Genomic DNA, 55954 nt, shown 5'->3' on the forward strand with positions numbered 1-55954 from the left:
AACTTCATCTCCAAGAACCACACCGCGGACGCCGCGCAAGACCTCAACGCCCTGCGCGGTACACCGGTACTGCTGATCCTCGCGGGCCACGACATCAACGTGGACACCGCCGACACGGAGCGCGGCTACCGCAAGGCACTGGACGCAGGCGGCGCGTTGACGGTCAAGCACTACCCGGACGCGACCCATTCACTGCTCGAACAGTCCATCGAGCAGTCGGACCTCAAGACCATCCTCACCGCGCTCTTCGCCCCCCGCTCGCTCTTCGCGGACGGATTCCTGGACGACCAACGACGGTTCGTCGAGAACCACGGCCAAGGCGGCGACACCACACCCTGACGTCCCGCAAGGAGTGGATCCCGGGTGCTCGGCATGGGCTGAGGGTGTGTTCCAGAGCACTCTCGCCAGTTCACTAGCCTGTTCGAATGAGTGTCTACTCCGCTGTCCAAGCGGTCGTCGAGGAAGCCGAGCAGGAACTGGTCTGCGGAGCCTGGAAGCCCACCGAGATCGACAGGGGCCTGGTCCAGCGGTTGCGCGGATCCCTGCAGCCCTTCATCGCGGACGAGGACGGGGGGTCGTCGACGGAGCGGCTGGAGAGGCTCCGGGAGGGAATGGCCGCGGTGGCGATCACGCTGGCGTCCTGCCATGGCCCGCTGGCCTGGTTCCTGGGCCAGTGCGCCACCGCCCTGAGCCCCGTTCTGCAGTGGCGATCCCTGCCCGCCGACACCGGCCACGCCTTCAAGACCACCATGCCCACTCCGGAGCAGTTCACCGACGCGGAACGCGCTTTCGTCCTCCTGCACACCCTGCTGACCGGCCCCCGCTGGAACTGACCCTCGAATCGGTACATGAGGAGGCCGTTCGCGGCGGCGACGAAGGCCACTCCCACCGCGTGGCAAAACGGCCTCCACGCAAAGGCGTCAGAGCCGTTCGGCACTTCAGGACTCCCCGGTCAAGGTGGACGCCCACCGGTTCTTCACCTTCTATCCCGACGCCACCACCCTGCGCCAGGCCCGCCGGTCCACCGCCAAACCGCCGTGCTGACGCATCCTGCACCGCGTCACCTTCATCAGCCGGGTGCTGCCGCCCGTCCCGCCCCCGGAGCGTGATCGGTGTCGTCGGCCAGTTCGAAGGAACGGTGACGGTGCCACGCGCCATCCTCGAAGACGACCAGGTCGACGGACGTGATGGCGGCTGAGAACGGCAGGCGGCTTGAAAGGTCCTTGTCGACCTGTTCGAAGATGTGCTCGGGTTGGCGGATCGCCACGGTCAGGTGCGGGGGCGTGTCCGGGTACTTACCGCCATAGGGCGGGCGGTCGGGCCAGCGCGTGACGACGTCCTGAGTCATACGGCTGAACGGATCGGCGGGCTCCGGCAGCAGGCACAACAGCGAGGGCCGGCGTGCGGTGCGGCGGAACTCGGCGGTGAAACCCCGGTGACCGGCGAACACGCGCGCCAGTTCACTCACCACCGCGGTGTCGATCCGCTCGGCGTCGAGGAAGGGGAAGAGCACGGTGACGTGGGCGTGGGCGCCGGTGGAAGCCGAGCGGTCGTATCGGCTCCGCCAGCGTTCCACGACGGGTTCGGCCTCGGGGACGGCCACGACCAATGCGGTCGTCCCTGCCTGATAAGGGGTTGGCTCATCTGCCATGCCGGTGGACTCTACGCCGGATCCGAGGTCGTGTACGAGAACGAACACGGTGTCGGCAGCCGCTTCGCCCCGATCCCGGCGATGGCGACGTGTTCTTCTCCTCTTCTTCTCCTCGCGTTCGGTGAGGACCTGGAAGAGGAGCTCGGCGCTGTGCCGCAGCTCTTCATCGCCGGTCCGTCCTCGTTCGCTTCCCATCTGCTGGTCTTCGACGGCATCCCTCACCGGGAGACGTCGCGGGCGTTGTAGCCGATCAGGTGGGAGGCCTGGCGGAGTGCGGCGGGAGTGAGGTCTTCGGCTCTCCACGGCTCGATGTTCCACGCGATGATCCGATGCGGGCGTATGCGCAGGGTCTCCTTGGAGAAGGCGTCCAGGAGCGGCGGATCGAGGACGAGGATCTCGACCGTGCCGCGCAGTTCGATGCCGCGTCCGGTCTGCCCGATCGGGTTGGGGGTCGGGGCCTGGTCGTCGACGACGAGGGAGACGCGCGGATCGGCCTTGATGTTGCGGAACTTCTGGCCGGTGGTGAGATCCGGCCCGCCGATGTCGATGGTCGCGGTCTGGGCGTTCAGCCAGAAGGCCACCGGTTGGACGTGAGGAGCGCCATCGGGTCCGATCGTGGCGAGGCGTCCCAGCGGATGCTCGGTCAAGTAGGCGATCTCGGCTTCGGTGAAGATCATGTCAGGAGAATGCTTCTTCAACCGCACTTGAAGTCAAGACGGGAGGACGCGTGGTGGCTTCGCGTCGGGCACTGCCTTGGATGCGGGCCGAAGATGAGCCAGGCGATCCACAGGATGAGCCTTACCGGCTCGGCCGCGAACCTCATCGTCGAGCGATTTGCGGGGGCGGCGTTCCTGGCGTCGGCACCTTGTCCGCTCCGGGCAGGTTGCCGGACCGCCATAGGGCCAGGTCCCTCGGATCCTCTGGATGATCAACGAAGGTCGGCACGGGGTTCAGCGGCAGTGGGCGGCGGCGCTGTCGCCGTGCTGGTCCCGGGAGGAGCGGAGGCGGGCGGCGATGCCGTCGGTCAGCAGGTCGAGGGAGAACTCGAACAGCGTGTCGGGTGAGTCGGCCTCCATCTCGCCGAGTCTGGCGAGGTGGGGCAGGTTCTCCTGGTCGTGGAGCCAGGGGGGCGGTGTGTCGTTGAGGTCTGCGGGGTTCAGGTACGCCGGTGGCCGGTCGTGGAAGGAGTCCTGGAGTTCGACGAATCCGGCGACCAGGCGGAAGGTCTCCATGCAGGCTCGGTAGGCGTCCTGCAGGTCGAGCCCGATCTGGAGGAAGAGACCGAGGAGGGCGTCGACGTTGCGCAGCATGACGGGATGGCGGGCGCCGGTGATGTTCTCGCGGAGCGCCAGGGTGGTCATGCCGGGGTGGCGCCGGTAGTGGGCGCGCAGGTCCCGGCAGAACGCCCGCAGGTCTTCGTGCCACTGTGCGGAGTCCAGCGCGGCCGGCGTCCATCGGGACTCGAAGATCTCGGCGGCCACGGTGATGAGGTCGCGGCGGTCGGCCACGTAGTTGTACAGCGCCCGCGGCGACACCCCGAGCTCGGCGGCCAGTGACCGCATCGTGAGGTTCTCCGGCCCGTGGCGTCCCAGGAAGTCCAGTGCTGCCTCGCCCACCGAGGCGCGCGTCAGGGTGGGACGTCCCTTGCGGTGCGTCGGCCGGCGCCGGGGTTCGCTGCTCATCTCCCGCGGATACTACCCCGCACTCCTTGAACTTCACACATGTTGACTTTTAGCGCGCACACGGCCAGGGTGACTAAGGCAAGCCTTACCTCACCCCCCTTGGAGGGCGCTGTGGGCCGTCTGGCCATGGACCTGTCCCCGCTACGGGACAGCCGAGACTTCCGGCTGCTGTATCTCGGATTCGTCGGCGCGCTGGTCGGCACGCTGGTCACCACCGTCGCGGTGGCCGTGCAGACCTATGACCTGACCGGATCACCTCTGCACACGGGGCTGGTGAGCCTGGCCAGAGCGATCCCGCTCGTGGCCGGCACGCTGATCGGCGGGGTGCTGGCCGACCGGATGGACCGGCGCAGGCTGCTCATCGCCACCCGCCTGCCGCTGGTGGTCGCGGTCGCGGTGCTGGCGGTCAACGCGCTGCTGCCCGACCCGCACCTGTGGCCGATCTACCTCGCGACCGCGCTGACCGGGCTGCTGGCCGGGCTCGGCGGCCCGGCCATGCTCGCGGCGATCCCCGCCCTGGTCGGCACCGAGCGCCTGGCCGCCGTCGGAGCGCTCACCGCCGCCTCCGTCCAACTCGCCGCGCTGCTGGGTCCCGCCCTCGGCGGCCTCCTGGTCGCCGGGCCCGGCCTGGCCGTCTGCTACGCCCTGGACGCCGCCGGGATCCTGGCGTTCTCCCTCACCCTGTTCTTCCTCCCCGCCCTGCCACCCCGGATCCGCGCCGACGACGGCCCGCGATCCGCGGCCGCGCTGCGGCGGGCGTTCGCCTCCCTCGCCGACGGCGTGCGTTTCGTACGCGGCCGGCGCCTCGTCCTCGGCCTGCTGCTCATCGACGCCGCCGCCATGGTCTTCACCATGCCCCAGGCCCTCTACCCGGCCCTGGCCGAGCAGGACTTCGGCGGCGGCCCCGTCATCGTCGGCCTCCTGTACGCCGCCCCCGCCCTCGGCGCGCTCATCGGCGCCGCCACCAGCGGCTGGACCGCACGCGCCGGAGGCCACGCCCTCATCGCCGCCGTCCTGCTGTGGGGCCTGTCCCTCACCGGCTTCGGCCTCACCACCCACCTGCCCCTGGCCCTCGCCCTGCTCGCCCTCGCCGGCCTCGGCGACCTCGTCTCCGAAACCCTGCGCTCCGCCCTCCTCCAGCACGGCACCCCCGACCACCTGCGCGGCCGCGTCAGCAGCCTGTGGCTCACCCAGGCCACCGTCTCGCCCGCCCTCGGCAACGCCGCCCTCGGCCTGTTCGCCGAACTCACCACCGTGCGCACGGCCATCACCATCGGCGGACTCGTCTGCGTCCTGGCCACCCTCGCCATCGCCGCCGCCCTCCCCGCACTCCGCCACGCCACCCTCGCCACGCCCACCCCCGGAGAACAGTCCTCAATCCCATGATCTGCCGCGCACCCCAACGGCCTGCCGGACTCCTCGGCCCGCTTGGATTCGCAACCGTTCCTGACAGAAACCCCGCTTCTGCCTAGATAACGCAGCCCACGCTGAGCAGGCGGTCCGCAGGCCGCGGGCACGCTCGTCTGAAGTCCGGCATTCTGGTTTTCATGACGGAGCTGGGGAAGGTCGGACCGGCCGGAGAGTACGCGGCCAGGCTTGCGGTGCTCATCGACGCTGACAACGCACGGCCCTCCATCGCCGAAGGGCTGCTGGCGGAGATCGCCAAGTACGGCACCGCTCATGTGAAGCGCGCCTACGGTGACTGGACCGGGTCACGGCTCACGGGTTGGAAAGACCAGCTCCTCGCCCGGTCGATCCAGCCGGTCCAGCAGTTCGCCTACACCACCGGCAAGAACGCCACCGACGCGGCGATGGTGATCGACGCGATGGACCTTCTCTACACGGGCAGGTTCGACGGGTTCTGCCTCGTCTCCAGCGACAGCGACTTCACCCGCCTGGCCTCGCGACTGCGCGAATCGGGTCTCACCGTGTACGGGTTCGGCGAGCGCAAGACGCCCTCGCCGTTCGTCGCCGCCTGCGACAAGTTCATCTACATCGAGAACCTCGTCTACACCCCCGACGCGGCAACCCCTGTAGAAGCGACAAGACCCGCTCAGCGCGCCCCGGCCACCAAGCTCAAAGCCGATACCCTCCTGGTCAACCGGCTCCGCAACGCCGTCGAGGCCGCCTCTTCCGGCTAATCTGCCCGGATGATTCGTCATTGTTCGGCGGCTTTCCTTTTGCTCGCCGGTCTGCTCGGCGGTTGCGCCCACACCGGCCAAGTCACCCCCTCGTCGACCGCTGCGGCGCTTGATCCCGCCGTGGTGCAGGGCGCCTGGTGGAGTTGGGCCGCCGCTGCCCCCGCCGGGCGTAATCCCGTGGAGGACGAGACCGGTGAGCACTGTGCCGTCAACCAGCCGAGTGGGATGTGGTTTCTGGCGGGCACCTTCGGCGGTCGGGCCGTGCGGAAGTGCACGGTGCCGTCGGCTCGCAATCTGGTGGCGCCTCTGGTCAACCGGATCGCGAGTGAGCAGGAGTGCGCCGATCTTCTGGATTCGGCCACCGGGCAGCTGAAGGTCGATGGAGTGGCGCGTCCCGTCCTGCGGTGGAAGGGCTCCCGCATCACGGTCAACGGAGTCGCGGACAACCCGGTCACCCGGAGGGCGGGTGTCTTCGAAACATATGGTTGTGGGCTTTGGGCCGAGACCGGAGCGCTGGAACCCGGTCGCCACAAGGTCACCATCCGCGGTACTGATGGCGATTTCCGGATTGCGGTCGACTACCACCTTCTCGTTACCGACCAGGCGGGTGAAGCCCCGCGTGCGTCCCGTGAGGAAACCCTGGTCGAAGGCTCCTGAACGAAGCACAGGCAAAAGCGTCGCTTCCAGCGGCGGCTCGATCCTGTTCCAGGATTCACGTTGACGGTGCATTCGTCCTCGCCCGCCGCTCTGGCCTGTGAACACTGCACAGGCCAGAGCGGCGGACGGCTGGGCGCGCCGGTGGGGCGGCTCAGCGGGTGGTGAGCCGGTCGGGAGTGGAGAGCGCGCCCGCGGCGTGGCGGCCGGTGATGTAGCCGTAGACGAGGCCCTGTCCGATGGTCGCGCCTGCTCCGGGGTAGGTGCGCCCGAAGGCGTTGGCGGCGGCGTTGCCGATCGCGTACAGGCCGGGGATCGGGTCGCCGTCGGCGGTCAGGGCGCGGCCGAGGCCGTCGGCCTGGATCCCGCCGCAGGTTCCCAGGTCGGACAGGACGACCTGGACGGCGTAGAGGGTGCCGGACAGCGGGCGGAGGTTCGGGTTGGGCGTCACGGTCGGGTCGCCGTAGTAGCGGTCGTACGCGCTGTCGCCGCGGTGGAAGTCCTCGTCGACGCCGGCGGCGGCGAGCTGGTTGAACCGGGAGAGGGTGTCGCGCAGCGCGCCGGCGTCCACGCCCATGGACTTCGCGAGGTCGCCGGGGTTGTCGGCGCGGTGCGCGACGCCTGACCGGAACCAGGACTTCGGCAGCGGGGACCGGGGGAAGTACGACCCGGCGAAGACGTAGCTGTTGCGGTACTTCTGGTCGAAGACGAGCCACATCGTGGGCAGCGAGCCGTCGCGCGCCTGGTCGAGCACCTTCTGCCCGAAGGTCATGTAGTCGCAGGACTCGTTGATGAACCGCCGGCCGGTGCCGTCCACCATGAGGGATCCGGGCAGGGAGCGCTCGGCGAGCAGCACCCGGGGCGAGCCCTTGCCGGAGGGGGCGACGGCGGGGAACCACCAGGCCTGGTCCATGAGGGCGGTCGCGGCGCCCGCCTTCTCGGCGGCCGGCAGGCCGTCGCCGGTGTTGGTGTCTGCGCCGAGGCTCCAGTCCTTCAGGCCCTGGTGCTGGTGGGCGTGCCGCAGCGGCAGGTTGTGGTCGAAGCCGCCGGTGGCGAGCACGACGCCGCGTTCGGCGCGCACGGTGAACGTCGTGTCGCCGTGGCGCAGTTCGGCGCCGGTGACGCGGTCCTGCTCGGTCACGAGTCCTTCGAGCGACGTCTCGGTCCAGACCGGGATGCCGGCGTTGCGGACTCCGGCGAACAGTCCTGCGGCGATGGCCTGCCCGCCCGCGGCGTACTCGCGGCCGAGGAGCAGGCCGCCGACGCCCTGGACGAGCCGGGTGATGATGCGGGGGATCGCGCGGAGCGGCGTCTTGACCATGAGGTTGAGCCACTTGTAGTCGGCTCCGGTGACCGGCATGGGGACGGGCGCGGCCATGAGGCCGGGACGGAGGCGCTCGCGGTCCGGGCCGAGGAGCTTGAGGTCGAACGGGCGGCACTCGCAGCTGCGTCCGACGGCGGCGCCGCCCGGCAGTTCGGGGTGGTAGTCGGAGTAGCCGCGCGCCCACAGGAACCGCATAGGCGTGGTCCGCCGGAGCATCTCGATGGCGGCGGAGCCGTGGTCGAGGAAGGCGCGCCAGCGCTCCTCCGGCGCGGAGCCGTTCACGACGGCCTCCAGGTACCGCGCGCCGCGGTCGCGGGTGTCCTTGGAGCCCTCGTCGGCGAGCACAGGGTTCGCGGGAATCCAGAAGGCGCCGCCGGAGCGGGCCGTCGAGCCGCCGACCCAGCGCGACTTCTCCACGACCACGACGGACAGGCCTGCCTCGTGGGCGCTGAGCGCCGCGGCCAGCCCCGTTCCGGAGCCGATCACGAGCAGGTCGACCGTGGTCGAACAGGGTTGCTTGGGGACGGACATGGAGTGGTTCCTCTCTCGATGGTCTGCAGGGGCCGGGCGCCGGCGTCAGGGAGCGGGCGCGGTGATGCGGATGTCCAGCCACCGCAGCACGGTGTCGACGGCATGCGCGGGGGAGCCCTGGGCCCCGTTCTCGGCCCATTCGAGCAGCGCGCCGTTGGTCGCCTCGCGGCAGGCCGCGGCGATCGCCTGGCAGACCGTCGCCGGTGCGTCCGGCCGCCGCCGGGCGATCTCCTCGGCGAGCGCCTCCACCCAGGGCGCGTACGCGCGGACGGAGGCCATGGACAGTTCGGGTTCGGCCGCGATGATGCGCCTCCACTGGGCGCTGGCACGCCGCGTGAGCACGTCGTTGGAGACCGACGCGACCACGGCGGCGCGCAGGACGTCCGCCAACGGCATGTCGAGGGGCAGCGCGCCGAACGCGTCGATCAGGCGGCGTGTGGCCGCGGGGACCCCCACCCAGGCGAGGGCGCTCTTGGCCGGGAAGTGCCGCATCAGCGTGCGGACGCTGACCCCGGTGGCCGCGGAGATGTCCTCCCAGCCGACGTTGCCGTAGCCGTGCTCCGCCCAGAGCCGCAGCGCCTCGGCGCCGACCGCTTCGGGGTCGAGCACGGTGGGGCGGCCGCGGCCGCGGCCGCGAGGCGCACGGGGTACTGCGGAGGCCATGCCGCCATGTCATCATTTTTGGCGGTTTCTGTCAAAAATGACTGCTCTGGATAGACCGTGATCCGGCGTCACCCTGGTTCAGTCGGTCGGGATTCAGGCCGCCGAGCAGTGCCGGCATCTCGGGGGAGCCCGCGAGAGCCGACCCGTCGACGGGCACCGCGTCACGGCGCCGCAGTACCTCCGCGCGGAAGACGGCCTTACCGCGGTTTCTTCAGGAAGTCGTAGAACCCGGGAGTCAGGTCCACTCGCAGGCGGGAGAGGCTGCGGTAGCCGATGAGCCACCGGTCGCCCACCTTGCGGTATTCCTCGTGGTAGTGGCCGTACCCGTGGAGGGTCTCCTCGTGGTCGCCGTTCGTCCACCACAGGCGGTCCTCCATGGCCCAGACGCCGCGGGCGGTGGTGTCGGAGGTCAGCTCGATGACGGGCGTGTGGCCGTGGTGGACCGTGGTGAGGGGGACCGGGCCGTCGAGCAGGCCGCGGATCGTGGCGGTGAGCTCCTCCTTCCCGACCACGCGCCGGCGCTCCCCGGGTGTCGGGGGCCGGTCCTCCGAGGGGAGGCGGCTGAAGGTCTCGCTGACGACGTCGTCGGTGTGGAGGGTGGGGTAGACGTGCCATTCCTTGGCGTCCATGCACCGGAGCCGCTCGGCGAAGACCCCCTTGATCTCCTCGATCGCGAGGAGCCTCTCGACGGCGCTCAACGCGGGTGCCGCAGGGGATTCGTTCCCGGACAAGGGCGTCTCCTTCACAGAGGTGCGCGTGGATGAGTCGCTCGAGTCTCCGAGACCGGCGGAGGCCGGGCCAGAGAAGGTTCCGGTGAGCGGGAGAGGGCGGTGGCGTTTTTCGCCTGCGGAGGCGCTGGGACCTTGCGCCCTCTTGAAAACCGAGTATGACTTGGTTTTAGATGGGGGCCACCCCGTGAAAGGAACCCCCATGACATTTGCCCTCCCCCCGGAGGCGGATCTCGAGCGTCGGCTGGCGACCATGACGCTGAAGGAGAAGGTCGCGCTGCTGACCGGCGCCGATGCCTGGAGCCTCACGGAGGTTCCGGCGGCGGGCCTGCGGTCCCTGCGACTGTCGGACGGGCCGGCAGGGCCGCGCGGGGCGTCCTTCGGCCCCGACTCCGAGCCCTCCCTGCTCTTTCCCAACACCACCTCCCTGGCGGCGACCTGGGACGTGGACGCCACACGCGAGGCGGGCGAGCTGATGGGCGCCCGAGCGAGGGAGATGGGCCTGCACGTCCTGCTCGCGCCGACCGTCAACCTGCACCGCTCCCCGCTGGGCGGCAGGCACTTCGAGTGCTTCTCCGAGGACCCCCTGCTCACCGCGAGGATGGCGGCCCCCTTCGTCGAGGGCGTTCAGTCGGCGGGCGTCGCCGTCTGCGTGAAGCACTTCGTGGGCAACGACTCCGAGACAGAGCGGATGACCTACGACGCGCGGATCGACGAGCGCACCCTGCGCGAGGTGTACCTCCAGCCGTTCGAGGCGGCGGTGCGCGAGGCGGGCGCCTGGACGGTGATGGCCGCCTACAACGGGGTCAACGGCCGGACGATCACGGAGAACGCCGCCCTGCTCACCGGCCTCCTCAAGGAGGAGTGGGGCTTCGACGGCGTCGTGATCTCGGACTGGACGGCGGCCCGTTCCACCGAGGCGCCCGCGCTCGCCGGTCTCGACCTGGCCATGCCCGGTCCGATCGGCCCGTGGGGCGACGCGCTCGTCGCCGCCGTCGAGGAGGGGCGGGTGCCGCAGGCCCTGATCGACGACAAGGTGGTGCGGATCCTGCGCCTGGCCGCCCGGACGGGCGCACTCGAGGGCGTGGACGCCGTGCCCGCCCCGCCCGTGCCGGACGACGTGCGCTCCCGGCTCCGCGATCTGGCGGTCCGGGGCACGGTCCTGCTGCGCAACGACGGCATCCTCCCGCTCGCGCCCGTGCGCAGGCTGGCGCTCGTCGGCCCCAACGCGGTGCGCCTGGCCGCGCAGGGCGGAGGCAGCGCCAACGTGAAGCCCGAACACGTCGTCAGCCCTCTGGAGGGCCTGCGCCGAGTGCTCGGCGACGACGTCGAGATCACGGTGCGTCCGGGGGTGTTCCCGCGCACCAAGCTGGACCCGCTCACCGCGGTGACCGACCCGCAGAGCGGCGAGCCCGGAGTCCGGCTCCGGTACCTGAAGGAGGACGGCTCGGTTCACTCCGAGGAGCACCAGGACCCCGCCCTCTGGTGGTTCCCGCTCATCCTCGACGACGCCGTCACCGAGTTGTCGGTCCAGGCCGTGCTGGAGCTCGGTGCGTCGGGCGACCACCGCCTCTCGGTGCTCGGCACGGGCGAGTTCACGCTGCTCGTGCCCGGCCAGGAGCCGAGGAACTGCAGCCTGCTCGTCGACGATCCCGACGTCGGCGAGCTCGCGCTGAACCCTCCCTCGCACACCTTCGTCTTCCCCGCCTCCGCAGGCTCGCTGCCCGTCGAGATCAGATGTCGGCCGCAGCGGGACTTCCCCTACCCGATCGCGCTGCTAGGCCTGGGTTACGCCGAGCCGCGCGGCGACGACGCCGCCGAGTTCGCCGCCGCCGTGGAAGCCGCCCGCGCCGCTGACGTCGCGGTGGTGATCGTCGGCAGCGACGAGTACGCCGAGACCGAGAGCGTCGACCGGGAGTCGCTCGTCCTGCCCGGCGGTCAGGACGAGTTGGTGCGGGCGGTGTGCGAGGCCAACCCGCGCACCGTGGTCGTCGTGAACGCGGGCGCGCCGTGGCTGATGCCGTGGGCGGAGGAGCCCGCCGCGCTGCTGTGGTCCTGGTTCCCGGGCCAGGAGGGCGGCGACGCGATCGCCGACGTCCTCACCGGCACGGAGCCGGGCGGGCGCCTGCCCACCACCTTCCCGGCCGCCGAGACCGACGTGCCGATCCTCTCGACCAAGCCCGAGCGGGGGGTCCTCGACTACGCCGAGGGCGGCGTCATCGGCTACCGCGCCTACGGGCAGGCCGGGACAGAGCCGCTGTTCCCCTTCGGATACGGCCTGTCCTACACCACCTGGGAGCACCTGGAGGCCCGCGCTTCCGGCCGTGTCGTCGAGGTGGACGTCCGCAACTCCGGCGACCGCGCCGGCCGGGAGGTCGTCCAGGTCTACCTGGTCACCGAGGACGAGCCTTCGCGCCTCGTCGGTTTCGCCGCGGTGCAGGCCGGGCCGGGCGAGACGGCGACCGCCCGCATCGAGCTGACCGAACGCGCCCTGTCCCGCTGGACCGACGATGGGTGGGCGCCCCTGCCCGGCCCGCACCGCCTGCGCATCGGCCGCTCCGCCGCAGACCTGAGACTGGGGGCGGAGCTGTGACCCTGGAGGCCGGAGCCGGGACGGAGCCGCCGAAGGAACGGCGGGAGCCCGCGCCGGTGAGCCGCGGCTTCATCACGCTCTACGTCCTGGCGCTCCTCGGGACCTATCTGGCGGTGATGACACCGCTCCTGGTGTCACTGGCCGTGCACCTCGAGCAGATCGACGAGGCGCGCAAGGAGACCAACCTGGGCCTGGTCATCGGTGTCGGCACGTTCGTGAACATCGTGGCCGGCCCCGTCATAGGCAGGCTCAGCGACCTGACCACCGGCCGCTGGGGGCGGCGGCGCCCCTGGATCGTCGCAGGGATGCCGATCATGGTCGGCGGCATGCTCGTCATCGCCGGCGCCGGAAACGCGGGCATGGTGCTGGCCGGATACGCGATCGGCCAGGTCGGCATCTCCTGCATCATGACGGGCCTGCTGGCCATGCTGCCCGACCAGGTCCCCGAGGCGCAGCGCGGCAAGGTCTCGGGCTTCGCGGGCTTCACCGCGCAGATCGCCGGGGTGATCGGCTTCCAGGCGGCCAACGCCCTCGACGGCTCGCCGTACCTGATGTTCGGGGTTCCGGCGCTGCTGTGCTGCGTGCTCGTTCTCGTCGCGGTGCTCGTGCTGCCCGATCCCGTCCCTGAGGCCGCTTCCGCGAAGGCGAGACGTTCCGGGTTCGACCTCCGGGAAATCCTGCTCGGCTTTGTCTTCGACCCGCGCCGCCACCCCGACATGGGCTGGACGTGGATGGGGCGCTTCCTCATGCAGTTCAGCCTCATGTTCCTGTCGACGTATCAGCTCTACTTCCTCACCGACCACCTGGACTACGAGCTCGACGAGGTCACCGGCCTGCTGGCCCTCACCGGAGGCGTCGGGCTGGTGATGACCTCGGGCGGAGCCGTGCTCTCCGGCCTGCTGTCGGACCGGCTGGGCCGCAGGAAGGCGTTCGTGTACGCCGCGGGCACCCTGTTCGCGGCGGGCTTCCTGCTCGTCGCGACGGCCCCGTCGTTCCTCCAGGTCTTCCTCGGCTCCCAGCTCATCCTGCTCGGCGCGGGAGTGTTCGGCGCCGTCGACCTGGCGATCGTCACCGACGTCATACCCGACCGCGACACCCAGGCCGCCCGGTACATGAGCATCTTCGGGATCGCCTCGGCCCTGCCGCAGTCGGCGGCCCCCGTCGTCGCCCCGCTGATCCTCGCCCTGGGCGGCGGGGAGAACTATCCGTTGCTGTTCACCGTCGCCGCCGCGATCGCCATCACGGCAGGCCTGACCGTGCGGCCCATCAAGGGCGTCCGCTGACACCGGAAGGAAGATGACGACCATGAAAGTGGCGGGACTGAGGTTCGAGCAGGTGCGCGAGCCGCTGGGCGTGGGCACGGCCCGGCCTCGGCTGTCCTGGCGCACCGAGACCGAAACGCCGGGCTGGGTGCAGACCGCCTACGAGGTGGAGGCGCGCGGCGAACGCGTCCGGGTGGAGTCGGCCGACTCGGTTCTGGTGCCGTGGCCGTTCGCGCCGCTGGAATCGCGCGAACGGGTCATGGTGGCGGTCCGGGTGACCGGATCGTCCGGCGGGCCGTCGCCCTGGACGTCGGCGGAGGTCGAGGCGGGCCTGCTGCGGACGGGAGACTGGGAGGCGGAGTTCGTCGGCCCCGGAGAGGGGTCGCTGCTGCGGACGGAGTTCGAGTCCGGTCCCGGTCTGGTCTCGGCCCGTCTGTACGCGACGGCGCTCGGGGTGTACGAGGCCGAGCTGAACGGCGAGCGGATCGGCGACCACGTGCTGGCTCCCGGGTGGACCAGCTACCGGCACCGCCTGCGCTACCAGACCTACGACGTCACTGGTCTCGTCCGGGAGGGCGCCAACTGCCTCGGCGCGACGCTCGGCGACGGCTGGTACCGCGGCAGGCTCGGATACGAGGGCAAACGCGCTCTGTACGGCGACCGGACCGCGCTGCTCGCCCAGCTCGAACTCGCCTACGAAGACGGTACGGTCCGCCGGATCGCCACCGCCCCGTCCACGTGGCGGGCCTCCTCGGGGGCGCTGCTGTCCAGCGACCTCTACGACGGCGAGGCCTATGACGCCAGGAAGGAGCAGGAGGGCTGGTCCGAGCCCGGCTTCGACGACTCCGCCTGGTGGCCCGCCGAACCCGTCGAGGGAGATCTCGGCACTCTGGTCGCGCCGACCGGGCCGCCGGTGCGCGTCACCGAGACGCTCGAACCCGTTGCCGCCCTCACCTCACCGTCCGGGAAGACGATTCTGGACTTCGGGCAGAACCTCGTCGGCAAGCTTCGGATCACCGTCTCGGGCGAGGCGGGGGAGGAGGTCACACTCCGCCACGCCGAGATCCTTCAGGACGGCGAGCTGTGCGTGGAGCCGCTGCGCACGGCCAAGGCGACCGACACCTACATTTTGCGCGGCGGCGAGGATGAGACCTGGGAGCCCCGCTTCACCTTCCACGGGTTCCGCTACGCGGAGATCGCCGGCCCGGTGATCGGGGCCGTCGCCCTGGTGTGCCACTCCGACCTGGAGCGCACCGGCTGGTTCGCCTGCTCCGACCCGCTGGTGGAGCGGCTGCACGAGAACGCCGTGTGGGGGATGCGCGGCAACTTCCTGGACGTGCCCACCGACTGCCCGCAGCGCGACGAGCGTCTCGGCTGGACCGGCGACCTCCAGGTCTTCGCGCCGACCGCGTCCTTCCTCTACGACAGCGCGGGCTTCCTCCGCTCCTGGCTCGCCGACCTGGCGGCCGAGCAGGGACCGGACGGGGAGGTGCCGTCCGTCGTCCCCGCCGTCTCCAAGACCGCGACCGCGGCGGCCTGGGGCGACGCGGCGGTGATCGTCCCCTGGACGCTCTACCAGCGGTACGGCGACATCGGCGTCCTGGAGGAGCAGTTCTCCAGCATGCGCGGGTGGGTGGACCACGTGGAGGCGCTCGCGGGCGAGGACCTGATCTGGAACTCCGGTTTCCAGTACGGGGACTGGCTGGACCCGACGGCGCCGCCCGGCAGGCCCGAGGCCGCCAAGACCTTCCCCGAGATCGTGGCCACCGCCTACTTCGCGCACTCCGCGGAGCTGGTGGCCGAGGCGGCACGCCTGCTCGGCCGCGCCGAGGACGCCGAGCACTACCAGGCGCTGTCCGGACGGGTCCGGCAGGTGTTCCGGGACGAGTACGTCACCCCTTCCGGCCGGCTGCTCTCGGACTCCCAGACCGCCTACGCGCTGGCTCTGCGCTTCGGGCTGCTGCCCGAAGGAGAGCAGCGGCGGCACGCGGCCGCCCGGCTCGCTGATCTGGTGCGCGCCGGCGGCTACCGGATCGCGACGGGGTTCGTGGGGACTCCTCTGATCTGCGACGCGCTCGCCGAGGGCGGGTTCCTGGACCAGGCGTACCACCTGCTGCTGCAGAAGGAGTGCCCGTCGTGGCTCTACACGGTCGTCCAGGGCGCGACGACCATCTGGGAGCGCTGGGACAGCCTCATGCCCGACGGGCGGGTGAACCCCAGCGGCATGACCTCCTTCAACCACTACGCCTTCGGCGCGGTCTCCGACTGGCTGCACCGGACCGTCGCCGGACTGGCGCCGGCCGCCCCCGGCTACCGGCGTCTGAGGATGGCGCCCCGGCCCGGAGGAGGGCTCACGCATGCCTCCGCCCGCCTGCGCACCCCTTACGGGGAGGCCGCGTGCGGCTGGAGGCTGAACGGTGACCGGCTCTCCGTCGAGGCGACCGTTCCCGCCAATGTGTCGGCCGAGGTGAGCCTGCCCGACGGCACGGAGAGGACCGTGGGCTCGGGTGCGCACCGGTGGGACGTCCCGTTCTCCGTCGCGGCGACGGGGCCGCTGACCCTGGACAGCACTCTGGGCGAGGTGGCGGACCGGCCCGGGGGGCTGAAGCTGGTCGCCGACGTGATCGTGGCCAGGAGGCCGGAGTTCGCCGAGTTCATCGAGATCGGCCTGGGCTCGGTGGCTCCGGCCACGCGGCTCCGGGACGGGCTGGCGATGATCCCCGACGCCGGGCCGATCCTGCGCGACGTGGAGGCCGCGCTCGCCGGGCTGTGAGACCGCCCGCAGGACGGCCGAAGGGCCGGGGTCGACGACCCCGGCCCTTCGTTCTCCCTCTCCGGGTTCCTCAGGTGGCCGCCGCCAGGCCCTCGGAGATGGCGTCGAGGACCGGCTGGGCGGTGGCGGTGGAGCCGGAGGCGGTGAAGTGGCTCATCGGCTGCCAACCGCTGATGCAGAAGTCCGGAGCCCAGGGGCGCACGCCCGACAGGGGACCGCTGCCGGCGCCCCAGGCGACGAGGTCGCGGACGAAGGCGTGCTCGCCCTCCGGCGAGATCGGGTATCCGGGCAGCGGGCTGTTCCACGCGTACGGCGGCGGCATGGTGGAGGAGGGGTAGCCGAGCTCCGCCACGAACACCCGCTTGCCGAACGTGGTGTGCAGGGTGGCGGCCGCGTCCTTGAAGGCGGCCATCCTGTCGCCGTAGTCGTTGCTCGTCGGGTAGAAGGACGTGCCCATCTCGCTGACCTGGTAGCCCGCCTTGCGCATGGCCTTCCAGAAGGCGACGGGCAGCGCGGTGGACGCGGACCCGATCGTGCTGGTGTGGCTGCTGAAGCGGGCGGTCGGGTGGACCGACCGGATGCCGGCCGCGGTGGCCGCGAGCATCCTGCCGATGTGGGGCCACAGGTGGGCCTCCAGCCAGGCGATGCGGTCCGGTTCCGGCATCATGATCAGGGTCGTGAAGTCCATCTGCCCGATGGCGGGGTCGATCGCGTCCGGGGGGCTGTAGGTCCACCGGTCGGTCTGGGTGACCAGGCCGCGGACGGCGACGCCGGCCAGCCCCAGTTCGATCTCGTTGCCCAGGTTCCACACGTTGACCCTGGCCCCGGTGGCCAGGATCTGCAGGGCGACGGCCACGCCGTACCGGTAGAGGAACGGGATCATCTGGTCGACGGTCAGCGACGTCCAGGGAGCGGGCGGGTTGATGCCGGGGTAGTCGGAGAAGTCGGGCTCCGGCTGGTGGGAGATGTCGCCGTACACGGCGAACAGGCCGATCTCCGGGTTGAAGGGCTGGTCCAGGGTCCGGGCCAGCCGGGCGCGCTGGAGTCCGCGCGCGAGGCCGTGCTGCGCCTCGCCGGAAGGCGCGTCGCGCAGGGTCGCGATCCGCGCGTAGACCTCGGTGGAACCGTGGGCCTTGAACAGCCGCTGGACCTGCTCGACGGTCCGCGCGGTGCGCTCGCCGTCGGTGAGCGCGACACTGCCGAGCACCAGTTCGGTGAACGGGCTGACCGAAAGGGCCGTGCGGAACCCGCGCGAGGCGGGTCCGGCGGCCAGGGCGGGTGCGGTCGAGAGTCCCAGGGCCAGACCCGTGGCGGCCGAGGCCGTCAGGAACGTTCTTCTGCCGAGGCGCGGTCCCGTGTTCCGGGGGGTGGGGTTCATGCCGGTTCCTTCCTCATGGGTGGGGGTGGTGCCGTCAGTCGTTTTTGTAGGCCTTGTCCATCTCGGCGAGGACGTCCTTCGGCTCGGACTCGCCGGAGAAGAGGTCCTGGACACCGGTCAGGTGGACCTGCTGGACCTTGGGGTTGGGCCAGAGCTGGTCCATGAAGGGCACGGTCCGGCCCGCCTTCTGGTGGTCGAGCAGGGCCTTGAACGCCGGGTCCGGAGTGAAGGCGTCGTTGGGGACGGCGGGCGCCGAGTTGCTCCTGGCCGCGTAGTCGTTGGTGTTCTGCGGGAGGGCGAGGAAGTCCAGGAACTTCTCGGCGGCCTCGGCGTTCGCGGCCTTGGCGTTGGCGGCGTAGGAGGCGCCGACCGCGCCGGGCATCCTGGTCTCCTGCGCGTCGTCGGTCGCCGGCAGCGGGAACATGCCGAACTCGGCGCCCTCGGGCGCGGCGTCCCTGATCTGCCCGGCCGTGGCCAGGACCTGGACGGCGGCCACCGCCTCGCCCTGGCCCACCTGCTTGAGCGCCGTCTCGACGGGGGTGCCGAGAGGGTCCTTGGAGAAGCAGCCGCGCTCGTTCATCTCCAGGTACTGCTCCATGGCCTTGCGCCATCCGGAGCCGGCGAAGGTCGCCCTGCCCGCGGCGAGATCGGCGTCGAAGGCGGAGCCCTCGCCGTGGACGAGCGTGGCGACCAGGGCGTAGTCGATGAGCTGGGTCACCCAGGGCGTCTGGTTGCCCAGCGCGAAGGCGTACCTGCCCTCGGCCTTGGCCTTGTCGCACAGGTCGAGCACCTGCCCCCATGTGGCGGGCTCCGGCGCCCCGACCTCCTGGAGCGCCTTCTTGTTGTAGATGGCGCCGATGCCGGTGAAGGTGACGGGCAGGATGTACTGCCTGCCGTCGACCTGGGTGACCGTCTTGACGCTGTCGGGGACGTTCGCCGTCCAGGACCGCGAGGAGAGGTCGGCCAGGTATCCGGCCGGGGCCAGGACCTGGATCGAGCCCGCGTTGCCGTTGCCGGGGAAGGCGTAGAAGACGTCGGGGCCGGTGCCCGAGGAGAGCTGGGTGCGCAGCGTGCTCAGGTAGGGGTCGGTGTCGGCGTAGGTCGCCTGGACGTCGATGCCGGGGTTGGCCTTCTCGAACGCCGCGATCGTCGAGTCCAACGCGATCTTCTCGCTGGAGTTCGAGGCGACGCGCAGGACGGAGCCGTCACCGGACGTGCCGCCCGTGCTGCTGCAGGCCGTCAGGGCCATGCCGGTCACGAGGGCGCAGAGCGCGCCCAGGAGGGGTCGGTTCATATCGGTTCTCTTTCTCGGTGTACGGGAGGCGGGCGGTCAGCCCTTGAGCCCTCCGGCGAAGCCGCGGATGATCCGCTTCTGCATCAGGAAGTAGGCGGCGAGGATCGGGACGACGCTGATCACCAGGCCGGCGAAGACCAGCTGCCAGTCCGCGACGTACTGGCCGACGAACTGGAAGACCGCGACGGGGACCGTCTGCTGGGAGCTGCCCGACAGGTACAGCAGCGGGGTGAGGAAGTCGTTCCAGATGAAGATCGCGTTGAGGATGGCGACGGTGCCGGTGACGGGGCGCAGCAGGGGCAGGACGACGGAGAAGAAGGCGCGGACCGGACCGCAGCCGTCCACCGCGGCGGCGTCCTCGTACTCGGCGGGGACCGCCCGGAGGAATCCGGTGTACAGGAAGACGCTGAAGGGGACCTGGAGCCCGCAGTAGAAGAGCACGAGCGACCACACGGAGCCGAGGAGGCCGAGGTCCCGCATGCTCTGGTAGAGGGGGATCATGCCGAGCTGGGCCGGAAGCAGCAGGCCGAGGGCGAACAGGAGGAAGGCCCACCGGGGCCACCGGCCGGTGGCCCGTGCCAGCGGATAGGCGGCCATCGCCGAGACGATGATGATCACCAGTGCGCTGAGCACGGTGACGGCCACGCTGTTGGCCAGGGCCGAGGCCAGCCCGGCGGCACGCCAGGCCTCCGCGTAGTTCGCCAGGGTGGGGGAGAGGGTCGGCGCCACGGGGGAGGAGGCGTCGTCGGCGCCGCGCACCGAGAGGTTCACCAGGACGTAGATCGGGAAGGCGAAGACGAGCCCCGCCAGGACCATGACGGACTCGAGCAGAGCCGTACGGGCCGTGTAGCGCCTCATGGCATGCCCTTCTGCCGCTGGAGGCCGCGGTACTGCCCCGCGGAGACGACGGCGACGACGACGGCCAGGAACACCGCGAGCGCGGTGCTGTAGGCGTACTCGTCGAACTGGAAGGCGTTCTTGTAGATCAGGGTGGACAGGGTCTCGGTGGCGTGGCCGGGGCCGCCGCCCGTGGTGACGTAGACCTGGTCGAAGAGCTTGAATCCGCCGATCATGGACAGCATCAGGTTGATCGTGGTGGCGGGGGCGAGAAGGGGGCGGGTGATGTGCCAGAAGCGCTGGAAGGCGCCGGCGCCGTCCACCCCCGCGGCCTCGTGCAGCTCCCGCGGCACGCCCTGGAGGCCGGCCAGGAAGATGACCATGGAGTATCCGGAGAACTGCCAGATGACGATGGCGGCGACCGACCAGAGCGCCAGGTCCGGGTCTCCCAGCCAGTTCTGCGTCAGCGAGCCGAGGCCCAGCGTCTCCAGGGCGGTGTTGAACGCTCCTTCCGGGGCGTACAGGTAGCGCCACAGGTAGGCCGTCACGACCGGGGTCATCACCGCCGGGGCGAAGAACAGGACGCGCAGGACGTTGCGGCTCCTGATCCGGGAGTTCACCCCCAGGGCGAGCAGCAGGCCGATGACGTTCTGTACGACCGTGATGACCACGGTGACCAGCAGTGTCTGCCACAAGGCGTCCCGGGCGTCAGGGTCGCCGAGGGACTTCCGGAAGTTCTCCAGCCCGATGAACGAGGCAGGGGTCCCCAGCCCGGTCCAGTCGGTGAAGGCGTAGCCGGCCCCCTGGAGCGAAGGCGCCAGGACCACATAGAGGTAGAGCGTCAGCGCCGGGAGGAGGAACCACCACGGGACCGAACGGCGGAGGCCGGATCTCGTGGTCCGTTTTTTTCGGGGGAGGGGGCGCTCCGGCCCGTGGCGGGCCGGCGGCCGGGTGGTGGCCGCGGCCTCGCGAGCGTGTGGCATCGTCAAGTTCTCATCCAGAATTGAGCACTGCAATAAATCCGCGGGAGGGCTGACCGAGCACTACCGCATGGCGTATTGAGAGATGATCCGCCCTGCAGGCATTCGCCCGGTAGGCCAAAGTTCACCGGCGTTAGCATGGAATTAACAAGATGGCTCCCGCTGGGGTAGTGTTCCCGCATGAATGCCGTGCCGATCTCGGACTCGGGAGGGCTGGTCTATTTCACCGGCGGCTCGCTCGTCTACGCCGGGCGGCATGTCCATGAGGACTCCTATCCGGCGCACACGCACAGCTTCGTGGAGATCGCCGTGGTCGCCGAAGGCGAAGGGTCGCACCGTTCGCAGGCCGGTCGCCGGAGTCTCTCCGCCGGGGACGTGGTCCTGCTGCGGCCGGGCGTCTGGCACGGGTACGAGGAATGCTCGGGCCTGGTCCTCCACAACTGCTGCTTCGGTCCCGGTCTGCTGCGGCGCGAGCTGGCCTGGGCGCGGGAGGACCCGTTGCTGGGGCACCTGTTGTGGACCGGGCCCTACTCGCTGGACAGGCGGGGCACGCTGGCGGCCCGTCTCGAGGGCGCCGCGCTGCGAGAAGGCCTCTCACATCTGGAAGCGCTTGCGGAGTTGCAGTCCAAGCCCGTTCACCTGCACCGGGGCGATGCGGTCGGCCGGCTCGCGCTGTTCCTCGGCTGCTTGGCGAGGGCGGTGGCGGAGCCGGGGGCCGATGCCCTCGCGTCGGCCTCGCCGCCGCACCCCGCCGTCGCCGAGGCGATGCGGCTGATGGAGGGCAGGCTGGCGCACCACTGGTCCCTGGCGGAGTTGGCCGGAGAGCTCCATCTGGTGCCGGGCTCGCTGGTACGGCTGTTCAAGTCGGCGGTCGGGGTGCCCCCGATGACCTACCTCGCCCGGCAGCGGGCCGAGGCGGCCGCCGCCCTGCTGGTCCGCGGCGACCAGCCGATCGTGCAGATCGGGCAGGCCGTCGGATGGCCCGACCCGAACCATTTCGCCCGCCGGTTCAAGGCTCATTTCGGGCTCAGTGCAAGTGCGTACCGAAGGCGCTTCTCAGCAGCTCCGCCCGTTTCACGGGAATAGTGGGAAGGCATTTTGGATGAGGATGCCCACCCTTGTGGAGGCGCTATGGAGAACCGTTGTTCTTTCTCTTCTCCGGTGGGTTCCGAGGGGAAGGAAGAAAAGATCGGTCGCCCGTCGAATGTGATCGGCAAATGGCGAGATCCGTGGATCTTTCGGGTTCGATCGGCCTCGTCCTCAGGTGAGGGTAGGGGCGATTCTCAGTACAGTCAAGACTAAAACCGAGTCTGGCTTGGTTTTAGGATGGCGGTACCGCGGGGCCAGGGGCCGCGGACCGGCGTTTCGACGGGGCACCATGCGTCGCCGAGCGCGGATCCGCATCTCGAGAGCCCGGAACGGCCCGGTGGAGAAGCTCCGCCGGGTGGCTCGGCGGAGACCCGTGAACTCGACCAGGAGGACTTGATGAAGCGTTATTCGGACCGGCGCGTGCTGGTGACCGGAGCGGCCTCGGGCATCGGCAGGTCCGTGGTGCTGCGGCTGCTCGCCGAGGGCGGCCGCGTGGTGGCGGTGGACGTCGCGAAGGAGGGGCTGGAGGAGACCGCGCGGCTGGCGACGGAGGCCGGGAACGGCGGACGGCTGGTCACCGACGTGATCGACATCTCCGACGAGACCGCGGTGAACGAGGGCGTCGCCACCGCCATCACCGGACTGGGCGGCCTGGACGTGCTGGTCAACGCCGCGGGGATGCTGCGCGGCGCACACACCCACGAGTGCGAGCTGGACCTGTGGAACCGGGTGATCGGGATCAACCTGACCGGGACGTTCCTGATGACCAGGGCGGTGCTGCCCGCGCTGCTGGAGTCCGGCAGGGGAGTGGTGGTGAACTTCAGCTCGACCTCCGCGCAGTTCGGCCACCCGTACATGGCGGCCTACTCGGCCAGCAAGGGCGGCATCCTGTCGTTCACCCACTCCATCGCGCAGGAGTACGCCAAGCAGGGCCTGCGGGCGGTGAACATCATGCCCGGCGGGGTGAGCAGCGGCATCACGAACAACATCGCCTCGCTGGTGCCCGAGGACGTGGACTGGAACCTCTTCCTCAAGCTCAACGCGGTGATCGGCCAGGGCTTCGGACAGCCGGAGGACATCGCGGGCGTGGTGGCGATGGTGGGCTCGGACGACGGGGCCTTCATCACCGGCACCGAGATCCGCGTCGACGGCGGCGCCCACCAGTGAACGGCACCCGTTCGCTGGAGGCCGGGGGCCTTCAGCGAACGGGGGCGGTCAGGCCGGCAGTGAGGAAGGCGGTGACGGTCTCGGACCGGACGGCGGGCTGGGAGGAGGAGGGGGCCGAGGCGTAGCCGTAGATCTCCAGGAGGAGGGTGAAGGTCAGCCGCCAGCGTTCGGAGATCTCGCGCACGGGCAGGCCGGGCATGGCGCGGCCGAGCATGACCTCGAACGGCGCCGAGCTGAACCAGGGGGAGGAGACGGGCATCCGCCACCAGGGTAGGGCGGTGCAGGCCAGCAGGTGGCAGAGCGTGCGGCCCTTCTCGGTGCGGATCAGCTCCTCGAACGGCTGGACGATCGCCGCCACCAGGTCCGCCACCGAGAACGGCTCGCCCTCCTCGGGGTGCTCCGACCGGTGGATCACCGGCGCCAGGCTGTCGGCCCAGACCGGGACGAGTTCGCGTTCCAGCAGGGCGGCGACCAGCCCTTCCTTCGACCCGAAGTGGTAGTGGACCGCTCCCGGGTTCAGCCCGGCCTCGGCGTTGATGGCGCGCACCGAGACCTGCTCGGGGTCCTTGCCCAGGAAGAGCCGCTCGGCGGCGGCCAGCAGGCGGTCGCGGGTCGAAGAATTCTCAGCGGACATCTGGTCATTGCACCACAACTTGCGCAATCATCTGTCAATCACTGATTGAATGATGATTGGCCCCTGGAGGGTCCAGGAGCCGGAGCGAGAGCGAGGTGGGAGATGGCGACCTTCGCCGTCACCGGATCGGCTTCGGGCATGGGCGCCGCGACCGCGGCCCTGCTCACCGCCGAAGGACACACCGTGATCGGCGTGGACCTGCGCGACGCGCAGGTGATCGCCGATCTGAGCACGCCTGAGGGCCGCGCCGCGGCGGCCGAGCGGATCCTCGAGCTCAGCGGCGGCGCCCTCGACGGCGTCGCGGCCGTGGCGGGCGTCGGCCCGGACATGCCGAACGCCGCCGGAGTCATGTCGATCAACTACTTCGGCGTCACGGCCCTGCTGGAGGCGCTGCGCCCCGCGCTGGCCGCCTCGGGCGCCGGACGCGCCGTGGTGATCGGCTCCAACTCGGCCTCCACCGTCCCGCTGGTGGACGACAAGCTGGTGGAACTCGCTCTCTCCGGGGACGAGGCGGCCACCCGCGAGCACGCCGACGCCGCCCAGGCCGCGATGCCGGCCGAGATCACCGCGATCGTGCCCTCGATCGGCGCCTACGCCTCCTCCAAGCTGGCGATCGCCCGCTGGGTGCGCCGCACCGCCGTCACCCCCGAGTGGGCGCGCGAGGGCGTGACGCTCAACGTGATCGCCCCCGGCGCGGTCCTCACCCCCCTCATGCTCGGCTCCACCGGCAAGGAGGAGGACCTGAACGCCGACGAGTTCCCCACTCCGATGCCGCTGGGGATCTTCGGCCGTCCCGAGGACATCGCCTTCTGGGTGCACCAGTTCCTCAAGCCCGAGGCCCGCTACACCACCGGAGCCGTCCTGTACGTCGACGGCGGCACCGACGCGGCCATGCGGACCGACGCCCAGCCCACCCCGATGACCTTCTGACACCCTGGAGGACGCATGCCCACCCCTGACGTCTTCGCCCCGGCCCAGCTGGGCCCGGTCACCCTGCGCAACCGGGTCATCAAGGCCGCGACCTTCGAGCACATGGCTCCGAAGGCGATGGTCAGCGACGACCTGATCGAGTTCCACCGCGCCCACGCCGCCGGCGGCGTGGGCATGACCACCGTGGCCTACTGCGCGGTGGCCCCCGAAGGCCGCACCGAGTACGACCAGATCCTCATGCGGCCCGAGGCGCTGCCCGGTCTGCGCCGCCTGACCGAGGCCGTGCACGCCGAGGGCGCCGCGATCTCCGCTCAGATCGGCCACGCCGGCCCGGTCGCCAACGGCAAGTCCAACCGCGTGCCGGCGCTGGCGCCCACCGCCACGTTCAGCCCGCTGTCCATGCAGAAGATCCACCGGGCGACCGCCGCCGACATCGAACGCATCACCAAGGCGCACGCGGACGCGGCCCTCCTGGCGATCGAGGCGGGCTTCGACGCGGTCGAGATCCACCTGGGCCACAACTACTTCGCCAGCTCGTTCCTCAGCCCGAAGGTCAACAAGCGCAAGGACGAGTACGGCGGCTCCCTGGCCAACCGCGCCAAGGTCGCCCTCGGTGCCGCCCGCGCCGTGCGCGAGGCCGTCGGCGACCGCATCGCGATCCTGGCCAAGCTCGGCATGGACGACGGCGTTCCCGGCGGCTTCTGGCTGGACGAGAGCCTGCAGGTCGCCCAGTGGCTGGAGCGCGACGGCTCCGTGGACGCCCTGGAACTGACCGCGGGCAGCTCCCTGCTCAACCCGATGTACCTGTTCCGCGGCGAGGCCCCGATCCGGGAGTTCGCCGAGACCTTCCCCCAGCCGATGAAGCTGGGCGTGCAGCTGGTCGGCAAGAAGTTCATCCGGGAGTACCCCTACCAGGAGGCGTTCCTCCTGGAGAGCGCCCGCCAGTTCCGCGCCGCGCTGAAGCTGCCGCTGGTCCTGCTGGGCGGTATCTCCCAGCGCGCCACGATGGACAAGGCGATGGAGGAGGGCTTCGAGTTCGTGGCGATGGCCCGCGCCCTGCTGCGCGAGCCCGACCTCCTCAACCGCATGCAGAAGGAGCCGGCCACCCCGTCCCTGTGCATCCACTGCAACAAGTGCATGCCGACGATCTTCACCAAGACCCACTGCGTCCTGGCCTGAGCCGGGAACCCCCCAGGAGGAACAACGAGCATGAGCGGACGACTCGCGGGCCGGGTGGCCCTGATCAGCGGAGCGGCCTCGGGCATGGGCGCCGCGCACGCGCGCGCCTTCGTCGCCGAGGGCGCCCAGGTCGTGCTGGGCGACATCACCGACGAGCCCGGCCTCAAGCTGGCCGCGGAACTGGGAGACGCGGCGGCCTACGTCCATCTGGACGTCACCGTCGCTGAAGAGTGGGACGCCGCCGTGAAGACGGCCGTGGAGCGCTTCGGCAAGCTGAACGTGCTGGTGAACAACGCCGGCATCCTCGACGGCGGCCCCCTGGGCGCCTACACCGAGCAGCAGTGGCGGCGCATCCTGGACATCAACCTGACGGGCGCGTTCCTCGGCCTGACCGCGGCCCGCGACGCCCTGGCGGAGTCCCGCCCGTCCTCGGTGATCAACGTCTCCTCGGCGGCGGGCATGGAGGGCGTGGCCGGGATGCACGGCTACACCGCCTCCAAGTGGGGCCTGCGCGGCCTCACCAAGTCCGCCGCGCTGGAGCTGGCCGAGCACGGCGTACGGGTGAACTCCCTGCACCCGGGCGCCGTCATGACCCCGATGATCGCCGGAGAGGCGGCCGAGGCAGGGGTGACCGAGATCGACCGGAACCAGAACTCGCTGAAGCGCCTGGCCGCGCCGGAGGAGATCTCCAACCTGATGGTCTTCCTCGCCAGCGAGGAGTCCAGCTTCTGCACGGGCTCGGAGTTCATCGCCGACGGCGGCCTCACCGCCGGCTCCATTCACATGTAGCGTCCGCCGCGGGCCGAAGCCCCCGCCGGGTCCCGGACCCGGCGGGGGCTTCGCCGTCGTGGAGGAGGCGAGGAGCCACGGGCTCACGGTGTGGCGTCGGCGGTCTCGTCGGTCTTGGTGAGGGAGAGCAGTGCCGCGGCGAGCTGGTCGGTGCGCTCCTTGCTGTCGACGAGCTGGCGGAGCAGCCACAGGCGGAGGACCTGGGCGAGGGCCGCGGCCAGGTAGAAGCCGACGCCGACGATCGCGACGACGCCGAAGGCGATCGCGAGGACCTGGCTCGACGCGATGTCGCGCAGGTCGCTCTGCGAGAGCGAGGCGCTGTAGGCGACGAACGCGCCGACGATGCCGGCGATCATCATCAGGACGCCGATGACGCGGACCGGCCGGTCGGTCTTGGCCGATCCGGTCTTGAGTCCGTGCGCCGCGGCGGAGTCGTGGAACTCGGCGCGGCGGGTGTCGGTGAGCATGTCAGCCTCCCAGGTAGGCGGTGGAGAGTTCTTCTTCGATTTCGGCCGGTGAACCGGTGCGGACGGCGTGTCCGTTCACCATCAGGACGGCCAGGTCCGCCAGCGGCAGGACGATGCGGGCGAACTGCTCGGCGAGGAGGATCGAGACGCCTTCGGCGGCCAGGCCCGCGACGACCTCGTACATCTCGGAGACCACCATGGGGGCGAGCCCCATCGAGAGCTCGTCCAGCAGGAGCACGGCGGGGTTCGTCCCCAGGGCGCGGGAGAGCGCCAGCATCTGCTGCTCGCCGCCCGACATCGAGCCGGCGAGCTGGTCGCGGCGCTCCTTCAGGCGCGGGAACCGCGCGTACGCCACCTCCTCCATGTCCTCGAGGGAGGCGCGCTCTCCGGCCGAGACCCAGAGGTTCTCCCGGACCGTCAGGTTGGCGAACACCCCCCGGCCCTCCGGGATCGAGCACACGCCGAGACCGGCGGCCTCCACGGCCGTGATGCCGGTGACGTCGCGCCCCGAGAAGCGCAGATGCCCCGCGGTGGGGCGGACGAGCCCGCTGACGATCTTCATCGTCGTCGTCTTCCCGGCGCCGTTCGGCCCGAGGAGGGCGACCACCGACCCGGCGGGCACGGTGAGGTCGATGCCGTGGAGGACCTCGATGTCGCCGTACGCCGCGTGGACGCCGCGCAGCTCGACGACCGGCGGTGCTTCCGGGGTCGTCATGCGACGGCCTCCGTTCCGATGTAGGCGGCGATGACCTCGGGGGAGCGCTGCACCTCGGCGGCGGTCCCGGAGGCGATGAGCGTCCCGTGGTCGAGGACGTGGATCGTGGAGCAGAGCGACATCACCAGCGGGAGGTCGTGCTCGACCAGGCAGACGGCGATGCCGTCGGCGGCCAGCTCGCGCAGCAGGTCGGCGAACCGCTCGCTCTCCTGCTCGGTCTGCCCCGATGCGGGCTCATCGAGCAGGAGGAGCTTCGGCCGCGTCATCAGTGCGCGGGCCACCTCGACGACCCGCGCGCGGCCCGTCGGGATCTCGGCGACGTTCTCGCCGGCGATGTCCGCGAGGCCGGCGAGTTCGAGGATCCGGTCGGTCTCGGCCTCGACGTCGATCCGGGTCCGCGTGTTCGCGCGGACGATGTCCCCGGCGACCCGGATGTTGTCGCGGACGCTCAGCGACAGGAACAGCTCCAGGCGCTGGAACGTGCGCGCCATCCCCAGCCGCGCGCGGCGGCCGGGCCCGAGGCCGGTGATGTCCCTGCCGTCGAGGACGACACGTCCGGACGCGACGGACTGCATGCCCGTGACGCAGTTGAACATGGTCGTCTTGCCCGCGCCGTTGGGGCCGATGAGCCCCGTCACCTGACCGGGCTCGATGGTGAGGCTGACGTCCCGCAGCGCGATGTTCCCGCCGAACCGGACGCTCACGCCCGTGGTCTCAAGCACCGGCATGGGACACTCCTTTCTCGTCTCGCAGGACGTTGACGCCGAGCTGCTCGTCCAGCCGGCGCGCGAGGCCGGGCGGGTAGTCCGCGTCGACCCCGATCAGCTCGGGTGGCACGGTTCGCGCGGAGGCGCCCGGGACCTTCTCCGGCCGCAGCGCCGCCCCGATCGACGGCAGGCTCAGCCACAGCACGAGGCTGAGGAGGAGGAACGTCCCCGTCCCCAGGACGTCGAACCAGGCCAGCGCGTAGAGCGCGCCCTGGACCGCGGCGGCGCCGTACCGGATCTCGGGCGCCTTCGCCAGCCGCCGATGGGCCGCGAAGACGTCGTGGAGGATGCCGCTGGGGTTCTGCGCGATGCCGATCCCGGCGAGCCCGGCGCCCACCAGGATGATGTGGGAGACGAGCCCGAGGGCTCCTTCGAACTGCGGGTGCGCGGTCGCGGTGTCGCTCAGCAGCGTCACGATCGCCGTCAGCCCGGCGCCGGCGATCAGCCCGCCGAACAGGGCTCCGCTGACGTACCCGATGCCGCCGATGACGGCGAGCATCACCAGCGACAGGCTCAGCGTGAAGACGAAGTGCTCCTTGGTGACCGACCGGAGGGCCATCGACATCAGGATGCCGCCGAGTCCGGCGATCGCGGTCGAGAGCGCGAAGACGGTCAGCTTGAGCCGGAGCAGCCGCTGGCCGAGCATCGCCGAGGCCGCGGGGCTGTCCTTCATCGCGGCGAGGCGGCGGCCGTAGCCGCTGTTGCGCAGCGCCACCAGCCCGACGCCGAGCACCGCGAACAGCACTGCGGTGACCATGAGGAAGACGTCGTCGTCGGCGAGGTCGACCGGCCCGATCGCCAGCCGCGGGAACAGCAGGTTGCCGTTCGGGAAGATCGCGAACGTCTTCCCGAAGAGGGTGTGCTCCTGGATGTCGCGCAGGATCATCGAGGAGACGAACACGCCGAAGGCCAGCGTCGCGAGCGCCAGGTACAGCCCGCGCAGGCGCAGCGCCGGGATCGCGACGACCGCCCCGGTCACCGCTGCCGCGACGACTCCGGCGACCAGGCCGCCGACGCTCATCCTGGCGTCGAGGCCCTCGCCCTGGATCCCCGCGTGGAAGGCCACGAGGGTGGCGATGGCGGAGAAGGCCAGCGGCGCCAGGTTCAGCTCTCCCGCGTACCCGGTGAGCAGGGTCTGGGAGAGCGCGATGACGGCGAAGGCGATGCCGAGCTGCAGGACGCCCACCGACGAGGGGTCGATGATCTGGCGGAAGGCCAGGACGGCGAGGACGAACACGCCGCCCCACACGACCGCCCGGCGGACCGTCGGCACCTCGTACCGCTCCCGTGAACGGGTCGCGGTGCCCCGCAGCCGCTCGTGCCTGAGCAGGATCAGGATCGCGAACAGGACGATCATGGCCAGCGACTGGCGCAGGTTGCCGACCCAGGTCCACTCGGACGGCGCGTAGGCCACGAGGTAGCTGTTCATGAGCCCGAGCACGATCGCGCCGAGGAAGGTGAGCGGGATGCTCTTGAGCCTTCCGAAGAGCGCCGCGGCGAACGCGTCGACGACCAGGAGGGTGAGCGCGTTCGCCTCCAGGGGGCCGCCGATGACCGGGGTGATGAGGACGCCCGCCAGGACCGCGAGGGTGGAGCCGAGCATCCACGCCCGGGCCGAGACCCGGTCGGGGTCGTGCCCGGTCAGGCTCAGGAGGTCCGGGTCGTCGACGGTGGCCCGCATGAGCACGCCGAGCCGCGACCTGTTGAACAGCACGCGCAGCCCGACGGCCAGGGCCACCGCGATGACGAGGCAGAGCACCTCGTGGTAGCGCAGCACGACCCCGAGGACGGTGACCGTCCGGTCGACGCCGAAGAGCATCCCGGGGACCCGGGCCTCCTGCGGATCCCACAGCCACTGCGCCAGCGCGACGAGGCCGAGCATGATCGCGACCGTCACCACGATCCGCGTGATCTGCTCGGTGTCGCGCAGCCCGCGCATGATGAGGGCGTGCTGGATCCAACCCATCGCGGGGCCGAGGACGCCCAGGACGACGACGAGGGCGACTCCCGCGGGAAGGTCCCACGCCACGTCGAGCTGGTAGTAGGTGAACGCGCCGATCATCGCCTGCGCGCCGTGGGCGAAGTTGAAGATCCCCGAGGTGTTGTAGGTCAGGACCAGGCCGGAGGCGGCGATGGCGTAGACCGCGCCGAGCACCAGGCCCAGGGCGGTGTAGGTGAGGAAGGTGGTCACAGGCACATCCCGATCGTTCGCGGCCCCGGTCCGTCGTGGACCGGGGCCGACCGCCGGCAGCGGATCAGTTCTTGAGGAACGCCGTCGACAACCGGTCGCCGTTCAGCTTCACGCCCGAGAGCTTGGGGTCGAGCTCGACGACCTTGCTCTTGTCGCAGGCGAACTCGCCCTGCGTCTCGGGGGAGACCTGCTTCCAGGTGCCTCCGTCGAGCCGGACGACCAGCGCGCAGCTGCTCGGCAGGTTGCCGCCCGGGTCGGTCGGGGCGTGGAGGCCGCCGCCCGTCCACTCGTGGACCTCTGACAGCGCCTTGGTCACGCAGTCGCGGGTGAGGCCGTCGCCGCAGCCCTTCGCCGCGGTCGCCCAGAGCAGGAACGCCGAAGCCGCGGACATGCCCAGCGTCGCCGGCTTGCCGCCGTCGGCGCGCACGAGGTCGAGGTACTGCTTGACCGCGGGGACCTTCTCGGCGTTCTCGAACGGCTGGAAGTACAGGGCGGTGATCAGCCCGTCGGCCGCGCCGGACTTGCTGTTCCACTGCGAGGCGACCTCGCTGTACCACTGGGACTCGACGACCTTCGGGGGCTTGGCGCCGACCCGGCCGAGCGCTTCGAACAGGCCCATCTGGCTGGGGATGGGGCCGTTGCTCGTCCAGAGGGCGGAGGCGCCGCAGTCCTTGAACTTCTGGGCGAACGGCACGTAGTTCGCCTCGCCGTTCTGGCTCATGCTGATGCCGCAGTCCTTGACCTTGACGCCGAGCTGCCCGAGGACCGTGGCGACCTTCGCGCTCGCCGCCTGGACCGGCGGGGAGTCCGAGAGCACCATCGTCGGGCTCTCCTTGAACTCGGGGACGAGCTCGAGCGCCTGGGCGAGGCCCGAGGCGTTGTAGCGGTCGACCGGGAACGGAACCGGCTCGAACTTGTCAGGCCCCATGTTGGCGTTCGGCCCGACGGTGTAGGACGGCACCGTCGGCAGGTCGCAGCCGACTCGGATGGGCTCGGAGGCCTCGTCGTAGGCGAAGCCCTGCCCGACCAGCATGAAGTCGGACGCGCAGGCCTTCTGCACCACCGAGGCGGCGTTGGTCAGCGCGGCGTCGTAACGCGTTCCGGTGATCTTGCGGCCGAGGATGCCGCCCTGCTCGTTGCACCACTTGATCATCGCGTCGATCGCGTCGCCGTTCTCCTCCCCCAGGCCGGGAGCGGCGGTGAAACCGCGGTCGTCGCCGTATCCGATCTTGATCTCGGTGTCGGTGACGCCCTGGCCGGTGGCGCCCTTGGCGGAACCGGGCCCGCACGGCGACGGCAGGTCGCCGAACGCCGAGGTGGAAGCGGAGGGCTTGTCGCCGTCCGTGCCGGTGACGGCGTCCCCCGATCTGCTGGAGCCGCATCCGGCGGCGGTCAGAGCGAGGGCGAGAACCGCTCCTCCGACCTTCGTGATCCTGTTCAGCCTCATGGCGAGGTGCTCTCCTTCGGTCCGCGTGATCCGCGTTACATGCAGAGAGAGACTGTTTGTGACCGCCGACACATGTATATGGCGCCTCCCGTTCAACGGGAGGCGCCTCGACCTGCGATCTTGTCCGTCGCCATCGCCTTCGGCAGGTCCGCATATGTCACAGCGTGTACAGCAGCGTTCCACATCGAGAAACGGGCACGGCCCCGGCGGGCGGCCGCTCGCCGACCAGGAGACTCTGTGACTCAGGTCTCCCAGTGAGCGGGAGAGGGGGAGGTCAGAGCCCTGACGGCGCACCTAGGTTCCGGATAAGCCACCCCTAGGAAGCCGAGGAGCCCCATGACAAGGGAGCCGACCTACGCGTCGACACTGCGCGAGCTCGCCACCGACCAGGGCGTGCTGCGCTACCACGAGGCCGGCGAGGGGCCGCCTTTGCTGTTCCTGCACGGCTCGGGGCCGGGGGTCACCGGCTGGCGCAACTTCCGCGGCAACCTCGCCCGGTTCGCCGAGCACTTCCGGTGCCTGATCCTGGAGTTCCCCGGATTCGGGGTGAGCGACCCGACGGACCAGCACCCGATGCTCGCGGCGCCCGGCGCCGTCGTCCGGTTCCTCGACGGGCTCGGGCTGACCCAGGTCGACGTGGTCGGCAACTCGATGGGCGGCATCGTCGGCGCCCAGGTGGCGCTGGCCCACCCCGACCGGGTGCGCCGCCTGGTCACCGTCGGAGGCCTGGGGCGCAGCGTCTTCAGCCCCGCTCCCGGCGAGGGCATCAAGCTGCTGATGGAGTTCACCGACGATCCCAGCCGCGAGAAGCTGGTCCGCTGGCTGAACGCGATGGTCTACGACCCCGCCCTGGTCACCGAGGAGCTGATCGAGGAGCGCTGGGCGCAGGCCACCGACCCCGAGACCCTGGCCGCAGCCCGCCGCATGTACGGCAGCGCCGCGATGACGGCGGCGATGAAGGCCGCCGAGGCGGCCGACACCCCGCCCTACTGGGCGATGCTGCACAGGCTCAGGGCCAGGACCCTGATCACCTGGGGCCGCGACGACAGGGTCAGCCCCGTCGACATGGCGCTGCTGCCCATGCGCACCATCCGCGACGTCGAGGTGCACGTCTTCCCCGACTGCGGCCACTGGGTGATGATCGAGCAGAAGGACGCCTGGGAGAGCGCCGTGCTCGCCTTCCTGACCCGCAAGGACACGGCCTGACGGCGGCCGCGCCCGCGGGGGACCGCCCCCGCCCCTCATCCGCCTGGTGCGGAACCACCCCGACACCGGCCGCGCGGCCGGAGAGACCCACGGAGACACGAGGATGACCGAACGCGTCCTGGACAGGATCATGGAGCGGGCCGAGGAGATCACCGCCCTCGGCCCGGTGAACGAGCGGCTGGGCCGGCTGGACGACGAGGCCGCCAAGGTGCTGCGCGACTCCGGCATGATCCGGATGCTGCAGCCGAAGGCGCACGGCGGCCTGGAGACCCACCCCCGGGAGTTCGCCGAGGCGGTGATGGCGATCGCGGCGAAGGACGGCTCCACCGGCTGGGTCGCCGGGATCGTCGGCGTGCACCCCTGGGAGATGGCGCTGGCCGACCCGAAGGTGCAGGAGGAGATCTGGGGCGAGGACCAGGACACCTGGATCGCCTCCCCCTACGCCCCGATGGGCGTGGCCCGCCCCGTCGACGGCGGCTACGTCTTCAACGGCCGCTGGCAGTTCTCGTCCGGCACCGACCACTGCGACTGGATCTTCCTGGGCGGCATGCTCGGCGACAGGGACGGCAACGTCGCCCAGCCGCCCACCGGCCTGCACCTGATCCTGCCGCGCTCCGACTACGAGATCGTCGAGGGCTCCTGGGAGGTCGCCGGGCTGAAGGGCACCGGCAGCAAGGACATCATCGTCAAGGACGCCTTCGTCCCCGATTACCGGGCCATCGAGTTCGGCAAGGTCATCGACGGGTCCGCGGTCGCCGCGTCGGGGCACACCAACCCGCTCTACCACCTGCCGTTCTCCTGCGCGTTCCCACTGGGCATCACCTCCGCGGTGATCGGCATGGCCGAGGGAGCGCTGGCCCTGGGCCTGGCCTACCAGCGCGAGCGGACGCAGATCACCGGCACGAAGGTCAAGGACGACCCGTACATGCTCACCGCGATCAGCGAGGCCGCCGAGGAGATCGCCACCTCCCGCAGCCGGTTCCTGGACAACGCGTGCCAGATGTACGACAAGGTCGCCGCCGGGAAGCAGATCACCTTCGGCGAGCGCGCCGCCGGCCGACGCGTCCAGGTCCGGGCGGCCTGGCGGGCCGCGCACGCGACGACCGAGATCGTCATGCGCTCGGGCGGCAACGCCCTGCGCCTGGACAACCCGATCCAGCGGGTCTGGCGCGACGTGCACATGGGCCTGGCCCACGCCATCCACGTGCCCGGCCCGGTCTACCACGTCTCCGCGCTGACCGACCTGGACATCGAGCCGCCGCTGGGACCGCTCCGCGCGATGATCTGACCCCGCCGGGCGGGAGAGATCCCCGAGGACGAAGAAGAAAGAGAAGAAGCGATGACGCACATCAAGGGACTCGGCTACCTGCGGGTCCAGGCGAGCGACCTCGCGCGCTGGCGCGAGCTGGCGCTGGAGGGCCTCGGCTTCGCCGAGGGCTCGGGCCCGGATCCCGACGGCCTCTACCTGCGCATGGACGAGCGCAGGTACCGGCTGGCGGTGCTGCCCGGGGATGCCGACCGGGTGCTGGCCGTCGGCTGGGAGGTCCGCGACCAGTACGCGCTGGCCGCCGTCCGCGAGGCCGTCGAGAAGGCCGGCGTCGAGGTCGCCGCGCTCTCCCCTGCGGAGGCCACCGCCCTGGACGTCGAGCAGGCCATCGCCTTCAAGGACCCGTCGGGCACCCCCGTGGAGGTGTTCTTCGGTCCGGTCCTGGACCACGGCCCGCTGCGGACGGGCCTCGCCCAGAAGTTCGTCACCGGCGAGCAGGGCATGGGCCACGTGGTCATCCCCGCCCTGCGGCAGGAGGAGACCCTCGCCTTCTACGCCGAGGTCCTCGGCTTCCTGCCGCGCGGCGCCATGAAGGTGGCCGAGGTCGCCCCGGGCCACCACGTGCGGGTCCGCTTCATGGGCGTCAACCGGCGCCACCACAGCCTGGCCGTCTGCCCCGCCCCGTTCACGGGCGATCCCGGCCTGGTGCACCTGATGGTGGAAGTCGACACCCTGGACGCGGTGGGCCGCGCCCTGGACAACGTGAACAAGCAGGGCTTCTCGCTCTCCTCCACGCTGGGCCGCCACACCAACGACAAGATGGTCTCCTTCTACGTCCGGGCCCCCGGCGGCTGGGACATCGAGTACGGCTGCGAGGGCATGCTCGTCGACGAGGCGCACTACACCGCCGAGGAGATCACCGCCGACAGCTACTGGGGCCACGACTGGTCCGGCTCCGAGCCGCTGGCCGCGTTCACCCCGCCGGAGGCATGACCTCCTGCTGACGACTCGGCCCCGGCCTGGGGGTCTCCCGTTGACCGGGAGGCCTCAAGACCGGGGCCGAGTCGTCGGGGGTTCAGTCCCCGGAGGGGTGCGCCGCGGCGTGCCGCATGGCGGTGTAGGCGAACGCCATCGCGGGGCCGATGGTGGCGCCCGCGCCGGCGTACTCGTTGCCCATCACCGAGGCCGAGGCGTTGCCGGTCGTGTAGAGCCCCTCGATCGCGCCGCCGTCGGGGCGCAGGACCCGACCGTGCTCGTCGCTGAGGAGGCCGCCCTTGGTGCCGAGGTCGCCCGCCTCGATCCGGATCGCGTAGTACGGTCCGCCGTCGATCTCGTCGAGGTTGGGGTTGGGCAGCGTGGGGTCGCCGTAGTAGTGGTCGTACCTGCTGTCCCCGCGGCCGAAGTCCTCGTCGCGGCCGTTGCGCGCGAAGACGTTGAACCGGTCGACAGTCGCCTGAAGGGCGTCGGCCGGGACCTTGATCCGCTCGGCGAGCTCGGAGAGGGTGTCGGCCCTGGTGACCAGACCGGAGGTGTAGTAGTCCTTCGGGAAGGGCTGACCGGGCATGATGCCCGCGAACTGGTACCGGGCGCGGGCCTTGGCGTCGAGGATCTCGTAGGCGGGCACGTGGCCGCCCTCGAGCTGGGCGTGGACGAAGTTGACGTAGGGTGCCGCCTCGTTGGTGAAGCGCTCGCCCTTCTGGTCCACGATGACCATGCGGGGGATGCACCGCTCGGTCACCAGGGGGAAGACGCTCCCGTCGGGCCGCTTGATGGACGGCATCCACCAGGCGTCGTCCATGAGGTCCAGGGCGGCTCCGGCCTTCTCGCCGATCCGGATGCCGTCGCCGACGTTGGCGGCGGCGCCTGCGCTGTGGTCGTCCCGGCCCAGCTCGGGCAGGTACCGCTCGCGCATCTCCGGGTCGTGGTCGAAGCCGCCGGTGGCGAGCATGACACCGCGCCGCGCCCGGACCCTGACCGGTCGGCCGTCGCGTTCGACGACCGCGCCGACGACCCGGCCGTCCTCGACGACCAGCTCGGTGATGGGGGCCTTCAGCCACAGCGGGATGCCCAGGTCCTTCATCGTCAGGCGCAGCCGGACGGCGAGCGAGGCGCCCAGCGTCTTCATGTGGCGGCGGCGGAACAGGTTGCTGACCACGCGCCAGGCCGCGACGCGGATCATCCACTTGCCCGACCAGGTGCGCCGGACGAGCATGAGCTTGCGCCCCTCCGAGCCGGTGAACCACAGGCCCATCGGCGAGGGGAGGCTGGCGGGGAGGAGGTGCTTCTCGTCCTCGCCCAGGAGCTTGGCGTCGATCGGGCCGGGCTCGATCGTGCGGCCGCGCGGGCGGCCGCCCGGCAGCTCGGGGTGGTAGTCGGAGTAGTCGGGGCACCAGGTGAAGTCCATGTGGCGGCTCACCCGGTACAGCATCTCCAGCGCCTTGGGCCCCTCCTCGACGTAGGCGTCCAGCCGGGCGGGGGAGACCCGGTCGCCCACGACCTCCTGGAGGTAGCGGCGGACGTCCGCGGGGTCGTCGCCGCGGCCTATGGCCTTGAGGGTGGGGTTGTTGGGCATCCAGATGCCGCCCCCGGACAGCGCGGTGGAGCCGCCGAAGAACGCGGCCTTCTCCACCAGCAGCGCCGAGAGGCCGGCGTCGTGGGCGGCGATGGCGCCGGTCATGCCGCCTGCGCCGCTGCCGGCGACGAGAACGTCGACCTCGTGGTCCCAGGCGGGAGGGCTGGACGTCATGAGTGCTCCTGTAGTGCTGATGTGCGGTTGGCGGCGGGCGCGGCGGCGTCTCACGGACGGCTGCCGCGCCCGCCGGAGGTCAGAACCAGTCGGTCAGGCGGGGCCAGGTGGCCCAGGCGTCCAGTGCTCCGGCGGGCCAATCGCCCGGTGCGGGGGCGTCGGCGACGCGCGGGGCGGGTTTGGGGGCGCCCAGCCCGACCGCGCGCCAGATGCGCAGCGCCCCCTGCTGGACGGCGGGCGCCAGCCGGGCGAAGTCGAGTTGGCGGACGGGTCCGCACACCGACAGCGCCGCGACCGCCTTGCCCGGCCCGCGCACGGCGGCGGCGACGCACCCGACGCCCCGCATCGCCTCCTCGCGGTCGAACGCCACGCCTCGCTCCCGGATCCGCCGCAGCTCGCGGACGAACTGGGCGGGATCGGTGATCGTGAAACGCGTGCGCGCCCGCAGCCCGCCGTCGAGCACCTCCTGCACGGCCTCCGCGTCGGCGTAGGCGAGGATCGCCTTGCCCACTCCGGTGCAGTACGCGGGTGCGCGCCCGCCGATCCGGGACGGCAGGTCCATGTTCGGCGGGTTGCCGATCTTCTCCAGGTAGACGATCTCCATGCCGTCGAGGACCGCGAGGTGGACGATCTGCTTGCTGGAGGCGTGCAGCTGGCGCATCACGGGCAGCGCCGCGTCGTGCAGGGTGTCCTGCTGGAGGGCCAGCGACCCCAGCTCCAGCATGCGGATGCCCAGCCGGTAGTCGTTGCCCTCGCGGGAGAGCCAGCGGACCGCGACGAGCTGGTCCAGAATGCGGTGCACTGAGGAGCGCGGCAGCCCGGTGCGCTGGACGACCTGGGCCAGGGAGAGCCGGGCGACCCCGTCGAAGGCGTCGAGGACGCGCACGACCCGCTCGATCATCGACACCGGAGCGCCGTCTGAGCCGGCAGCCATACGGTTCCGTCCTCTTGAAGGGGTGTGACTTGGGAGACATGTGACCAGACGGAGCACGGCGATGACCGGAGAGCTTCCCGCTCTGCGGGAGGGATTTTCTCCTCCTCTCCGGCCTCGCCGGGGTGGCTCAGAAGGACGCGCCGTTACTCCGCGCGACGGCCCCGAGCCAGCCGAGACTCGGTTTGGGGGTGCGCTCGAAGGTGACGCGGTCGACAGCGACGAGGCCGAACGTCATGGCATACCCCGAATGCCATTCGAAGTTGTCCAGCAGGCTCCAGTGCAGATAGCCGAGGACGTCCACGCCCTCCTTGAGGCACTCCTCCAAGCCGCGGAGGGCCTCGGCCGTGTACGCGACGCGCTGCGCGTCGTCGGCCGTGGCCATGCCGTTCTCGGTGACGAGCACCGGCACCCGCGCCACCCTGGCGGCCAGGCGGACCGAGTTGCCCAGGGCCTGCGGGTACACCTCCCATCCGGTCTGGAACCTGGGGGCGTCCTCGGGGAGCGGCACCCGGCCCTCGGGGCCGAGGACCTCGCGGGTGTAGGTCTGCACGCCCACGAAGTCGTCCTCCCTCGACACGAGCAGGAAGTTCTCCAGGGACTTCTCGCGCACCAGGCCGGCGATCTCCTCTCCGCCTGGAATCGTGTGGAAGTCCGGTATCGCGAGGGTCCAGCCGACCTTCGCCGAAGGGTCGACCCGCTTCACGGCGTCCCGGCCCCGGCGGTGCGCCTCCATGAGATGGGCGATCCCCTCCGCGGAGGGGACGGGGTTGCCGAGCAGCGCGATGCGCTCGTCGCCGCCGATCCGGGCGGCGAAAGCCCGGACGGCCTCGGGGTCGGGCCGCTCCACCACCCCCAGCTCCTCGAGGGAGGCCATGGGGATGGTGCCGCCCATGGAGAGCATCGCGCCGAGGTTGGGTTCGTTGAGCGTGCAGTACCACGGGACGGCACCCGCCATGTGGGTGGCGACGGCCTCGCAGTAGCGCGCGAACCTGCCGGGGGCCTCGGGGCTGTTCCAGGCGCCGTCCCGGGCGAGCCACGCGGGCACGGTGAAGTGGTTGAGCGTCACCACCGGGGTCACTCCCGCGTCGTGGCAGGCCTGGACCACGCGCAGGTAGTGGTCGAGCTCGGCACGGGAGAACATGCCGGGCTCGGGCTCGATCCGTGACCATTCCACGCTGAACCGGTAGGTGTTCAGACCGGCCTGCGCCAGCAGCGCGATGTCCTCGGTGAAGCGGTGGTAGCCGTCGCAGGCGTCTCCGGAGGGCTCGGTGAACGGTGAGCGGGGCACGTGCTCCATCGCCCAGTGGTCGCTGAGCGTGTTGCCGCCCTCGATCTGGTGTCCTGCGGTCGCGGCGCCCCAGAGGAAGCCTTCGGGGAAGTTCGTCATGAGCGTCCTTTCGTAGGGTTCACGTGGAAAAGGCCGGGCGGTCGGTGCCGCCCGGCTCGGTGGAAGGACCGATCAGACGACCGCCTGACCGGTCTCTGCCTCGTCGAGGCGCTTCACCCGGGGGATCAGCGCGATGGAGAGCAGTCCCGCCAGGAAGAAGCCGGCCGCCAGCAGGAAGGCGTGGGTGTAGCCGGCGTCGAGGTAGAACCGGGTGCCCTGCATGACCGTGCCGTTCTGCGCGAGGACCACGAAGATCAGCTGGGTGACCAGGGACAGGAGGACGCCCTGGAGCATCCCCTGCATGCCGTTCGCGCGGGCCTGCTCCTCGGGGGAGACGACCTCGATGACCAGGACGGGGACGAGGGCGGCGATCAGACCGATGCCGATCGCGCTGAGCAGGCCGACGATCATCAGCTGCGTCACGGTGTGGTGGAACCAGGAGAGGAGGGCGTGCCCGGCGGCGGAGCTCAGCGCTCCGGCGGCCAGCAGGATCCGGGTGTCGAAGCGCCGGGCGAGGGCGCCTGCCGCCACGGACACCACGACGATCAGAACGCTCGCGGGGGCGCCGATCAGAGCGAGCTTGGTGGCGGTGAAGCCCAGCCCGTCGGAGACGGTGGGGATCTTCGGCATCAGGCCGAGCAGCTGGTTGACCGTCCCGGCGGAGAAGGCGGTCCCGGCGAGGATCGCCGTGGTCAGGAACACCGTCCACACGGGGCGGCGCGTCAGCATCGACAGCTCGTACAGCGGGTGGGAGACCTTGCTCTCGACGATGACGAAGAGGACGAGCGCCAGGAGGCCGCCGCCGATGAAGGCGAAGGTCCGGCCGCTGGACCAGCCCCATTCCGTACCCTTGCCGATCCCGTAGAGGGCGGTGGTGAGGCCGCCTCCCAGCAGCAGGCCGCCGAGCCAGTCGACGGGCGTGCGCTCACCGCGGACGGGGCTCTCGGGCACGAAGACCAGGAGAAGGACCAGGCTCAGGGCGGTGGCCGCGACCAGGAACCACAGCACTCCGCGGAACCCGTGGCCGTCCAGCAGCCAGCCGGACAGGAACGGGCCGCCGAGCGCCACCAGGCCGATCCCGCCGCCGATGAACCCGCTGGCGGGCCCGACGAGGCGGGAGGGGAACACGTCGCGGGCGATGGCGTAGACGAGCGCCACGATCGGGGCGTAGAAGCCGGCCACCGCGCGGCCGACGAGGAGTGTCGAGTAGTCGGTGGCCAGCGCGGCGATCAGGTCTCCGGCGAGGCCGAGCACGGTGAGGGCCACCATGACGCGCTTCTTGCCGTACAGGTCGGCGGCCTTCAGGACGAAGGGGGTGATGAAGCTGCCGACCAGCGCTGTGACCAGGCTGAACCAGGCTATCTGCGTGGTCTGGAAGTGCACGGCTATCTCGGCCTGGGCGTTGCCCGCCAGCAGGCCGATGACCGACATGAGCTGGGCCGACCACAGCAGCGAGATCAGCATCAGGACCAGGCGCACGCCGAAGCCCGAGCCGCCCGCCCCGTGGCGGGGGGAGGCCGCGGTAGAGGTCATGGGGTCTCCTCGAGAGGGGGTCTGTGACCGGGGACACTAATCCTTAAAACCGAGTAAAGCTAGGCTTTTGGAAACGGCTTCTCGTGGAGTGCCGGAATCATCACCCTCGGTCGCATCGCCGAGTGGAACCTCCCGCTCAGCGGGAAGGTGGGCTTCCTGGGGGGCCGGTCTCCTCCCTACGCTGACCACCCCTGACGCTCGGGGGCGAGGCAGGGGCGGACGGGGAGAACGGCCATCGAGGAGAGGCGCCCATGACGAACGACCACGCCGAGACACCGCCATCCGGACTCCGGATTCCCGCCGAACCGGTGCCGCTCTCGGAGGTGGCGCGGTTCGACCACGAGACCGACGTCCTGGTCGTGGGGTTCGGATGCGCCGGCGCGGCCGCCGCCCGCGAGGCCGCGGCCGCCGGGGCGGACGTGCTGGTGCTGGAGCGGTTCTCCGGGCCGGGCGGATCCACCGCCCAGTCCGGCGGGGAGGTCTACCTGGGCGGCGGCACCCGGGTGCAGAAGGCGTGCGGCTTCGACGACACGCCCGAGGACATGTACGCCTACCTGCACGCCGCGCTCGGCCCCCACGTCGACGAGGAGAAGCTGCGGCTCTACTGCGAGGGCGGCGTCGAGCACTTCGAGTGGTTCCGCGCCTGCGGGGTGCCCTTCCAGGAGTCGTTGTACGGCGAGCCGGGCTGGATGGCACCGACGAAGGACGGACTGATGTGGCTGGGCGAGAACGCCTGGCCGTACGACACCCTCGCCCGCCCCGTCCCGCGGGGCCACCGCCCGCCGGTGGAAGGCTTCGCGGGCGGTCTCCTCATGGAGAGGCTGGCCGCCGCGGCGACCGCGGCCGGAGCACGGGCCCACACCGACACCCGGGCGTCCGCGCTCGTGGTCGACGCCTCAGGGCGCGTGGCGGGCGTGGTGGCCAGGCGGTTCGGCGAGGAGGTGCACTACCGGGCGCGCAAGGGCGTCGTCCTCACCACCGGCGGCTTCGTCGACGACGAGGAGATGGTCTCCCATCACGCGCCCCTGCTGTCGGGGCACGGCAAGGTCAGCGACGGCGGTGACGACGGCAGCGGGATCCGGATGGCATGCGCGCTCGGCGCCGCCACCCGGCGCATGGCGTCCGTGGAAGCGGCGCTGATCGTGATGCCGGAGGCGGCCTGCCGGGGCATGCTGGTCAACGCGCTCGGGCAGCGCTTCATCAACGAGGACGTCTACCCCGGCCTGTTCAGCCACGCCGCGCTGCACCAGCCCGCACCCTGGTGGGTGATCCTCGACGAGGAGGGCTTCGCTGCCTACTCCGCGCGGAACCCGACGGCCATGCCGCCGGACCACGTCGCCGAGACCCTGGCCGAGCTGGAGGAGGAGTTGGGCATTCCCGCGGGTGCGCTGGAGACGACCGTCACGACGTACAACCGGCACGCCGCTCTCGGAGAGGACGCCCTCTTCCACAAGAACCCCAAGTGGCTGCGCGAGCTGAAGGCCCCCTTCGCCGCCATCGACCCGCGCGTCCTGGCGAGGCTGGCGGAGAATCGCCGCGAGGCCACCGGGATCTCCGGCTTCACCCTCGGCGGCCTGCACACCACGGTGGACGGCGAGGTGCTGCACGTGACAGGCCGCCCGATCCCGGGCCTGTACGCGGCGGGACGCGCCTCCGCCGGCATCCACGGCGACGGCTACGTCAGCGGCACGTCGATCGGCGACGGCACGTTCTTCGGCCGCCGGGCCGGACGCGCCGCCGCCGGCTAGCCGCGCGGGGAACGGCGGGAAGACCCGCGGGCGCTCGGAGAGGGCGCTCCGGTCACCGCCCGGGCTCTGATTCCCGGTCGGGAGCGGCCTGGCAGAGGAGGTTGAAGGTCTCGACGATCGCCGCCATGTCGACGGACGGGTCCATCAGCCACTGGATCTGCAGACCGTCGGAGATGGCGAGCAGGAGGCGGGCCATGTGCTCCGCGTTCGCGTCGGCGCGGATCTCGCCGTTCTCCTGGCCGCTCTCCAGACCCTTCCGGATCGTCAGGACCAGGTCCCGGTACCGGTCGGTGAAGAAGCCGTGAGCGTGGTGCGCGGGCTCGGTGGCCGCCGCGGACAGCGCCACGAACAGCTTCACCAGGCCGGGTTGCTCCATGTTGTGCCTGACGGTGCGCACCACGGCCTCGCCCGGGCTGCGGACCTCGGCCTCCTCCTTCACCGTCCGGCTCTCGGTGTCCAGCACGTCGCGCCGTTCGATCACGGCGAGCAGCAGCTCCTCCCTGGACCCGAAGTAGTGCAGGAGCCCGGGCAGGGAGAGCCCCACGCGATCGGCGATCTCCTGCAGGGAGGAACCGCGGTCGCCGTGCCGGGAGAAGACCTCCAGGGCCGCGTCGAGGATCTGCTCCCGTCGCTGGATCCCCTTGCGGTAGGGGCCACGGGGCTTGCGCTGGGTGGTCACCCCCGCAACCTACTCCAGGGACGCGATGACCTGGAAACAGAGGCCGATCAGCCGGTGTCCGCACCCCCCGCGGGCGTCGCCTCCCGATCAGCGGGAGCGCCTCTCGTCGCGGCCGGAGACGTGTAGGGAAGCTCACACTCATGAGTCGGACATGGACCAACGAAGAGTTGGAAGACGCGTTCCACCTGCACGCCGGTACGGTCACGGCCGCGGCCGAGTCGGGAGACTGGGAGCCGTTCGTGCAACTGTTCCTGCCGGACGCCACCTACGTCGACCCGATGGTGGGCGAGATGAAGGGCCACGAGCAGATCCGGCCCTGGGTCATGAGCACGCTGAGCCCTTTCCCCGGCTCCGCCATGCACTACCCGGAGGCCTGGCACCTGGTGGACGTGGAGCGCGGCAGGGTCGTCTGCGAGCTGCGCAACGTCATGCGCGACCCGGGCGACGGCAGTTCCTTCGAGGAGAACAACATCACCATCCTGGACTACGCGGGCGACGGCCGGTTCCGGTGCGAGCGGGACGTCTACGACCCGGCCGCGATGATCAAGATGATCGAGTCCTGGGGCCGCCGCTCCTTCGAGCTCGGCACCCTCGACGAGGACGAGCTGGCCTGGTTCGGCGCGGCCTATCCCCACATTCTGAAGTGACCTGCCCCGCGTCCGGAGCGTGAGCGCATCCGCCGGCGACGACATCGCCGGACGCGGGGTCCCATCATCCTGGGATGCCGTCACCTCGGGAAGCGCGGCCCGTCCCGGTCGGGACGGGCGTCATGCGCCGAGGGCGTCCTCGATGAGGTTCGCGACGGCGGCCATGCCGTTGGCGTTGGGATGGGCGGGGCTGGTGGCGGAGCCCAGGGACGGCTCGGTCCAGCGGACGGCGGCGCTCTTGCAGGCGTCGTGTCCGGTGCTCGCCTGGAAGGGGTCGACGCCGACGGCGCCGTTGGCCTCGGCCCGGGACTTGATCATCTGGTTGAGGCTCCGCTGCTTGGCGGCCAGCCAGGGGACGTCGCCGGGGGCGAAGGGCAGGGCGGGCCAGCACCCGCCCGAGTCGGGAACGATGCGCAGGTAGCCGGTCACGACGATCTCCGCCTGCGGGGCGCGGGCGCGGATCGCCCGGATCGCGGAGTCGATCTTGGGCGCGGTGGCGGCGATCTTCGCCTCCATCTGGTCGGTGCCGCCGGCCGTGTAGCGCTTCTGGCAGGGGTTGCTCCACCACTCGCCGAAGGTGAGGAGGGCGCAGGAGGTGAAGATGTCGACGAAGCCGACGTCGTTGCCGCCGATGGTGAGGGTGACCAGGTCGGTGTCGGCGGTCACGGCGTCCAGCTGGGGCGGCACCCCCTCCTTCTGTGAGGTGGTGAGCGCCGCCGTGGTCGCTCCGCCGCAGGTGGCGTCGGTGAACTCGGCGGGCTCGAGCGCCTCGGCCAGGACGTGGGCGTAGTTGTGGTCCGAGCGCTCGCACCCGGGGACGACCTGGGTCGGGATGCCGGGGCCGGAGGCGTAGGAGTCGCCCAGGGCGACGTACTTCTGGAACGCGGTGTCGGCCTCGGCGGGAGCCTGGAGGGCCGCGGTGAGGGCGAGCGCCGCGAACACGGGCACAAGGGTTTTCGCACTTCTGGGGGTGTGCATGGGGGGTTTCTCCTTGAGGTGGGGGGTGTTTCCGTGATCAGTCCCGGATGGGCGCTTCCCGGTAGGGCAGGAGGCGGACGGGGCCGATCAGGCCGTAGCGCTGGCGGGGCTGCTGCGCCTGGAGGAGGAGGTCCGGGGTCACCCGGAGCCGGTTCCGCAGCGTGGTCGCCACGCGGATCGTGATGGTGTTCGTTCCGGGTTCGAGGTGGCCGGCGAGGTCGACGCGCCGGGTCACCTGGTCGGACGGGGGCAGCGCGCGTCCGTTGACGCTGATCTGGAAGGTGTCGGTGACCTCGCCGAGTTCGAGGTACGCGCCGTCCAGGTCGCCGAGCGTCACCGTCGTGCTGTAAGTGCCGATTCCCGAGGTGTCGGCCAGTTCAGGGATGTCCGACCACGGCTTCAGTGAAGGCAGGTCGAGCTCGTGCCGTACGGTCTCGCGCCGTCCGTCCGCTCCTCGCCGCCAGTCGTCGACGGTGAGCTTCCAGGAGTCGAGCCGCTGTTCGGGCGCGACCTCGGGAAGGGCGACTTGAGCCGTCGTCCCGTCGTTCAGGCGAGCCGTGTAGGTGCCGCCGGTGGTCGCGCGGAGGCGCAGACCGTCGTTCGCGACGACCTCGCCGCCGTCCACGGAGGTTACGTGGCGGCCTTCGCCGCCGCCGAGCGCGATGACGGTCGAAGCGCCCGGTGTGAGGGAGACCGGCACCACGGTCCGTGACTTCTCGGTCCGGTACCGTCCGAGCGGCGAGATCTCCCCGGTCCACGCGTCCAGGGAGAAGGGCCTGCCCTCGCCTTCGAGCGACGCCTCGGCGGAGACCGTCGCGGAAGTCGGGTTGTACAGGTAGTAGAGGTCCCCGCCCTTCACCGCGCGCCGCACGGTCAGCAGGCCGGGCGCCGAGGACTCCGCGGAGGCCCGCACCCCCAGGGCCGTGAGAGCGGAGCCCAGCTCGCCCGGGCCGGAGACCCGGCGGACCGACGGTTGCGCGAGCAGGCGCTGGACGAGCCGTCCGAGCTCCGCGTCCTGGTCGGCCGCGCGGTGGGCTCCTGGAGTGCGCGCCGGGGGGTCGCCGACGACGACGATGGGCAGCCCCTGCCGCGCGTGGGCCAGGAGGGTGCGGGCGGTGTCCACCCCGAGGGTCGGCTGCCGGTCCAGGACCAGTGCCCGGTAGGCGGGTCCGTCCGGAGCCAGGCGGCGTCCGCGCACGGACGTGCCGGCGAGCCGGTCGGGCCCGGTGAAGTCGAAGGTGAATCCGGGCACGCCTTCGGGTTCGCGGACGTCCGAGCCGTGGCTCTGCCGGTAGACGGCCAGGTCCACCGAGGGGCGGCCCTGCCGGAGGACGTACTGCATCCGCGCCGTCCAGGCGGTGATCTCGTCGGTGTCGTCCCAGGTCGGCTGGCGCGGGCCCCATGCCTCGGAGAAGCCGTTGCCGCCCTGCATGGTGAAGGGGGAGAAGCCCGGCCAGGGGATGCCCAGGGCGTTCTCGGTGGGCACGCCGTGGAAGACGATCTGGTTGACGTCGTGCGCGAAGGCCGTGTTGAAGTGCCGGAGCATCTGCGGCCAGGTTTGGGCGTAGGCGCTGTTGAAGACGGCGCAGCACTCCAGCGAGTAGACGTCCTTGCCGGACAGGTGCACCGCCCCGTCTGCGACCCACCGGAACGGTTCGTCCACGTGCCCGTCGTAGACGCCGAGGGACTCGGTCTCGGGCACGTCGATGGCGGCGTCGACGCGCGGCGTGTCGATGGTGGTGCCGTAGGGCTGGGCGCGGAACCGGAGGCCCAGCGAGTGCGCCCATTTCTTCAGCGGCTCGACGTGCCGGTCGACGTACAGGTCGGTGAGGGTTCGGTAGTAGTCGTCGCGGACACGGCCTCCGCTGCCGTCGGTGAACGCGAAGTCCGGGGTGTCCGTCGGCTTCGCGGAGGTGTACTGGCGGTGGATCTTGTCGATGAACAGGACCGGCAGGTTCTCGCGCAGGGAGTATCCGCGCAGGTCCCGGAAGCGGTCGGGCAGGTCCGCGGTCCAGTGCTGGGCCGAGTCCAGTTCCAGGGAGTCCTCGAACAGGTCGCCGCCCGTGCTCTTGAGGAGGTCGCGCAGCCTCGGCGACAGGACGTGCGCGTCCAGGTAGCCGGTGGCGGCCCGGGCGCCCGCGTCGCTGAAGTGGTCCACCACGTAGGCGGGCCGCCCCGAGACGGACTGCCCGGAGACCGGCGCCTGGCCGGTGCCGCGCCGCCAGTGGCCGAGCAGCAGCCACTGCCCTCCGGTCGGCGCGGTCCAGGAGACCCGGCCGTCGCGGACCTTCGCGGTGAGGTCGACCAGGGACTCCTTGTCCAGCTTCACGGGCTTGGCCGTGGTGCAGCCGTCAGGGCATCTGACCGCTTGGACGGCGACGAGCGTCTGCTCGGTCACCCCCTCCTTGGGCGCCGGGGCCGCGGGTACGGGGCCGTCGTAAGCGCTCCCGCCCTCGACGACCGCTCTGCCGTAGGCGAGTTCCTGCGCGGCCTGCGGACTGTCGGGCGTGAGGCCGGGGACGACCAGGGGCCAGGACGGACCGACGGTGAGGTCGACGTCGAGGCCGTGCTTGCGGCCTGCGGCGGCCGCCTTCTCCAGCCGGTCGGTGAACTCGGGACCGCCCCAGCCGTACTTCGCGGGGTCGGTGGTGAACATGCACTGGATCTCCACGGAGCCGAAGCCCCGATCCGCGATCTGCTTCATCTCCGTGTCGATCGAAGCGGGGTCGACCTGGCCGCACGGCCACCAGTAGCGGGTCTTCGGCCTGGCGTCGGAGGGCGGTGCGGCGAACAGGCGGGCGAACGTGGAACCGAAGGGGCCGGGGGCGGCCGAGGCGGCTGAGGGCACCGAGAGCAGGGAAGCGGTGACGGCCAGCGCTGCGAGGCCGCCCCACCTCCCGGGGGCGGGGAACATGGGGCTCCTGGGGGAGTCGAGTGCGGGGGGACGCGGCCGGGGCGGCCGCGGCGTGCTCGGCAGGAGTATTAAAACGTTTTAATATCTGCGTACAAGCTGGACGATAAATACGAAACGGAATGCTCGTCAAGCAAAAGCAGAGATGTACTCGGTTTTTGGGCCCCCCAGGGAAGGGGCGCCTCTCACGCCGGGAACGAGGAGCGGAGGGAGTGGGCGAAGCGGCCGAGCAGGCCGCCCAGGCGGGCGACGTCGTCTTCGGGCCAGTCCTTCAGCAGCTCGCCGAGCATTTCCACGCTCGTCCTGTCGATCAGATCGGCGGCGCGGCGGCCCTCGCCGGTCAGGACGATGGAGACGGCCCGCAGGTCGTCCGGTTCGGCCACGCGCTCGACGAGGCCGGCGCGCGTCATCCGCGCCAGCACCTTGCTGACGTTGGAGGCGCCGGTGCGCGTCGCCCGGGCCAGACGGGAGGGGCGGGCCGCCCCTCCCGTGCGCCGCAGTTCGAGGAGCAGGGTCATCGAAGCGGCGTCGGCGTCGATCCCCGCGCGCTCCAGGATGCGGTCGGCCATGCCCACGGCCGTCCATCTGCCGATGATCAGGCTGAAGGCCTCGAGCACCTGGCCGAGGCTCTGATCCTGGTCATTTTCCGAAGTCATCCGCGTCGGGTTCTTCCCTTGGGCCGTTCTGCGTGCTTATGCTGTCGCACTGACATTGTTTCCCATGGACAGTATCCATGACCGGGCGCCGGGGACGCGCCTCGGAAACGAGATGTCGCGCACGGGCTGCCGCCCCGTGGACCTCGCGTCCGCGCCGGGCCGCCGCCCGCAGGTCACCCTCCGCCCGGTGCGCTCGCCTTCACGGCGTCCGCCGGTTCCCGCCCGCCTTTCCTCTGACGGATCACGCTCAGGGAAGCGGTCGGGCACTGACCAAACAAGCATTTGATGAGGAGCCCATGGAGACGTTCACCGCCGAGCGCCTGGCGCAGGGATTCAGCTGGACCGAGTGCCCCCGCTGGCACGCCGGCCGCTTCTACTTCTCCGACATGTACAACCGCCGGATCGTCTCTTTGAGCGAGACCGGCGAGGCCGAGACCATCGTCGACCTCAACGACCGGGAGGGCCTGGACGGAGCCGACGTCATCACGGTCGGCACGGGGTACCTCCCGGACGGTCGTCTGCTGGTGAGCTCGATGTTCGAGAAGGTCGTGCTGGCCGTCGAGAACGGCAAGGCCGAGGTCTACGCGGACCTGCGGGACCTGGCGGCCGGTCCGATCAACGACATGGTCGTCACCGCCTCGGGACGCGCCTACGTCACGCAGTTGGGCTTCGACCTGTGGAAGGGCGAGGCGCCCGCGCCGTCCCCGATCATCATCGTCGAGCCGGGCGGCGAGGCCCGCATCGCGGCGGGGACCGAGCACCTCATGGGCGCCAACGGCATCGCGGTGAGCGAGGACGGCTCCACCCTGGTCACCGCGGAGGCGTTCGCCGACAAGGTCTCGGCCTTCGACATCGGCGCGGACGGCGGGCTGGCGAACTACCGGCTCTTCGCGCAGCTCGACGAGCTGCCCGACGGGCTCTGCCTGGACGCCGAGGGCGCCGCCTGGGTCGCCTTCCCGATCAGCGGCAGGGTGACCCGGTTCGCCGACGGCGGGGAGGTCCTCGCCCAGGTGAGCGTCCCCCAGGCCGAGGCGGGCTCCACCACCGCGTGCGGGCTGGGCGGAGAGGACCGGCGGACCCTGTACGTGGCCTGCGGGTTCGAGGTCCAGGACCACGAGAAGTCCAGGCAGGGCGGCCAGGGGTCGATCTGGCGGGCCCGCGTGAGCGTCTCCGGCGGCGAGACGCGGCCCTGACCTCAGCTCCGACACCCCACTTCGCAACTCAACGAGGAGCCCTCATGCTCGACTTCACCGGCCGCGTCGTCATCGTGACCGGCGCGGGCCGCGGCATCGGCCGCGCCTACGCCCTCCTGCTCGGCGCTCGCGGCGCCTCGGTCGTCGTCAACGACCTCGGCGGCGACACCGACGGCCGCAACCCCTCGGACGGACCGGCCTCCGCCGTCGCCGCCGAGATCGAGGCGGCCGGCGGGACCGCCGCCGCCAACGCCGGATCCATCGCCGACCCCAAGGACGTCGAAGCCCTCGTCGCCCAGGCCATTGAGCGCTTCGGCCGGATCGACGCGGTCATCAACAACGCCGGGAACTACCGCCTCGGCAGGTTCGAGGACCTGGAGCCCGAGGTCTACCAGTCCTTCCTCGACGTGCACTACCACGGCAGCCTGCTGCTGACCCGGGCCGCCTGGCCGCACCTGATCGCCTCCGGCAGCGGGCGCGTCGTCAACACCGTGTCGGCCGCGCTGACCGGCCAGCCGGACATGGTGCACTACGGGTCGGCCAAGGGCGCCGTCTACGGGCTGACCCGCGCCCTGGCGGTCGCCGGCGCCGCGCACGGCATCAAGGTCAACGCCGTCGCCCCCGGAGCCGGCACCCGGATGATGGACATCGCGGCCCCCGCCCTGCCGCCCGGCACCGCCGAGTACATGCAGGAGCAGATGCCGCCGGAGAAGGTCGCCCCGGTCGGCGCCTACCTGGCCCACGCCGACTGCGCGATCACCGGCGAGGTCCTCAACGCGGCGGGCGGCTACGTCTCGCGCATGGTCATGGTCGGCACCCCCGGCATCCACGACCCGGAGCTGTCCCCCGAGACCGTCGCCGCGCGCATCGACGAGATCACCGACACCGCGAACGCCCAGGTCGCCGAGCTCGCCTTCCCGTCCTGACCGGAACCTTCCAGAAAGCACCAGGAGAATCATGAAAGCCGAATATCCTTTCGGGCCGGTCAGCGCGGCGGAAGCGCAGGAGATCATGCGCGCCATCCGGAACGACCGGCCGATGACCAAGGTGGCCTTCCCGGTCGGCGGCGAGGCCTGGCTGGTCCACCGGCACGACGCCTGCAAGGAGCTGCTGGAGAACCGCACCTTCGTCCGCAAGCCCTTCGCGGACGGCCGGCCCGTGCCCTACGGGTTCGAGTTCCCCGCGTTCCTCACCAAGACGCTCCAGTTCATGGACCCGCCGGACCACACCCGGATGCGCAGGCTGGTCGCCAAGGCCTTCACCCAGCGCCGGGTGGAGAAGCTGCGCGAGTCCACCACGGGGATCGCCAACGAGCTCATCGACCGGATGACCGCGGACGGCGCCAAGAGCGCCAACCTCGTCGACGCCTACATGCTGCCGCTGCCCATCCGCGTCCTCGGCGACCTCATCGGTGTGCCCGAGGAGGGCCGCGCCAACTTCGTGGAGTGGAGCCACGCCCTGCTGGCGACCTCCGGCCTGGACGAGGCCAAGGTCATGGAGCACACCACGGCGCTCTACATCTACCTGTCGGAGCTCATGGCCGCCCGGCGCGCCGAGCCGCAGGACGACCTGCTGAGCGCCCTTGCGGCGGCCAAGGAGGCAGACGACCAGCTGACCGACGGCGAGATCCTCGAGATCGCGATGCTCCTGGTGGTGGGCGGCTTCGACAACACCGCCAACTTCATCGGTCAGGGCACCCTGTCGCTGCTGCTCAACCCCGGGCAGCGGGCCGTGCTCACCGAGGACGTCGACGGCAGGATCGGGGCCGCGGTCGACGAGATCCTGCGGCACAGCTCCATGGAGATGGGACGGCCGATCACCGCCCGGCCCGGCCTGGTGCCATTCGTGGCGAGCGAGGACACCGAGATAGCGGGTCAGCCCATCAAGCAGGGCGAGGCCGTCATGGTGGACCTCGACTCGGCCAACCACGACGACGGCGCCTTCGAGGGGCCCGAGGAGTTCGACCTGCGCCGCCTCCACAACCAGCACCTGACCTTCAGCCACGGGCTGCACCGGTGCCTGGGCGCCTCCCTGGCGCAGATGGAGCTGCAGGTCGGGATCGGCACCCTGTTCAAGCGGCTGCCGGGCCTCACCCTGGCGAACGACCCCGTCTACCTGCAGGGCGTGCTCACCGGGGGGATGCTGGACTTCCCGGTCAGCTGGTGACCGGCTGATCCCGGAACCGGCCGTACGCGGCGAGGGCCGTCCGCTCGATCGAGCGGACGGCCCTCGTCATCTTTCTTCCGGCGGTTTCCGGCGGCACTCCGCGCAGCCGGAACCGCGGTCAGGAGGAGGGTTCGGCGAGCACCGGGAAGACCTCCCGGGGATCCACCGGCTCACCCTGGGCGGTGAGGTGCTCGGCGCGCGAGCGCAGCGCCGCGGTGCCGCGCTCGTCGTCGGAGAAGATCCAGAACCCGCCGGCCGCGATCTGGGCGACCATGTGCTCGGCGGCCTCCACCGGGTCGAGCCCGGAGGCGACGTTGGCCTCCTGCATCGAGGAGAAGAGGCGGTCGGCGAGCGGGTCGCCGCTCGGCGCCGCGGCCTGCGCGTCGAGGAAGATCCGGCTGCGCACCGAGTGCGGCAGCACGGCGCAGACCTGGATCGGCGCGCCGGTGAGGCTGATCTCCTGGTGCAGGCACTCGGTCAGGGCCAGGACGGCGTGCTTGGTGACGATGTAGGGGGTCTGGAGCGGCACGGTCCGCACGCCGCCGACCGAGGACAGGTTCGCCACGACGGCCGGCCGCCCCGCCTCGATCATGCGCGGGACGAACGAGCGTACGCAGTGGAACACCCCGTCGACGTTGATGGACATCACCTGCCGCCACCGGGTGACGGGGATCTCCCACAGCCAGCCGGAGCTCTCGATGCCCGCGTTGTTGACGAGCAGGTCCACGCCGCCGTACGTGTCGAAGACGTGCGCGGCCATCCGGTCGACGGCGTCCGCGTCGGTGACGTCGACCTCGTACGGCTCCGCGAGGCCGCCGCCCGCCCTGATGTCACCGGCGACCGCCTCGGCACGGGTGCCGTCGACGTCCGCGACGACGACCCGCATGCCCAGCGCGGCCAGATGACGGACGAACCCCTCCCCGATGCCCGCGGCTCCGCCGGTCACCAGCGCGGTCCCTCCCGCGAATCGCTCGGCCGCGCTCGTCACATGCCCTCCCGCGGTCTTCTCGGAATCCCGGTTCATGCCGCTCCCGTGTTCCCGGTGGCGGACGTCCCGCTGACCGGGCGGCCGGCGAGAACGGTCTCACCGCCTTCGGGGAAGCGCGGGAGGGCGTCCATGAAGTCGATGACGACCTCGAGTGAACGGAGGACGGGGCGGCGGGGGCCGGCGACCACGCTTCCCGAGACGATCCCCGAGGTGAGGTTCTTCGGCGCCCCGTTCACGTTCTTCGTCACGAGCATGTACGAGGAGAAGCGCGTCTCCCCGCCTTCGACGCCGGTGACGTGGACGTTGGTCGCGAAGTGCCGGATCGGGAAGGGGCTGACCATGCGGTGGCTGGACTGCCACGACACCACCGCTTCGGCGCCGGTCAGCTCGCAGCGGATGCTCTCCTCGTAGGGGGCGTCGCCGGTGTCGCTGCGGGAGGAGAAGTGCACCTCCTCGTGCAGCAGTTCGCGCAGCGTGGCGAAGTCGCCCTGGTCGTAGGCGAACCACCAGAGCGAGACCAGCTCGGTGACGTCGGCGACCGGGATGGCTGGGGTGGGCACGAGGCATCTCCCATCGTGGTGCGGGGGAACACGGACCCGGCCACGGTAGGAAGGGCCGCCACCTGCTCAGAAGGGGGTTTCCCGGTCATCGGCCAAAACGGGAGAACGGTTCTGTACGCCCCGGCAGACTGGTCGAAACAGCACTTTCGGCAGTCGGTTCGGTACTCGCCGTGAGGGTCGATCTCCGGCCGGGTCACGGCCCGCCCCTCCCTCCCGATCAGCGGGAGACCTCCTGGTGAGGGGCTCGGGCGCCGCCTTAGCTTCGAAGCGGAGGGAGACCTGCCTCACATCCGTTCGGCGGCCCGCCGTCTGCGTCCCCGGCAGACGGCGGGCCGCCCCGGACCGACATCGAATCCCGACTCTGGAGCTTTTCGTGACCACCCCACAGACCGCCGACGGCGACGGAGTCCGTGTGATCGAGGCGGCGGCGCCTCCCGCGCGTTATGCGCGGGGGTGGCACTGCCTCGGCCTGATCGAGCATTTCAACGACGGAAAGCCGCACGCGGTGCAGGCGTTCGGCACCAAGCTGGTGGTGTTCGCCGACAGCAGCGGCAAGCTGAACATCCTCGACGGCTACTGCCGGCACATGGGCGGAGACCTGTCCCAGGGCCAGGTGAAGGGCGACGAGGTCGCCTGCCCCTTCCACGACTGGCGCTGGGGCGGCAACGGCCGGTGCGCGAGCATCCCGTACGCCCGGCGCGTGCCGCCGCGGGCGCGGACGAAGTCGTGGCCGGTGCTGGAGCGCAACGGCCAGCTCTACGTCTGGCACGACCCGCAGGGCAACCCGCCTCCGCCGGAGGTGACGATCCCCGAGATCGAGCAGTACGGCACTCCCGAATGGACGTCGTTCACCTGGAACCAGGTGCTGATCGAGGGGTCGCACTGCCGGGAGATCGTCGACAACGTCGTGGACATGGCCCACTTCTTCTACATCCACTACTCGTTCCCGACGTTCTTCAAGAACGTCTTCGAGGGTCACGTCGCCTGGCAGTACATGAACAGCAAGGCGCGCCCGGATGTGGACCTGGGCACCGGCAACTCCGACGACAAGATGACCATCTCCGAGGCCGCCTACTACGGCCCGTCCTACATGATCAACCCTTTGAAGAGCATCATGGGGGAGCGGACGATGGAGAGCATCCTCATCAACTGCCACTACCCGGTGTCGCCGACCAGTTTCGTGCTCCAGTGGGGCGTGATGGTCAAGAAGGCCGAGGGCATGAGCGACCAGGAGGCGGAGCAGTACTGCGCCGCGGTCGCCAAGAGCGTGGGGGCGGGCTTCCTTCAGGACGTGGAGATCTGGCGGAACAAGGCCAAGATCGACAATCCGCTGCTGTGCGAGGAGGACGGCCCGGTCTACCAGCTGCGCCGCTGGTACGAGCAGTTCTACGTCGATGTCGAGGACGTCGCGCCCGAGATGGTCAACCGGTTCGAGTTCGAGATCGACACCGACCGGGCCAGGGAGTTCTGGAAGAGGGAAGTCGACGAGAACCTCGCCGAGGGGCGCCTCGTCACGGTGGCGCCCTCCCAGGCGGGGACCGACAGCTGAACGTGCCCGGGGGCGGAGCACCCCCGGCCGCCTTTCGAAGAACCAAGTCGAGGAGATGTCCGTGTACCCGGTGTCCTGCCACCGCTGTGGGACCTGCGTCCTGGTGAAGAAGAACAGTCTCGCTCACACCGAGATCCAGTGGACCACCGAGACGGACCGGTGCGCGGAACTGGGAAAGACCGTCCGGCCGGACGTCCTGCACAGCGTCACGCCGACCTGCGAGGCGCTGCGCGACAGCGTCGAGGCGTCCGTGCGCGGCGGGCTGCTCCCGGTTCCGGATGTTGAGGAGCGAGTCCTTTGAGCGAGACCAGCGCCTGCACGCTGACGGTCCTCGACGTCGTCGAGGAGACCGCGGACGCCCGATCACTGATCCTGGGCGTCCCCGAGGAGCTGGGGGACCGGTTCGACTACCGGCCCGGCCAGTTCCTCACCCTGCGCATCCCCGGCGCCGAGGGGCGGGGGAGCGCCCGCTGCTACTCGCTGGCCAGCGCGCCCGGCGTCGACCCCGACCTGAAGGTCACGGTCAAACGGGTGGACGGCGGCGTGGGATCCAACTGGATCTGCGACAACGTCCGCCCGGGGCAGACGATCGAGGTGCTGCCCCCGGCCGGGGTGTTCACGCCCGAACGGCTGAACGGCGACCTGCTGCTCTTCGCCGGCGGCAGCGGCATCACACCGGTGATCTCCATCGTCAAGGCGGTGCTCGCCCAGCCGGAGGGCACGGTGGTGCTGTGCTACGCCAACCGCGACGAGTCCTCGGTGATCTTCTCGGCCGAGCTGCGCGAACTGGCGGCCCGCGCCCCCGGCCGGCTCCAGGTGATCCACCTGCTGGAGAGCGTCCAGGGCCTGCCGACGGCCGATGCCCTGGCCGCCCTCGCCGCGCCCTTCGCCGGACGCGACGCGGCGTTCGTCTGCGGCCCGGCCCCGTTCATGGAGGCCG

At 70.9% G+C, this 55954-nt stretch carries 50 protein-coding genes and 1 riboswitch (2 of these 51 only partly in view); of the genes, 24 read left to right on the forward strand and 26 right to left on the reverse strand.

Annotated elements, in window-relative coordinates; all coding sequences use genetic code 11:
* Both ABD140_RS21525 and ABD140_RS21530 read left to right on the forward strand, forming a co-directional pair.
* Positions 1-339: the final stretch of an alpha/beta hydrolase family protein gene (locus ABD140_RS21525; RefSeq protein ID WP_344242710.1), read on the forward strand. The gene continues 726 nt to the left of window position 1, outside the view; 339 of the gene's 1065 nt are visible here — the last part of the coding sequence; its start codon lies beyond the left edge, outside the window; it ends in the stop codon at positions 337-339.
* A gap of 86 nt (positions 340-425) precedes the next feature.
* Positions 426-833, forward strand: coding sequence for a hypothetical protein (locus ABD140_RS21530; protein ID WP_344242711.1), 408 nt, complete (start codon positions 426-428; stop codon positions 831-833).
* A gap of 236 nt (positions 834-1069) precedes the next feature.
* On the opposite strand, the gene ABD140_RS21535 is transcribed toward ABD140_RS21530, so the two are convergent.
* The 3 genes from ABD140_RS21535 to ABD140_RS21545 all read right to left on the reverse strand — a co-directional run bounded on the left by ABD140_RS21535 (position 1070) and on the right by ABD140_RS21545 (position 3333).
* Positions 1070-1873, reverse strand: coding sequence for a 2'-5' RNA ligase family protein (locus ABD140_RS21535; protein ID WP_344242712.1), 804 nt, complete (start codon positions 1871-1873; stop codon positions 1070-1072).
* The gene (locus tag ABD140_RS21540) at positions 1870-2328 is read right to left on the reverse strand and encodes a PPOX class F420-dependent oxidoreductase (RefSeq protein ID WP_344242713.1); all 459 of its coding nucleotides are present in this window, start codon (positions 2326-2328) and stop codon (positions 1870-1872) included. Before ABD140_RS21540 ends, ABD140_RS21535 begins: the two co-directional genes overlap by 4 nt.
* Before the next feature lie 139 nt (positions 2329-2467).
* Positions 2468-2582, reverse strand: a riboswitch (SAM riboswitch).
* A 19-nt stretch (positions 2583-2601) separates the two neighbouring features.
* Positions 2602-3333 carry a TetR/AcrR family transcriptional regulator gene (locus ABD140_RS21545; protein WP_344242714.1) on the reverse strand — a complete coding sequence of 244 codons (732 nt, stop codon included), beginning with the start codon at positions 3331-3333 and terminating at the stop codon, positions 2602-2604.
* A gap of 111 nt (positions 3334-3444) precedes the next feature.
* Here ABD140_RS21545 and ABD140_RS21550 point away from each other — a divergent pair, with 111 nt between their 5' ends.
* The 3 genes from ABD140_RS21550 to ABD140_RS21560 all read left to right on the forward strand — a co-directional run bounded on the left by ABD140_RS21550 (position 3445) and on the right by ABD140_RS21560 (position 6131).
* Positions 3445-4719 carry an MFS transporter gene (locus tag ABD140_RS21550; protein ID WP_344242715.1) on the forward strand — a complete coding sequence of 425 codons (1275 nt, stop codon included), beginning with the start codon at positions 3445-3447 and terminating at the stop codon, positions 4717-4719.
* A 161-nt stretch (positions 4720-4880) separates the two neighbouring features.
* Positions 4881-5474: an NYN domain-containing protein gene (locus ABD140_RS21555; RefSeq protein ID WP_344242716.1), complete on the forward strand. Its 594-nt coding sequence runs from the start codon at positions 4881-4883 to the stop codon at positions 5472-5474.
* 9 nt (positions 5475-5483) lie between these two features.
* A complete protein-coding gene (locus tag ABD140_RS21560) occupies positions 5484-6131 on the forward strand; it encodes a signal protein (RefSeq protein ID WP_344242717.1) in 648 nt (215 codons plus the stop codon).
* Positions 6132-6282: 151 nt separating this feature from the next.
* Here ABD140_RS21560 and ABD140_RS21565 read toward each other — a convergent pair whose 3' ends face one another.
* From ABD140_RS21565 to ABD140_RS21575, 3 genes are all read right to left on the reverse strand, one after another.
* A complete protein-coding gene (locus ABD140_RS21565) occupies positions 6283-7983 on the reverse strand; it encodes a 3-ketosteroid-delta-1-dehydrogenase (protein WP_344242718.1) in 1701 nt (566 codons plus the stop codon).
* Between the two features lie 45 nt (positions 7984-8028).
* Positions 8029-8646: a TetR/AcrR family transcriptional regulator gene (locus tag ABD140_RS21570; protein WP_344242719.1), complete on the reverse strand. Its 618-nt coding sequence runs from the start codon at positions 8644-8646 to the stop codon at positions 8029-8031.
* A gap of 197 nt (positions 8647-8843) precedes the next feature.
* Positions 8844-9377, reverse strand: coding sequence for a nuclear transport factor 2 family protein (locus ABD140_RS21575; RefSeq protein WP_344242720.1), 534 nt, complete (start codon positions 9375-9377; stop codon positions 8844-8846).
* A gap of 199 nt (positions 9378-9576) precedes the next feature.
* Here ABD140_RS21575 and ABD140_RS21580 point away from each other — a divergent pair, with 199 nt between their 5' ends.
* Genes ABD140_RS21580 through ABD140_RS21590 form a run of 3 tightly spaced genes read left to right on the forward strand, consistent with a single transcriptional unit; the run spans position 9577 to position 16002 of the window.
* Entirely contained in the window at positions 9577-11967 is a 2391-nt protein-coding gene (locus ABD140_RS21580) for a beta-glucosidase (protein ID WP_344242721.1), read from the forward strand.
* Positions 11964-13250, forward strand: a complete 1287-nt coding sequence (locus ABD140_RS21585) for an MFS transporter (RefSeq protein ID WP_344242722.1) — start codon at positions 11964-11966, stop codon at positions 13248-13250. Before ABD140_RS21580 ends, ABD140_RS21585 begins: the two co-directional genes overlap by 4 nt.
* Before the next feature lie 13 nt (positions 13251-13263).
* The gene (locus ABD140_RS21590; RefSeq protein WP_344242723.1) at positions 13264-16002 is read left to right on the forward strand and encodes a family 78 glycoside hydrolase catalytic domain; all 2739 of its coding nucleotides are present in this window, start codon (positions 13264-13266) and stop codon (positions 16000-16002) included.
* 70 nt (positions 16003-16072) lie between these two features.
* Here ABD140_RS21590 and ABD140_RS21595 read toward each other — a convergent pair whose 3' ends face one another.
* The 4 genes from ABD140_RS21595 to ABD140_RS21610 are packed head-to-tail and all read right to left on the reverse strand — an operon-like array spanning position 16073 to position 20494.
* Complete coding sequence (locus ABD140_RS21595) at positions 16073-17380, reverse strand: glycosyl hydrolase 53 family protein (RefSeq protein ID WP_344242724.1); 1308 nt, start codon at positions 17378-17380, stop codon at positions 16073-16075.
* 34 nt (positions 17381-17414) lie between these two features.
* On the reverse strand, positions 17415-18674 hold the full coding sequence (locus ABD140_RS21600) for an ABC transporter substrate-binding protein (RefSeq protein ID WP_344242725.1): 1260 nt from the start codon (positions 18672-18674) through the stop codon (positions 17415-17417).
* 36 nt (positions 18675-18710) lie between these two features.
* Positions 18711-19532 (reverse strand): carbohydrate ABC transporter permease, encoded by an 822-nt coding sequence (locus ABD140_RS21605; RefSeq protein WP_344242726.1) that lies wholly within the window; start codon positions 19530-19532, stop codon positions 18711-18713.
* A complete protein-coding gene (locus ABD140_RS21610; RefSeq protein WP_344242727.1) occupies positions 19529-20494 on the reverse strand; it encodes a carbohydrate ABC transporter permease in 966 nt (321 codons plus the stop codon). Before ABD140_RS21610 ends, ABD140_RS21605 begins: the two co-directional genes overlap by 4 nt.
* 177 nt (positions 20495-20671) lie before the next feature.
* Here ABD140_RS21610 and ABD140_RS21615 point away from each other — a divergent pair, with 177 nt between their 5' ends.
* Positions 20672-21577, forward strand: a complete 906-nt coding sequence (locus tag ABD140_RS21615; protein ID WP_344242728.1) for a helix-turn-helix domain-containing protein — start codon at positions 20672-20674, stop codon at positions 21575-21577.
* 399 nt (positions 21578-21976) lie between these two features.
* Positions 21977-22747, forward strand: coding sequence for an SDR family NAD(P)-dependent oxidoreductase (locus ABD140_RS21620; protein ID WP_344242729.1), 771 nt, complete (start codon positions 21977-21979; stop codon positions 22745-22747).
* A 31-nt stretch (positions 22748-22778) separates the two neighbouring features.
* Here the strand turns inward: ABD140_RS21620 and ABD140_RS21625 are convergent, their stop codons facing one another.
* Positions 22779-23381, reverse strand: coding sequence for a TetR/AcrR family transcriptional regulator (locus ABD140_RS21625; protein ID WP_344242730.1), 603 nt, complete (start codon positions 23379-23381; stop codon positions 22779-22781).
* A gap of 102 nt (positions 23382-23483) precedes the next feature.
* On the opposite strand from ABD140_RS21625, the gene ABD140_RS21630 reads away from it, so the two are divergent.
* Genes ABD140_RS21630 through ABD140_RS21640 form a run of 3 tightly spaced genes read left to right on the forward strand, consistent with a single transcriptional unit; the run spans position 23484 to position 26279 of the window.
* Positions 23484-24311: an SDR family oxidoreductase gene (locus ABD140_RS21630; protein ID WP_344242731.1), complete on the forward strand. Its 828-nt coding sequence runs from the start codon at positions 23484-23486 to the stop codon at positions 24309-24311.
* A gap of 15 nt (positions 24312-24326) precedes the next feature.
* Complete coding sequence (locus tag ABD140_RS21635) at positions 24327-25490, forward strand: NADH:flavin oxidoreductase (RefSeq protein ID WP_344242732.1); 1164 nt, start codon at positions 24327-24329, stop codon at positions 25488-25490.
* A gap of 30 nt (positions 25491-25520) precedes the next feature.
* A complete protein-coding gene (locus ABD140_RS21640; RefSeq protein WP_344242733.1) occupies positions 25521-26279 on the forward strand; it encodes an SDR family oxidoreductase in 759 nt (252 codons plus the stop codon).
* An 83-nt stretch (positions 26280-26362) separates the two neighbouring features.
* Here the strand turns inward: ABD140_RS21640 and ABD140_RS21645 are convergent, their stop codons facing one another.
* Genes ABD140_RS21645 through ABD140_RS21665 form a run of 5 tightly spaced genes read right to left on the reverse strand, consistent with a single transcriptional unit; the run spans position 26363 to position 31866 of the window.
* A complete protein-coding gene (locus tag ABD140_RS21645) occupies positions 26363-26746 on the reverse strand; it encodes a hypothetical protein (RefSeq protein ID WP_344242734.1) in 384 nt (127 codons plus the stop codon).
* A 1-nt stretch (position 26747) separates the two neighbouring features.
* A complete protein-coding gene (locus ABD140_RS21650) occupies positions 26748-27461 on the reverse strand; it encodes an ABC transporter ATP-binding protein (RefSeq protein WP_344242735.1) in 714 nt (237 codons plus the stop codon).
* Complete coding sequence (locus tag ABD140_RS21655) at positions 27458-28189, reverse strand: ABC transporter ATP-binding protein (RefSeq protein WP_344242736.1); 732 nt, start codon at positions 28187-28189, stop codon at positions 27458-27460. The genes ABD140_RS21650 and ABD140_RS21655 overlap by 4 nt, the downstream gene beginning before the upstream one ends.
* Complete coding sequence (locus ABD140_RS21660) at positions 28176-30425, reverse strand: branched-chain amino acid ABC transporter permease (RefSeq protein WP_344242737.1); 2250 nt, start codon at positions 30423-30425, stop codon at positions 28176-28178. The genes ABD140_RS21655 and ABD140_RS21660 overlap by 14 nt, the downstream gene beginning before the upstream one ends.
* Before the next feature lie 58 nt (positions 30426-30483).
* Entirely contained in the window at positions 30484-31866 is a 1383-nt protein-coding gene (locus ABD140_RS21665; RefSeq protein WP_344242738.1) for an ABC transporter substrate-binding protein, read from the reverse strand.
* A 336-nt stretch (positions 31867-32202) separates the two neighbouring features.
* Here ABD140_RS21665 and ABD140_RS21670 point away from each other — a divergent pair, with 336 nt between their 5' ends.
* The 3 genes from ABD140_RS21670 to ABD140_RS21680 all read left to right on the forward strand — a co-directional run bounded on the left by ABD140_RS21670 (position 32203) and on the right by ABD140_RS21680 (position 35332).
* Positions 32203-33072, forward strand: coding sequence for an alpha/beta fold hydrolase (locus tag ABD140_RS21670; protein ID WP_344242739.1), 870 nt, complete (start codon positions 32203-32205; stop codon positions 33070-33072).
* Between the two features lie 103 nt (positions 33073-33175).
* Entirely contained in the window at positions 33176-34360 is a 1185-nt protein-coding gene (locus ABD140_RS21675) for an acyl-CoA dehydrogenase family protein (RefSeq protein WP_344242740.1), read from the forward strand.
* A gap of 51 nt (positions 34361-34411) precedes the next feature.
* Entirely contained in the window at positions 34412-35332 is a 921-nt protein-coding gene (locus ABD140_RS21680) for a VOC family protein (protein WP_344242741.1), read from the forward strand.
* Between the two features lie 82 nt (positions 35333-35414).
* Here the strand turns inward: ABD140_RS21680 and ABD140_RS21685 are convergent, their stop codons facing one another.
* The 4 genes from ABD140_RS21685 to ABD140_RS21700 all read right to left on the reverse strand — a co-directional run bounded on the left by ABD140_RS21685 (position 35415) and on the right by ABD140_RS21700 (position 40939).
* Positions 35415-37085, reverse strand: coding sequence for an FAD-binding protein (locus tag ABD140_RS21685; protein ID WP_344242742.1), 1671 nt, complete (start codon positions 37083-37085; stop codon positions 35415-35417).
* 79 nt (positions 37086-37164) lie between these two features.
* Positions 37165-38019 (reverse strand): IclR family transcriptional regulator, encoded by an 855-nt coding sequence (locus ABD140_RS21690; protein ID WP_344242743.1) that lies wholly within the window; start codon positions 38017-38019, stop codon positions 37165-37167.
* 127 nt (positions 38020-38146) lie between these two features.
* The gene (locus tag ABD140_RS21695; protein ID WP_344242744.1) at positions 38147-39406 is read right to left on the reverse strand and encodes a glycoside hydrolase family 1 protein; all 1260 of its coding nucleotides are present in this window, start codon (positions 39404-39406) and stop codon (positions 38147-38149) included.
* A gap of 72 nt (positions 39407-39478) precedes the next feature.
* Complete coding sequence (locus ABD140_RS21700; protein ID WP_344242745.1) at positions 39479-40939, reverse strand: MFS transporter; 1461 nt, start codon at positions 40937-40939, stop codon at positions 39479-39481.
* Positions 40940-41190: 251 nt separating this feature from the next.
* Here ABD140_RS21700 and ABD140_RS21705 point away from each other — a divergent pair, with 251 nt between their 5' ends.
* Positions 41191-42687: an FAD-dependent oxidoreductase gene (locus ABD140_RS21705; RefSeq protein WP_344242746.1), complete on the forward strand. Its 1497-nt coding sequence runs from the start codon at positions 41191-41193 to the stop codon at positions 42685-42687.
* Positions 42688-42739: 52 nt separating this feature from the next.
* Here the strand turns inward: ABD140_RS21705 and ABD140_RS21710 are convergent, their stop codons facing one another.
* On the reverse strand, positions 42740-43366 hold the full coding sequence (locus ABD140_RS21710; RefSeq protein WP_344242747.1) for a TetR/AcrR family transcriptional regulator: 627 nt from the start codon (positions 43364-43366) through the stop codon (positions 42740-42742).
* A gap of 140 nt (positions 43367-43506) precedes the next feature.
* Here ABD140_RS21710 and ABD140_RS21715 point away from each other — a divergent pair, with 140 nt between their 5' ends.
* Positions 43507-44013: a nuclear transport factor 2 family protein gene (locus ABD140_RS21715; protein WP_344242748.1), complete on the forward strand. Its 507-nt coding sequence runs from the start codon at positions 43507-43509 to the stop codon at positions 44011-44013.
* A gap of 120 nt (positions 44014-44133) precedes the next feature.
* Here ABD140_RS21715 and ABD140_RS21720 read toward each other — a convergent pair whose 3' ends face one another.
* The 3 genes from ABD140_RS21720 to ABD140_RS21730 form a co-directional block, all read right to left on the reverse strand.
* Complete coding sequence (locus ABD140_RS21720) at positions 44134-44955, reverse strand: SGNH/GDSL hydrolase family protein (protein ID WP_344242749.1); 822 nt, start codon at positions 44953-44955, stop codon at positions 44134-44136.
* Positions 44956-45028: 73 nt separating this feature from the next.
* Positions 45029-47905, reverse strand: a complete 2877-nt coding sequence (locus tag ABD140_RS21725; protein ID WP_344242750.1) for a glycosyl hydrolase — start codon at positions 47903-47905, stop codon at positions 45029-45031.
* A 182-nt stretch (positions 47906-48087) separates the two neighbouring features.
* Positions 48088-48558, reverse strand: a complete 471-nt coding sequence (locus ABD140_RS21730) for a MarR family winged helix-turn-helix transcriptional regulator (protein ID WP_344242751.1) — start codon at positions 48556-48558, stop codon at positions 48088-48090.
* Between the two features lie 296 nt (positions 48559-48854).
* Here ABD140_RS21730 and ABD140_RS21735 point away from each other — a divergent pair, with 296 nt between their 5' ends.
* From ABD140_RS21735 to ABD140_RS21745, 3 genes are read left to right on the forward strand one after another with little or no spacing between them, the layout of a single operon-like run.
* On the forward strand, positions 48855-49751 hold the full coding sequence (locus ABD140_RS21735) for an SMP-30/gluconolactonase/LRE family protein (protein ID WP_344242752.1): 897 nt from the start codon (positions 48855-48857) through the stop codon (positions 49749-49751).
* A 44-nt stretch (positions 49752-49795) separates the two neighbouring features.
* Positions 49796-50677: an SDR family NAD(P)-dependent oxidoreductase gene (locus tag ABD140_RS21740; RefSeq protein WP_344242753.1), complete on the forward strand. Its 882-nt coding sequence runs from the start codon at positions 49796-49798 to the stop codon at positions 50675-50677.
* A 31-nt stretch (positions 50678-50708) separates the two neighbouring features.
* A complete protein-coding gene (locus tag ABD140_RS21745) occupies positions 50709-51917 on the forward strand; it encodes a cytochrome P450 (RefSeq protein WP_344242754.1) in 1209 nt (402 codons plus the stop codon).
* 118 nt (positions 51918-52035) lie between these two features.
* Here ABD140_RS21745 and ABD140_RS21750 read toward each other — a convergent pair whose 3' ends face one another.
* A complete protein-coding gene (locus ABD140_RS21750) occupies positions 52036-52941 on the reverse strand; it encodes an SDR family NAD(P)-dependent oxidoreductase (RefSeq protein ID WP_344242755.1) in 906 nt (301 codons plus the stop codon).
* Complete coding sequence (locus ABD140_RS21755; protein ID WP_344242756.1) at positions 52938-53465, reverse strand: nuclear transport factor 2 family protein; 528 nt, start codon at positions 53463-53465, stop codon at positions 52938-52940. The genes ABD140_RS21750 and ABD140_RS21755 overlap by 4 nt, the downstream gene beginning before the upstream one ends.
* Positions 53466-53838: 373 nt before the next feature.
* On the opposite strand from ABD140_RS21755, the gene ABD140_RS21760 reads away from it, so the two are divergent.
* The 3 genes from ABD140_RS21760 to ABD140_RS21770 form a co-directional block, all read left to right on the forward strand.
* A complete protein-coding gene (locus tag ABD140_RS21760; protein ID WP_344242757.1) occupies positions 53839-55014 on the forward strand; it encodes a 3-ketosteroid-9-alpha-monooxygenase, oxygenase component in 1176 nt (391 codons plus the stop codon).
* A 103-nt stretch (positions 55015-55117) separates the two neighbouring features.
* Positions 55118-55315, forward strand: a complete 198-nt coding sequence (locus ABD140_RS21765) for a hypothetical protein (RefSeq protein WP_344242758.1) — start codon at positions 55118-55120, stop codon at positions 55313-55315.
* Positions 55312-55954, forward strand: partial view of a 2Fe-2S iron-sulfur cluster-binding protein gene (locus ABD140_RS21770; RefSeq protein WP_344242759.1) — the 5' portion only. 398 nt of this gene lie beyond the right edge of the window; 643 of the gene's 1041 nt are visible here — the first part of the coding sequence; its start codon is at positions 55312-55314; its stop codon lies beyond the right edge, outside the window. Before ABD140_RS21765 ends, ABD140_RS21770 begins: the two co-directional genes overlap by 4 nt.

The sequence above is a fragment of the Actinocorallia libanotica genome, from assembly GCF_039525175.1.
Taxonomy (GTDB): Bacteria; Actinomycetota; Actinomycetes; order Streptosporangiales; family Streptosporangiaceae; genus Actinocorallia; species Actinocorallia libanotica.

Excerpts from the sequence above, each read along its gene's own strand:
- ABD140_RS21530 (WP_344242711.1), top strand. The coding sequence starts at position 426 with ATGAGTGTCTACTCCGCTGTCCAAGCGGTCGTCGAGGAAGCCGAGCAG.
- ABD140_RS21540 (WP_344242713.1), bottom strand. The coding sequence starts at position 2,328 with ATGATCTTCACCGAAGCCGAGATCGCCTACTTGACCGAGCATCCGCTG.
- ABD140_RS21545 (WP_344242714.1), bottom strand. The coding sequence starts at position 3,333 with ATGAGCAGCGAACCCCGGCGCCGGCCGACGCACCGCAAGGGACGTCCC.
- ABD140_RS21555 (WP_344242716.1), top strand. The coding sequence starts at position 4,881 with ATGACGGAGCTGGGGAAGGTCGGACCGGCCGGAGAGTACGCGGCCAGG.
- ABD140_RS21560 (WP_344242717.1), top strand. The coding sequence starts at position 5,484 with ATGATTCGTCATTGTTCGGCGGCTTTCCTTTTGCTCGCCGGTCTGCTC.
- ABD140_RS21565 (WP_344242718.1), bottom strand. The coding sequence starts at position 7,983 with ATGTCCGTCCCCAAGCAACCCTGTTCGACCACGGTCGACCTGCTCGTG.
- ABD140_RS21570 (WP_344242719.1), bottom strand. The coding sequence starts at position 8,646 with ATGGCCTCCGCAGTACCCCGTGCGCCTCGCGGCCGCGGCCGCGGCCGC.
- ABD140_RS21580 (WP_344242721.1), top strand. The coding sequence starts at position 9,577 with ATGACATTTGCCCTCCCCCCGGAGGCGGATCTCGAGCGTCGGCTGGCG.
- ABD140_RS21590 (WP_344242723.1), top strand. The coding sequence starts at position 13,264 with ATGACGACCATGAAAGTGGCGGGACTGAGGTTCGAGCAGGTGCGCGAG.
- ABD140_RS21595 (WP_344242724.1), bottom strand. The coding sequence starts at position 17,380 with ATGAACCCCACCCCCCGGAACACGGGACCGCGCCTCGGCAGAAGAACG.
- ABD140_RS21600 (WP_344242725.1), bottom strand. The coding sequence starts at position 18,674 with ATGAACCGACCCCTCCTGGGCGCGCTCTGCGCCCTCGTGACCGGCATG.
- ABD140_RS21605 (WP_344242726.1), bottom strand. The coding sequence starts at position 19,532 with ATGAGGCGCTACACGGCCCGTACGGCTCTGCTCGAGTCCGTCATGGTC.
- ABD140_RS21610 (WP_344242727.1), bottom strand. The coding sequence starts at position 20,494 with ATGCCACACGCTCGCGAGGCCGCGGCCACCACCCGGCCGCCGGCCCGC.
- ABD140_RS21615 (WP_344242728.1), top strand. The coding sequence starts at position 20,672 with ATGAATGCCGTGCCGATCTCGGACTCGGGAGGGCTGGTCTATTTCACC.
- ABD140_RS21620 (WP_344242729.1), top strand. The coding sequence starts at position 21,977 with ATGAAGCGTTATTCGGACCGGCGCGTGCTGGTGACCGGAGCGGCCTCG.
- ABD140_RS21625 (WP_344242730.1), bottom strand. The coding sequence starts at position 23,381 with ATGTCCGCTGAGAATTCTTCGACCCGCGACCGCCTGCTGGCCGCCGCC.
- ABD140_RS21630 (WP_344242731.1), top strand. The coding sequence starts at position 23,484 with ATGGCGACCTTCGCCGTCACCGGATCGGCTTCGGGCATGGGCGCCGCG.
- ABD140_RS21635 (WP_344242732.1), top strand. The coding sequence starts at position 24,327 with ATGCCCACCCCTGACGTCTTCGCCCCGGCCCAGCTGGGCCCGGTCACC.
- ABD140_RS21640 (WP_344242733.1), top strand. The coding sequence starts at position 25,521 with ATGAGCGGACGACTCGCGGGCCGGGTGGCCCTGATCAGCGGAGCGGCC.
- ABD140_RS21645 (WP_344242734.1), bottom strand. The coding sequence starts at position 26,746 with ATGCTCACCGACACCCGCCGCGCCGAGTTCCACGACTCCGCCGCGGCG.
- ABD140_RS21650 (WP_344242735.1), bottom strand. The coding sequence starts at position 27,461 with ATGACGACCCCGGAAGCACCGCCGGTCGTCGAGCTGCGCGGCGTCCAC.
- ABD140_RS21655 (WP_344242736.1), bottom strand. The coding sequence starts at position 28,189 with ATGCCGGTGCTTGAGACCACGGGCGTGAGCGTCCGGTTCGGCGGGAAC.
- ABD140_RS21665 (WP_344242738.1), bottom strand. The coding sequence starts at position 31,866 with ATGAGGCTGAACAGGATCACGAAGGTCGGAGGAGCGGTTCTCGCCCTC.
- ABD140_RS21670 (WP_344242739.1), top strand. The coding sequence starts at position 32,203 with ATGACAAGGGAGCCGACCTACGCGTCGACACTGCGCGAGCTCGCCACC.
- ABD140_RS21675 (WP_344242740.1), top strand. The coding sequence starts at position 33,176 with ATGACCGAACGCGTCCTGGACAGGATCATGGAGCGGGCCGAGGAGATC.
- ABD140_RS21680 (WP_344242741.1), top strand. The coding sequence starts at position 34,412 with ATGACGCACATCAAGGGACTCGGCTACCTGCGGGTCCAGGCGAGCGAC.
- ABD140_RS21685 (WP_344242742.1), bottom strand. The coding sequence starts at position 37,085 with ATGACGTCCAGCCCTCCCGCCTGGGACCACGAGGTCGACGTTCTCGTC.
- ABD140_RS21690 (WP_344242743.1), bottom strand. The coding sequence starts at position 38,019 with ATGGCTGCCGGCTCAGACGGCGCTCCGGTGTCGATGATCGAGCGGGTC.
- ABD140_RS21695 (WP_344242744.1), bottom strand. The coding sequence starts at position 39,406 with ATGACGAACTTCCCCGAAGGCTTCCTCTGGGGCGCCGCGACCGCAGGA.
- ABD140_RS21700 (WP_344242745.1), bottom strand. The coding sequence starts at position 40,939 with ATGACCTCTACCGCGGCCTCCCCCCGCCACGGGGCGGGCGGCTCGGGC.
- ABD140_RS21705 (WP_344242746.1), top strand. The coding sequence starts at position 41,191 with ATGACGAACGACCACGCCGAGACACCGCCATCCGGACTCCGGATTCCC.
- ABD140_RS21715 (WP_344242748.1), top strand. The coding sequence starts at position 43,507 with ATGAGTCGGACATGGACCAACGAAGAGTTGGAAGACGCGTTCCACCTG.
- ABD140_RS21725 (WP_344242750.1), bottom strand. The coding sequence starts at position 47,905 with ATGTTCCCCGCCCCCGGGAGGTGGGGCGGCCTCGCAGCGCTGGCCGTC.
- ABD140_RS21730 (WP_344242751.1), bottom strand. The coding sequence starts at position 48,558 with ATGACTTCGGAAAATGACCAGGATCAGAGCCTCGGCCAGGTGCTCGAG.
- ABD140_RS21735 (WP_344242752.1), top strand. The coding sequence starts at position 48,855 with ATGGAGACGTTCACCGCCGAGCGCCTGGCGCAGGGATTCAGCTGGACC.
- ABD140_RS21740 (WP_344242753.1), top strand. The coding sequence starts at position 49,796 with ATGCTCGACTTCACCGGCCGCGTCGTCATCGTGACCGGCGCGGGCCGC.
- ABD140_RS21745 (WP_344242754.1), top strand. The coding sequence starts at position 50,709 with ATGAAAGCCGAATATCCTTTCGGGCCGGTCAGCGCGGCGGAAGCGCAG.
- ABD140_RS21750 (WP_344242755.1), bottom strand. The coding sequence starts at position 52,941 with ATGAACCGGGATTCCGAGAAGACCGCGGGAGGGCATGTGACGAGCGCG.